This is a genomic window from Flavobacterium sp. SLB02 (assembly GCF_009664855.1).
GTDB lineage: Bacteria > Bacteroidota > Bacteroidia > Flavobacteriales > Flavobacteriaceae > Flavobacterium.
Genome location: NZ_CP045928.1, coordinates 946,107 through 1,003,777, shown reverse-complemented (window position 1 = coordinate 1,003,777; position 57,671 = coordinate 946,107). Strand labels below are relative to the sequence as shown.

Below are 57,671 nucleotides of genomic sequence, written 5' to 3'. Positions count from 1 at the left end.
TGTGAGTGTTGTTGCAAATGGACTATTAAAAGGAAAATCATTAACAGAGTTAATTGATCAATCACCAAACGAAATTTTAGGGACAGCAGTTTATGCAAGATTTGGAAATCAATTTCCTTTGCTTTTTAAATACCTAGATGCAAGAGAAGATTTATCGATACAAGTTCATCCAAATGATAAATTAGCAAAAGAACGTCATAATTCTTTTGGTAAAACCGAAATGTGGTATGTAATGCAGGCAGACACTGATGCACGCATTATTGTAGGTTTTAAAGAGAATTCAAGCAAAGATGAATATTTGGAAAATCTTCATAGTAAAACTTTGGTTTCTATTCTTGATGATGTAAAAGTTAAAGCTGGCGATGTGTTTTTTCTGGAAACAGGAACAGTTCATGCAATAGGTGCAGGATTGGTTGTGGCTGAGATTCAGCAGACATCAGACATTACATATCGATTGTATGATTTTGACCGAGTAGATGCTCAGGGAAATAAAAGAGAATTACATGTTGATCTGGCCCTTGATGCGATTAATTACAATAAAGTTGATACATACAAGAAATACCAAACGACTTCAAATCAATCAAATGTAGTGGTAGATTGTCCTTATTTTACAACGAACTTTCTTCCGCTTGACAGAAAAATTGAAGTGAGTAAAAACGGAGATAATTTTACAGTTTATATGTGTATTGAAGGTTCTTTTGAAATTAGATTTGAGAATGTAACATATAAATATAAGAAGGGCGATACAGTGTTAATTCCAGCAGACATGCATACTTATAGCTTAAATGGTTCAGCTTCAATTTTAGAAGTATTCATTTTGTAAAAATAGAATCGAAGGAAACTTTTGAGTTTGTTTGTTTTCATAAAAGAGAAGAGTCGCAAGGAAATATTAAAAAGGGAAACTTTGTGACTGTGCTAATTTTTTTATTGCAGATTATTCATACTAAAAGAATAACTTTTATTTTGGCGTAATTAAAAAAATACCTGTAAATACTAATGATTCTATGTTTAATTAACTCTAAAATAATGATTTGTTTAAAAAAAATAACTACAAAATCGTTTTAGTATTTATTTTTATATATATATTTGTGATACAATTAACAACAAGTTAATGAAAAATTAATTCGCTAAATGAAAAAGATTACTATTAAGGATATTGCCACAGAGGCGCAAGTGTCTATATCTACTGTATCTTTTGTCATTAATAATAAAGGCGAGAAAATGGGAATCAGTCCTGCGGTAATTAAAAAAGTGCAGGGAGTTGCTGAGAAGCTTAACTACAGACCCAGCATGATTGCAACCAGCCTTAGAACTGGAAAGACAAGATCTATCGGACTTATTGTTGAAGATATTTCGAATCAGTTTTTTGCAGATCTTGCCAGGGTTATAGAAGATGAAGCTAAAAGCATAGATTACAGAGTTTTTTATTGTAGTACTGGTGGAGATGATGAACGTTCTGAGGAGTTGATGCATAGTCTTTTGCAAGCAAATGTAGATGGTTTTATTATTACGCCAACGCAAAATCTTGAAGAGAAAATAGATCTTCTTTTAAAATTGAAAAAACCTGTTGTATTAATCGATAGGTATTTTCCGGGTCAAAGAGTAAGCCATGTTGTGATGGATAACTACGAAGCAGCTAATACAGCCACAAATTTTTTGATCAATAAAGGCTGTAAAAATATAGCTGTGGTAAATAGTAGCTCTGGAATGGTTCAGATGAAATTAAGAGAAGACGGTTATCGGGATGCCTTAAAAGAAAAAGGAATTTATGATGAGTCACTTGTACTTCATATGGAGTACCGTAGTAATGAAGAAACGAGAATCGCGGCAGTAGTAAGTTTTTTTGAAAAAAATACAAATATTGATGCTGTTTTGTTCTTAACAAATTATTTGGGATTGGCAGGACTTCTGGCTTTTAAAAAAATGGGAATCAAAATTCCGGAAGATATTTCGGTTATTAGTTTTGATGATCATGACAGTTTTAAGTTGCATACACCATCCATCACTGTTATTGCACAGCCTATTGAAGATATCGCTGTTAAATCCATACAGTTATTAATGAGTCAGATGGCAGATATGGAGAAATATGAAATTGAAAAAAGCCTTAAAAAAGGCAAATTAATAATCCGGGAATCTGTTTGATTCTAAGGATAATATCAAAACAAAATAAAAAAAAACGTTTCGTTTTTTTTTAATCATTTTACTAAATCGTTTTAGTGAATTTTAGAAGACTCAACTGATAACCAGTTATTTTTTTTAACGTGTTCACTATATCGATTTCTTAAAATTAGGAAAAATCTTTACGTTGCTGTTAAGTCATAGTATTTAGAGGTGCAGATCTTTAGATATCATATTAAACTGAGTTCAAATTTTATTACTAATTATTAAAAACAATCACGTTAAAACAAAAATCAAAACAAAAAACCAAAAAAAAATGCTTATGAAACGAATATTGGCAGTGTTAGGAATGGTATTGTTGAGTAGCTTAGGAGCTGTTGCACAAAACCGATTAATAACAGGCATAGTGGCTGATGCAGAGAACAAGGGAGTTGTTGCTGCATCCATTGAGGTTCAGGGAAAACCGTTTAGCGCAATTACTGACGCCGAAGGTCGATTTAAGATGAATGTTCCGGCAGGAAAGGTAATTTTAAACGTATCTTCTATAGGTTTTGCATCAAAACAAGTAGTGCTTCAAGAGAATGAAAACAGAGTTTCAGTTGTATTGATAGAAAATACACAGGAATTAAAGGACGTTGTAGTAACTTCATTTGGAGTTAAAAAACAAAAGAAAAGTTTAGGTTATGCAGTTGGAGAAATAAAAGGAGAAGACCTGACAAAAAATAAAGAAATTAACTTAGGAAATGCCCTTCAGGGAAAAATTGCCGGAGTTAACGTTTCTGCGCCGGTCACAGGACCTTCTGGTTCAAGCCGTGTAGTAATTCGTGGAGCAACTTCAGCTTCTGGACTTAACCAGCCTTTGTACGTGGTAGACGGAATTCCGATCGATAACAGTCAACAAGGAAATGCAAATATGTGGGGTGGAGCGGATAAAGGAGATGGTATGTCTTCTTTCAATCCGGACGATATTGCTTCTATGTCTGTATTAAAAGGTAGTGCTGCTTCTGCTCTTTACGGGTACAGAGGATCAAATGGTGTTATCTTAATTACAACTAAAAAAGGTAAAAACGGAACTGGAATTGGAGTAGATTTTAATACAAATTCTACTTTTAACACACCTGCAAGTCTTTTACACTGGCAAGATCAATACGGAGCCGGAGCGCCTGTAAATGGTGTTGCAACAAGATTTTCAAACTTACAGGAACTTAGAGATTCGTACTATTTTGCATGGGGAGATAAATACGACGGAACACCTTCTCTTTCGCTTGACGGAAAAACTAGACCATACCAAGCTTACGGAAAAGACAACGTTGAAAATTTCTACAGAACAGGATATTCTTTCAGTAATACTTTAGCTATTTCTGGTGGAAGTGAAACTACTAATTTCAGATTATCTTTTGGAAACACTAAAGATGAGTCTATTTTGCCAGGAACAAATTTCGCAAGAAATAACGTGTCTTTGAGTTTGAATTCGGCACCAAACAAAAAAATTAGTGTAGAAACTAACGCGCAATATATTACAGAGAAAAGTCATAACAGACCTTATTTGAATGATTCGCCTAGAAATCCTTCTTTCCCAACAACATTTTTGACTCCGGGAACAGACATTAGATGGATCAATAACGGATATGATGAAAACGGAGGTGAAGCAGATTATTTTGGAACAAATAACTACCATACCAATCCGTATTTTGCAACACAAGAAGATCTTAATGATGACCTTAGAAAACGTTTTATTGGTTCTGCTAAAGTAAATTATAACATTACAGATAAAATTTACGCAAAAGGTGTAATTGGTATTGATGATATCAATTATGAATATACTGAAATAGAACCTACAGGAATCAATTATAGTCCAGGTGGATCTTATGAAAACAGAGTTGAAGGCCGTTCAGAATATAACGCTTCTGCCTTTTTAGGATATAAAGGCGATATTGCAAAAAATCTTTCTTTGGATGCTTTCATTGGAGCTAACCGTCAACACAACAGATACAGCGGAATTAAAATGAAAGGAAACAATTTTATAGTTCCCTTCAAATATTTCTACGGAAATACACAACCTGTGCAAAGTGAAAAAATATTTTCAGAAAGTGAAGTAAACTCCCTTTTTTATTCAGCCGATTTAGGTTACAAAGATTTCTTATACCTTAGTTTAACAGGTCGTGAAGATTGGTTTTCGACTTTAGATCCATCAAATAACAGTACTTTTTACCCATCTGTAAGTTCAAGTTTCATTTATTCTCAAATTATCGATTTGCCAGAATGGATCTCTTACGGAAAATTAAGAGCAGGTTGGGGTAACGTAGGAGGAGCTTTGCCAGACGCTTACGCTTTGTCATTGACTTATACTTCGCCAGACGGACAAACAGATTCTCAAGGACAACCAATTTTGGGTGTTAATGGAGAAACAGTTCCAAACAAATTCTTAAAACCTTACAATGTAAGTACTATCGAATTTGGTTTCGAGAATACATTCTTCAATAACAGAGTAAGTACAGATTTGACTTTTTACCAAAAAAGGACAACAAACGATATAGCTGATGCTGATATTTCGCAAGCTTCTGGTTACAGAACTACAAAAATCAACGTGGGAGAAATCCTGAACCAAGGGGTTGAATTTGCAGTGAATGTAAAAGCGGTTAAAACACCAAGTTTCTCTTGGAGCGTTGGATATAATTTTGCTTACAATGATAGTGAAGTAGTTAGTCTTTCGGATAAGATTACAACCAAATCATTAGAAGGAAACAGAGATTCAAGAGCTTCTGTTGTTTTACAAAAAGGAGAACCTTTTGGAGTTATCAAGGCTTATGATTATTTAAGAGATAAACAAGGAAATATCGTAATTGATACAAACGGTAAATTCATGAGAGGAGATTTAATTATTGCAGGGCAAGGTGTAGCACCAACTTCAATGGGACTTTCAAATGACTTTCAATATAAAAATTTCACACTTTCAGTTTTCGTAGATGCTAAATTTGGAGGAGAAATCTATTCTGCTACCAACCAATTAGGAACTCGTTACGGATTGTCAGAACAAACACTTCCAGGTCGTGAAGGAGGAATTCAGGTATCTGGTAAAGATGTTAACGGAAATCCTGTAAACACAACTGTTTCTGCATACGATTACTGGAGAAGTTATAGTGATGTAACATCAAACTTTGTATACGATGCTGATTTTGTGAAGTTAAGAGCGATTTCTTTCAGCTATAATTTCCCAAAAGCACATCTGGCAAAAACACCATTTCAATCGGTAAGCTTAGCATTTTCTGCTCATAATTTATGGACAATTTATGATAAAGTTCCAAACATCGATCCAGAGTCAAACTATTCTAATAGTAATGCACAAGGACTTGAAAGAGCATCTATGCCTTTGACAAGAAACTATGGTGTAAGTCTTAATGTTAAATTTTAATAATAAAATTGAAAGATGAAAAATAAATATATCAAAATATTCTGTATCGCAATTGTTAGTGCTATGACATTCTCTTCATGCGATAAAGGATTCGAGGAAATGAATACGAATCCAAATGCATTGACAGATCCAGCTGTAAAATCAATGTTTACACTTGCTGAAATTTATGTAGACGGACAAGATTATTCTAATACAAGAGGAAACAACGCTTACGCAGCTCAAATCGTTCAACAATTTTCTTCATTAGGAGGACCAGGTTCAAAATACACCTATTCTTCTGAATATTCAGGATCACTTTTTGGAGAAACTTACGGTAAAGGATTGAATCAGGTTTTTCAGTTAATGTCTGTTGTAAAAGACTCACCTGAAAATAGCAATATGATTCAAGCTTGTAGAATCATGAAAGTTTTCATGTTTCAAAAGTTGACCGATACTTATGGTGAAATTCCTTATTTCGAAGCAGGAAAAGGATATAACGGAAATGTTTTTGCCCCAAAATATGACACACAAGAAGCTATCTATAATGACCTTTTAAAAGAATTAGACGAAGCTGGTGATGCATTAGATGCTAATAAATCATTTGTTGGTAACGCCGATTTATATTACCAGGGTAATGTTGCCAAATGGAAAAAATTGGCAAATTCATTAATGTTGAGAGTAGCAATGCGTTTGTCTAAAGTAAATCCTGCAAAAGCGCAACAATATGTTGAGAAAGCAGTAGCTAATGGTGTTTTTACTTCTAATGATGACAGCCTTGTTTTAAAACATGATGCAGGTCCGGCTGGAGTCAAAACAAATCCAATCACTTCATCTTGGGTTAGAAATGATCTGAACGGAGGAGATGCCAATATAAAATACAGTAAAACGTTTATCGATATGTTGAAAAACAATAACGATCCTCGTTTAAGAATTTATGCCAAATTGGAAGCTACAGGAGACAACAATCCTGCAAACCAACAAGGACTTGCAAATGATGCGAAAGAATTTCCGGGTGGAGACAAAAAATTATTCTCTGATCCTAACACTTCTACAGTATTGCGTCTAGATGCACCAACTTTGATTATGTCTTATGCTGAGGTACAATTTATATTGGCAGAAGCGGCAGTAAAAGGCTGGAATGTTGGCGGAACAGCACAAAAATACTACGAAGACGGAGTAAGAGCTGCAATGGAAGTTCTGGTTATTTTTGGTGACAAAGTACCGGCAGTTTCACTTGCTGAATACAATACTTACATTACAGCTCATCCTTTTAAAGCTGCTGGAACTGAGGCTGAAAAAATCGAACAAATTATAACCCAAAAATGGATTGTATTGTTGTTCAACGGTTTTGAAGCATTCTCAGAATACAGAAGAACAGGATATCCGGTTTTAGTTCCTGTTAATGATCCTACGGGAGAAACAAAAGGAACAGTACCAAGAAGATTAATTTATGATCAGTCAGAATTGATAACAAATGAGGCTAATTATAAAGCAGCGATAGCTCGCCAGGGGTTGGATTTAATGACAACCAGAATTTGGTGGGATAAATAGTTTTAAAATTTTGGTTAGTTAGTTGAATTAAGCCGGGCAAGAATACCTGTACCGCCCGGCTTATTTTTTAATTTCTATTTTGATTTTCATTAAATTAGAGGAGTTTATGAACAATTCGTTCAATAGTTTTAAAACCTTTTTTTTCGCAAAGACAGAGTCGCTTCTGCTGAAAAAGATGGGATTATCATCAAAAGAACATAAAATTAGTGATTAGCTTTTCGATTTTTTAAAACAATCTAAAATCAATCCCGAAGCTTCGGGACTAAAATAAGAATTAAAGCTTGGCAGCTGTAAAAAAGGAAATGATTTCTGGATATTTTGTTAGTTACCTTTTATTCTGATATAAAACCTACTGAGAAGGAATAATTGAAAAATCAATTATCCTTCTCAAACTGCCAACAATTGAATTGCAATGCATATATAATTTATTACTCATTAAGAATGGAATGTAAAAAAAGCTTTTACTGGTTTGTAGGAATTTGTCTCATCAATTTTTCATTGGCTGCAAATGCTCAAAACATTGATATAAAAACGGCCTGGCAATACCGGGAAGTAAAAACAGAAAAATGGAATCCTGCAACAGTTCCCGGAGAAATCCATACCGATTTACTCAATAATAAAGTAATTCCAGATCCATTTTACAGAGACAATGAGAAAAAAATAGAATGGATCGAAAAGAAAGATTGGGAATATAAAACTACTTTTAAAGTAAGTCCGGAAACTTTAAAAAAGAAAAACACAGAACTGGTTTTTGACGGATTAGACACTTATGCTACTGTTTACCTGAACAATGAATTGGTTTTAAAAGCCGATAATATGTTCCTTCAATGGCGTGTAAATGTAAAAAAGATATTGAAATCAGGAAATAATGATTTGGTAGTTGTGTTTAAATCGGCACAAAATGTAGTTGATTCACTTGCCAAAAAAGACTTGCCATTTGTAATTCCGGATAACCCACGTGCTTATGTGCGTAAAGCGCAATATCATTTTGGATGGGATTGGGGACCAAAATTCACTACTTGCGGAATTTGGAAAACACCACGATTAGAAGCTTACGATCAAAAAACTCAGGAGAAGCCTTATGTTTTAGATCGCAAAATCGAATTGGTACAAGAGCCGGATAATGTTGGTAAAACATTCTATTTTAAAATAGATGGAAAGCCGGTTTATATGAAAGGCGCCAATTATATTCCATCAGATGCATTTCTTTCGAGAGTAACCAAAAAAGAATACGAAAAAGTAATTGGTATGGCCAAAGATGCCAATATGAATATGCTTCGTGTTTGGGGGGGAGGAGTTTATGAAGATGATTACTTCTACGATTTATGCGATAAAAACGGAATCTATGTTTGGCAGGATTTCATGTTTGCCGGAACAATGGTACCGGGAGATGATGCTTTTTTTGCCAATGTAAAAAAAGAAGTTCAATATCAGGTAAAACGCTTACGCCATCATAAAAGCATTGTTTTATGGTGTGGAAACAATGAAATAGACGAAGCCTTTAAAGATTGGGGATGGCAAAAAAGTATGAAAATGCCAAAACAAGATTCTATTCGTTTATGGAAAGATTACGTTCGTTTGTTTCAGGACAGTATACCAAAATGGGTAAAAGAAGTCGATAACAAACGACCATATATTAGTTCATCACCGTCATTTCATTGGTCGAAAGAAAAAAGCCTTACCGAAGGAGATAGCCATTATTGGGGAACCTGGTGGGGATTAGAAGACGTGGAAGCCATACAAAATAAAACAGGACGTTTTGTGAGCGAATACGGAATGCAAGCGATGCCAAATTATTCGTCCGTTGAAAAATTCAGTTTGCCAGAAGACCGCTATTTATATTCCGATATTTTGCAGGCACATCAAAAAGCCGGAAAAGGGTTCCTGAAATTAGATTCTTATTTGAACAGATATTTCATTGATTCGACCAAAATAAAAAAAATGAATGTTGAGGACTACACCTACCTCACACAATGTTTACAATATTATTCCCTTAAAAATATTATCGGAATTCATCGTTCAAAAGCGCCTTATAATATGGGAACTTTAGTTTGGCAGCTTAACGATTGCTGGCCAGTTGCAAGTTGGAGCGTAACGGACTATTATGATCGGCAGCCAAAAGCCGCCTGGTATGCCATGAAAGAAGCGTATAGAGATGATAAAACACCAGAAATTGATTTAACACGTCCGATAAGTTTAAAACTCGAAGACCCAAAAATCACCTGGGTGTTAAAAGGAAATAAACTGACTCTGAAAGCCTTAAAAGAGGCTAAATATGTAAATGTTTCTATAAAAGGATATACCGGAAAATGGAGTGATAATTATTTCAGTTTAAAGACAGGCGAAGAAAAAACAATCTCTTTTGAATGTGAAATTGTAAAACCAGAGGTGAGAGTTTATTCTCTATATGACGTTCTTAGAAGGTACAATTAAAGGTTCAAAGTGACAAAGGAAGAGAGGTTTTCTGTAGAGGCGCACAGCAGTGCGTCTTTAGGTTCAAAGATTAAAAAAATCGGACTAAACCTCTTTAACCATTGTCATCGGTGGCCCATCATTCAAACAAGTAAAAATAAAAAACAATAATATGATTACAAAATACAAACACATTGTTTTCGCTATAATTATGCTAATTAATTTACCTGCAATTTCGCAGGAAAAGAAAGCAAAGCAAGCTAGTTTAGATTATACCCAATATGTAAATCCCTTTATAGGATCTGCAGGACATGGACATGTATTTGTGGGTGCGAATGTTCCTTTTGGAGCCGTACAATTAGGACCCGTAAATGTTTTTGAAGGTTGGGATTGGTGCAGCGGATACAACTACGCCAGTAATACCATTTTAGGATTTACACACACGCATTTAAGCGGAACCGGAATTGGCGATTTAAATGATATTCTGTTGCTTCCTGTTTCAGGAAAAGTGCCACTTACCAAAGGAACAAAAGAAGATATGGCAACTGGTTACGGTTCTTATTTCTCTCATAAAAATGAAGTAAGTAAAGCTGGATATTACAGTGTTTTATTAGATAAATATAAAATCAAAGCAGAGCTAACGGCTAGTGAAAGAGTAGGATTTCATAAATATACTTTTAATGCTACTACTGATAATCACGTTTTATTAGATTTAGCCGATGGTATCGGATGGGACAAACCGGTAAAAACATTCATTAAAAAAATAAACGAAACGACCCTTATAGGATATAGATATTCTGCGGGTTGGGCTGCCGATCAGCGTATTTTCTTTACAATGGAATTTTCTGAGCCAATTTCAAATATGGCTTTGTATGACAATACAACGGCTGTTTTAGGAAACGAAGGTGAAGGGTTAAAAATGAAAGCAGTTTTGGATTTCGCAACTTTAAAAAATAAACAAGTTTTAGTAAAAGTCGGAATTTCTCCGGTAAGTTCAGAGAACGCTTCTGCAAATATCAAAGCAGAGATTCCGGGTTGGGATTTTAATGCTGTAGCAAAAGCGGCGACTTCAAAATGGAACAAGGAACTAAATAAAATTCAGATCAAAGCAGACGATAAAATCATGAAAGTTTTTTACACTGCAATGTATCATACCATGTTCGCACCTTCAATTTTCAATGACGTAAAGGGAGATTACAGAGGAACAGATAAAAAAGTATACGAAAAAGCAAATTTCACAAACTACACCACTTTTTCACTTTGGGATACCTACAGAGCTTTACATCCTTTATATACGATTACACAACCGGATAAAATCAATGATATTGTAAAATCATTTTTAGCAATCTACGAGCAACAAGGCAGATTACCGGTTTGGCATTTAATGGGTAATGAAACTAATACCATGAATGGAAATCACTCGATTGCTGTTATTGTAGATGCTTATATGAAAGGGTACAGAGATTATGATACAGCATTGGCATACGAAGCGATCAAAAAAACGGCTATGCAAACCCGTGACGGAATGGATTACGTTCAAAAATTAGAATATATTCCTGCTGATAAAATATTAGAATCTGTCGGGAATGCTTTAGAATATGCGATCGACGATTATTGTGTGGCACAAATGGCAAAATCTTTAGGTAAAGCAGAGGATTATACTTATTTCACCAAAAGAGCCAATTTGTATAAGCTTTATTTCGATAAAGAAACTACTTTCATGAGAGGGAAATTGACGGATGGAAATTGGAGAACACCATTCAATCCGCTTTCATCAGCGCATCGTAAAGACGATTATGTAGAAGGAAATGCGTGGCAATACACTTGGTTAGTTCCTCAGGATCCTTATGGTTTAATTGAATTATTTGGAAGTGAAGATAAATTTTTAGCCAAATTAGATTCACTTTTCCTAATAACAGACAAAGTAGAAGGAGAAGAAATTTCACCCGATATTAGCGGATTAATTGGCCAATATGCACAAGGAAATGAGCCAAATCACCATATTCCGTATTTGTACGCTTACGCAGGACAACCTTGGAAAACCGCAAAACTAATCCGTGAAATTGACGATAAATTCTACTCAACAAAACCAGACGGATTATGCGGAAATGAAGATTTAGGACAAATGTCAGCTTGGTATGTTTTCTCTTCAATGGGATTCTATTCGGTTAATCCGGCAAACGGAATTTATGTTTTAGGAAGTCCATTAGTAAATACAGCGACAATTCATCATAAGGAAGGAATTTCATTTACATTGAATGCTGTAAATAATAGCAAAACAAACATCTATATTCAAAAAGCAGAGTACAACGGAAAACCCTATACAAAATCATACATCACACATGATATGATTGTAAAAGGAGGGGAGTTGAAATTGTTTATGGGAAGCAAGCCGTCGACAACTTTTGGAGTGAAAAAAGTAGATAGACCGCTTTAGGAGTTTTCAGTCACAGTTTACAATTTACAGATCACATTTCAAAAAAAAACAATTCACAGAACATGAAAATAAAAAGTTTAATTTTTTTAGGGGTATTACAATGTTGCGTTTTTGTAAATGCACAAGTTAAAGCTTTAGATCCTGTAGAATATGTAAATCCATTAATGGGAACACAATCTTTGCATAGTCTTTCTAACGGGAATACCTATCCTGCCATTTGCAGACCTTGGGGAATGAATTTCTGGACGCCACAAACCGGAAAAATGGGTGATGGATGGGCATATATTTATACCGCAGATAAAATTAGAGGGTTTAAACAAACGCATCAGCCTTCACCTTGGATGAACGACTACGGACAGTTTTCGATCATGCCGGTAACGGGAAAATTAGCTTTTGCAGAAGTCGAAAGAGGAAGCTGGTTCAGTCATAAAGCGGAGGTTTCAAAACCGTATTATTATAGCGTATATCTTGCTGATTATGATGTGACAACCGAAATTACAGCGACAGAAAGAGCAGCACATTTTCAGATTACATTTCCGGAAAACGAACAATCTTCAATTGTAATTGATGCATTTGACAAAGGATCTTATATCAAAATAATTCAGTCAGAAAATAAAATTATAGGTTATACAACTCGTAATAGCGGAGGAGTTCCGGAGAATTTCAAGAACTATTTTGTATTGCAATTCGATAAGCCATTTGCCACTAATTATACGTGGAATGATACGATTTTAGAAAAAGGCAAATTAGAATCTAATGCCAATCACGTAGGAGCAGTTGTTGGGTTTCAAACCAAAAAAGGAGAAATCGTAAATGTAAAAGTCGCTTCATCATTTATAAGTACGGAACAAGCCGAATTGAATTTGAAGAGCGAATTAGGAACAGCATCATTTAATGAAACTGTAGCGCAATCTAAACAAGAATGGAATAAAGTTCTGGGAAGATTAACTGCCGAAGGTGGAAGTGATGAACAATTAAAAACATTTTATTCTTGTTTGTACAGAACAGTTTGTTTTCCGCAGAAACAATATGAAATAAACGCAAAAGGCGAAACAGTGCATTATAGCCCTTATAATGGTCAAGTTTTACCAGGTTATATGTTTGCAGGAACAGGCTTTTGGGACACTTTTAGAGCTTTATATCCTTTGCTAAATTTAGTTTATCCTTCAATCAATAAAGAAATGCAGGAAGGACTAATCAATGATTACAAAGAGGGTGGTTTCTTGCCGGAATGGTCAAGTCCGGGTTTTAGAAATGTAATGGTTGGGAATAACTCAGCATCTGTGGTTTCTGATGCTTATATGAAGGGATTACGGGGTTACGACATTGATAAATTATACGAGGCTTTATTGCATGGAGCCAATAATGCAGGCCCACTAGAAGCAGTTGGAAGAAAAGGAGTAGAATATTACAATACTTTAGGTTATGTCCCGTATGATGTAAATATCAATGAAAATGCAGCCAGAACATTAGAATATGCTTATGATGATTTTGCAATTTGGAAATTAGCGAAAGCTTTAAACCGTCCGAAAAAAGAAATCAATTTATTGGAAAAACGAATGATGAATTATAAAAAGCTTTATAATCCTGAAATTGGTTTGATGAGCGGTAGAAATAAAGATGGAAGTTTTCCCAAGAATTTTAATCCGTTTAAATGGGGAGATGCTTTTACCGAAGGAAATGCATGGCATTACAGCTGGAGCGTTTTTCACGACATAAATGGTTTGATTGATCTAATGGGCGGAGAGAAAAATTTTACAGCCAAACTAGACGCTGTTTTTTCAACACCTCCGGTTTTTGACGATAGTTATTATGGAGCTGTTATTCATGAAATCCGTGAAATGCAAATCATGAATATGGGACAATATGCTCACGGAAACCAACCAATTCAGCACATGATTTATTTGTACAATTATGCAGGCGAACCCTGGAAAACACAATATTGGTCAAGAGAAGTAATGAACCGTTTGTACAAACCAATTCCTGATGGATATTGCGGAGACGAGGATAACGGACAAACTTCGGCCTGGTATATTTTCTCAGCAATGGGATTCTATCCAGTTTGCCCGGGAACAGAAGAATATGTTCTTGGAGCACCATTATTTAAGAAACTTACCTTACAGTTAGAAAACGGAAAAGAGCTTGTTATAAATGCACCAGAGAATTCTGAAATCAACAGATATGTTAAGGATTTAAAATGGAATAATGAAACTCACACTAAAAATTATATCAATCATTTTGATGTATTAAAAGGTGGCGAATTAAATTTTGACATGACAAGTTCGCCTAATTTACAAAGAGGAACTTCGCCAAGTGCCTATCCATATTCTTATTCAACTTCAAAATAATACTATGCAATCATCACGTAGAAAATTTATAAAAAATACAGGAATCTTTTCAGCAGGATTATTGGCACTTCAAACCGATGTTTTTGGAATGCAATCGGATGCTTTCAATTTTGCCTTAAAAGATTTTATTACCAAAAGACCGCCATTAGCCGAAAGAAAATTTACAAGTAAAGCTGTTGAAGCTGCAATTGTTAGAATCAAAAAACAAATCGCAAATCCGGAATTGGCATGGTTATTCGAAAACTGTTTTCCTAATACATTAGATACAACGGTAGATTTTGAAATCATCGACGGGAAACCGGACACTTATGTCATTACAGGAGATATCGATGCGATGTGGTTGCGTGATAGTACAGCACAAATTTGGCCTTATATTCCGTTTGTAAAAGAAGATAAAAAACTGGCCGAATTGGTAAAAGGAGTAATCAATCGTCAGACAAAATGTATTTTGCTTGACCCTTATGCGAATGCTTTTTATAAAGATTTCAATCAGGTAAGCGAATGGAAAAATGATATGACCAAAATGCAGCCTGGTATTCATGAGCGCAAATGGGAGATAGACAGTTTGTGTTATCCAATACGATTGGCGCACGGCTATTGGAAGGAAACAGGAGATATCAGTTTGTTCGACAGCAAATGGAAAGAAGCCATGCTTTTGGTTTTACAAACCTTCAAAGAACAACAGCGTTGGACCGATAAAGGACCGTATAATTTTCAGAGAGTAACAGCTTGGGCTACAGATGGCGTACCGCTAAGCGGTTACGGATATCCGGTAAAACCATGCGGACTAATTGTGTCGACTTTCAGACCAAGTGACGATAGTACTTTGTTTGGATACTTGATTCCTAGTAATATGTTTGCTATTGAGGTGTTAGGATATCTTCAGGAAATTTTCTCTTTATCAGCATTAAAAGACGATAATTTAGTTGCTAAAGCAAAAGAATTACAAGGTCAGGTTCAGAAAGGATTAGAAGAAAACGGAATCATTGATCATCCGAAATTTGGAAAAATAATTGCTTTTGAAGTAAACGGATACGGAAGTTTCCACATGATGGATGATGCCAATGTTCCTTCCTTATTATCATTACCATACTTAGGCGCGATTGAACCGGATAGTCCACTTTATCTGAATACAAGAAAAGTTGTGCTTTCAGAGAATAATCCGTTTTTCTATAAAGGAAAAGCAGGCGAAGGAGTTGGAGGCCCACATACAGGAGCAGATACAATCTGGCCAATGAGTATTGTATTGAGAGCTATTACCAGTGTTGATGAAAATGAAATAAAACATTGTATTGGTAATTTGATCAAAACAAATGCCGATACTGGATTTATGCACGAATCGTTTCATAAAGATGATGTGAATAAGTTCACCAGAAAATGGTTTGCATGGGCAAATACCTTATTTGGAGAAATGATTGTTCACACCAGCGTTCATTATCCTCAAATTTTAAAAGACAAAAACATTTAAACTAAAAAATATCAAATCATTAAGAGATTAATAAAAATTAAGTTTTTTTTAATGAAGAAAATATTAACCATTAAGAGATTAAGGTTATTAAGTATTGTGGCTTAATTTTTCTTAATTTCTTAATGGTGAAAAAAACTAAATTTTTCTTAGCTTTTATAATGGTTCAATTCCAAAAATAATAAGAATGAATAAAGAATATGCCGTTGGATTAGACATTGGAGGCACGCATATCACCGCAGCGATTATTGATATAACAGATATGAAAGTGATTGATTTCTCCTTGCATAAAGAGTCATTTGATTCTAATTTGCCGGTGGAAGAAGTGATGACTATTTGGGAAAAAGCAATCAGGATTTCTATCGAAAATTCTAAAGTAGTCAACACAACAGGACTGGCAGTTTGTATGCCGGGTCCGTTTGATTATACCAAGGGAGTTTGCTGGATAAAAGGACAATCAAAATACGAGCATTTTTACGGATTAAATGTTCGGGATTTGTTTCAGGACAAACTGAATCTGTCAAATGATTTTCCGATTCTTTTCGAAAATGATGCGGTTTGTTTTGGCAAAGGCGAAGTTTTTAAAGACGCTAAAAACCTTTCTAAAAAAGTAATGGCGATCACATTAGGTACAGGACTTGGCGCTTGTTTTATAGACAAAGGAGAATCAATTAGTACTGGAAATTTAGTGCCAAAAGATGGCGAAATATACAACCTTCCATACAAAGAAGGAATTGCTGAAGATTACGTTTCGGCACGCGGACTTATAGGTGGTTATTTTGCTTTAAGCGGAAAAAAACTCAACAATGGTTTAGAGCTTTTTAATCTGGCTAAGACAGGAGATGAAATGGCAATAAAAGTATTCGGAAAAATGGGAGAGGATTTAGCCGCAATTGTTATTCCGTGGTTAGAGAATTTCTCTGCCGATAGTTTTATTATTGGAGGAAAAATTGCAAATGCCAGTGAGTTTTTCTTACCGGTTTTCATCAAAAAAATAAAAGAAACAGGAAGCAATGTAACCGTTTCTGTTTCGACAGATAATGAAATCGCAGCTTTATTGGGCGCTACAAGTTTGCTTTATACAGCGTAGATTTTTTTTAACCATATAAGTAATATAAGTTCATGTAAAAAGGATTTTGACAGCTTGGCTTTAATGTTCTTATATTACTTATATGGTTTAATTTTTTTAGCTTTATATGGTTTCAAAATTTATTCAATATGACAAATTCAAATCGTAGAAATTTTATAAAAACGGCAGCAATTGCTTCAGTCGCTGTGGCATTGCAATCTTTTAATTCAGATTCGAAAGAAGAAGAAAAAGTCTTGGTATCTAAGAAAGGAAAAAAGCCAATCGTACTTTCGACATGGCGATTTGGGATTCCCGCAAATGAAGCTGCCTGGGAAGTTTTAAAAAAGAATGGAACTGCTTTAGATGCTGTCGAAGCAGGAGTTAAAATTCCCGAAGGCGATCCAAAAGAAAGAAGTGTAGGTTATGGCGGACGCCCTGATCGAGATGGTCGTGTAACGTTGGACGCTTGTATTATGGATGAAAATGCCAATATTGGTTCAGTAGCCTGTTTAGAATATATAAAACATCCCATATCAGTTGCAAGAGCAGTAATGGAAAAAACGTCTCACGTAATGTTGGTTGGCGATGGAGCATTACAATTTGCCTTAACACAAGGTTTTAAAAAGGAAAATCTGTTAACAGAAGAATCCGAAAAAGAATGGAAAGAATGGCTGAAAGACAATAAATACAAACCAATCGCCAATATCGAAAATCACGATACAATTGGAATGATTGCTCTGGACTTCAACGGAAATCTTTCAGGCGCATGTACCACAAGCGGAATGGCTTTTAAAATGCACGGTCGGGTAGGAGATTCTCCAATTATTGGAGCAGGTTTATATGTTGATAATGAAATTGGCGCGGCAACAGCAACAGGTCATGGTGAAGAAGTAATCAGAATTTCGGGTTGTCATTTGGTTGTCGAATTAATGCGACAAGGAAAATCACCTCAACAAGCCTGTGAAGAAGCTGTAGCAAGAATCGTAAAATTGTCGAAGAATAGAAACAAAGATTTAAAAGATATTCAGGTAGGTTTTATAGCCTTGAACAAATCAGGAGAATATGGTTCTTATTGCGTTCAGGGTGGTTTTAATTATGCGGTATATGATGATACAGGAAATAAATTAATCGATGCCAATTATTTCCTGAAATAAGATTTTTTTAGTTAACTCTATCGAGGGTTAATTGTTTTTTAATGCGTAATAGTCTTTAGGCTTTGCGCATTTTTTCGTTTAAAAGCTGACAGTATTTCGGTAATGTATCAGATGCGTTGGTGGTTAATTGTTCCCATCTAATATTTACAGATAATCAGAAATTTATAATGCCTTAAGTCAAAAAAATGGAGTCAAATCAAACTACATTAGTGCAATATAAGAAAAGCTCAAAACACCTCCTGATGAGAGAACAATAAGGGTGCTGCTTTGTGTATCAAAAAGAAATAGAAAAGTAGAATATGCGATGCGTGGACTAGATAAACCTTTGGGAGTTGCCACATATCAATTAGAGTAATTGGTGAAAGAAAATATCGATAAATTAAGCGTAAATGCTAACGAAGAACAGTAAGATTTTAAAAGTGCTAATACAAATAACATTAGTACAATAAAAAAAAACTTAAATTTTATGAATCTCCTAAGTCATTTGATTTTGGAGGTTTTGTTTAATGAGACTACATGGTCTTTCTAGATAGCTGCACATTCGAACCTAACCTTTTAGTATCTGATTTTCAATATATTTTTTCACAAACTTCCTGTGCCATGATTCTGCCAGAAAACTCACAGTGGTGAAATATCTTTTAAAAACTTCCTTACCTTTTATGGCAAAAAGGTATCCCCTACACTTTATCTTTATGTATTTTTTAAGAGACCAACACTCTTTTAAAATTGTTGTTGGTCGAAATTATATAAATTCAAATGATAAATTAGATTAATATTGTTGTGTTCCTATTTAATAATAAGTTATTAATCACAGCACGATGAAAAATGCTTTTCTATTATTATGTGTTTTTTGCATGATAGCAACTGTTAGCGGTCAGAAAAAAGTAAAACCTCCAGAACCATTTGGCCCTTTGCCAACCCAGAAACAAGTTGACTGGCAGGAGATGGAGTTTTATGCTTTTGTTCATTTTTCCTTAAATACATTCACTAATAAAGAATGGGGTTATGGTGATGAATCTCCGGAGCTCTTTAATCCTACCAATCTTGATGTTCGCCAATGGGCAAGAGTGGTTAAAGAAGCCGGTATGAAGGGAATCATTTTAGTGGCCAAACACCATGATGGATTTTGTTTGTGGCCCTCTGCTTATACGCAACGATCTGTAAAGAATTCTCCATGGAAAAATGGTAAAGGAGATCTTGTAAAAGAATTAGCGGCAGCATGTAAAGAATATGGTTTAAAACTAGGATTGTACCTTTCGCCCTGGGATAGAAATCGCGCAGATTATGGCAAACCTGAATATGTTACCTATTTTAGAAATCAGCTAAAAGAGTTACTGAGCAATTATGGAGATGTTTTTGAAATGTGGTTTGATGGTGCTAACGGAGGTGACGGATACTATGGAGGGGCAAACGAAACCCGGAAAATAAACACATTAGAATATTATAAATGGGATGAGACCTATAAATTAATATATAAAATAGCTCCTAATACACTGGTTTGGGGAGTAGGGACTTCAGAGGCAAGATGGATTGGAAATGAAGAAGGTCGCGCCGGAAAAACAAATTGGAGTCTTCTTCGCCAGAGAGATGAGCTGGCCGGAAAAGTACATTATTCAGAGTTTATGTCCGGTCATGAAGATGGTGAGAAATGGGTTCCCGGTGAAGCAGATGTTTCCATAAGACCGGGCTGGTTTTATCACGCCATCGAAGATGATAAAGTACGATCTCTAGATGAAATGGTCGATATTTATTATGAATCAATCGGGCGAAATGCTACTTTATTGCTGAATTTACCTGTAGATAAAAGAGGATTAGTACATGAAAATGATCAAGCCAGATTAAAAGAACTTGTATCAACAATCAAAGAAGATTTTAAAACCGATGTATTAACCGCAACAAAAATCTCCGCTGATAACGTTAGAGGTAACAACGCAGCATTTGCAGCAAAAAAAGTTTCTGACCGAAATAAAAACACGTATTGGGCAACAGATGATAATATAAAATCAGCTTCTATAGTTTTTGAATTTAATAAACCAACTCCCATTAATCGCATTTTGCTTCAGGAATATATAAAGTTAGGACAACGCGTTAAAGCATTTAATATAGAGGCTAAAGTTGATGAAAAGTGGATTTCCCTTGCCCACGAAACCACTATTGGTTACAAAAGAATTTTAAGAATTGACAGAGTTACAGCATCTGCATTAAAAATAAATATTGCCGATTCGAAAGCGAGCATTCTTATTTCAAATATTGAGGCCTATAATGCTCCAACTTTTGTGCGTATGCCAAAAATTCTAAGAGATAAAAACGGAAATGTTACAATAAAATCTCAAGGAGAAAATGCTATTTATTATACCATTGACGGAAGCAATCCAACCCAAAAAAGTATCTTATATAAAGGAGTGTTTCAATACAAGAAAGCGTTTGAGATTAAAGCGTTTGCTATTGATGCAGTCGAAAATATTAGCAGTGCTGTGACAACTGCAAAATACGGAGCGTCTAAAGAAAACTGGAAAATACTTACTGCTTCCAGCGGCGATTTGAACTCAGTAAACCGAATTATCGATGGAAATCCAAATACAGACTGGAGTTTTGGTGATAATTTGAATAAACTTCCGCAGGAAATAACAATCGACATGGGAAGTATTTTGGATATAAATGGATTTACTTATATACCACAGCAAGTGGGAAATAATCTCAATTTAATATCCAATTATGAGTTCTACAGCAGTCTGGATAATGTAGAATGGATACTGCAATCGCAAGGTGAATTTTCGAATATAAAAAGCAATCCAATCGAGCAGGTGAAGACCTTCAAAAAAGATAAAGCAAGGTATATTCGTTTTGTTGCTAGGTCGGCCGTTGGAAAAGGAGCTACAGTTTCGATTGCAGAAATAAATATTATTGAAACACTATAAACAGTTTTTAATTTGTGATCTTTTTTCTTGAAGTTTATAATTATGTTTTCTAGCGAAGCTTACAGGTTATTAGTCGAATTTTTGATTATTTACATTGTCTAATATTTAATTTTATATCAAATAATCACAACAATAGACAAATGATTAAAGAAAGTATAAATTTTAAGGAAGCTGGAAAGTTCGAAGAAACCCGTTTTGAGAAGATTCATAATGTAATTTTCGATTCGTCTAAGGAAGCTTCGATATTAGTAGCTCAGGAAATAGCCAATATAATTCAGAGAAAAGAAGAGTTAAACGAACCTTGTGTTTTAGGTTTGGCAACAGGATCTTCACCTGTAAAAGTTTATGAAGAACTGGTTCGATTGCATAAAGAAGAAGGTTTAAGTTTTGCCAATGTGGTAACCTTCAATCTAGATGAATATTATCCAATGGATAAGAACAATATTCAGAGTTACTATCATTTTATGCATGAACATCTTTTTAATCATGTCAATATTCATCCACAAAATATAAATATTCCTGACGGAAGAATAAGCATAGAAGATTTACAGCAATATTGTATCGATTACGAAATGAAGATTAAGGCCTATGGCGGACTGGATTTTCAACTTTTAGGAATTGGGAGAACTGGACATATCGGTTTTAATGAACCGGGATCTCATGTAAATTCAGCAACAAGAAGCATTACGCTGGATCATTTAACCCGTATCGATGCAGCATCTTCTTTTCTGGGAATTGATAATGTGCCTAGAAAAGCAATTACAATGGGAATCGGTACAGTAAGAAATGCCAGGAGGATTGTACTTCTGGGATGGGGAATCAGCAAAGCTGAAATTATCAAGAGCACAATTGAAGGCGAAATTTCCTCACAAGTTCCGGCAACATATCTACAACAGCATAACAACACGACATTTGTCTTAGATACAGAAGCATCATCAGAATTAACAAGAGTGAAAACTCCCTGGCTGGTTAAGTCTGTAATCTGGACAGAAGAATTAAAACTCAAAGCAATTGCAGGATTAAGTGAATTGACCAAAAAGCCTTTCCTTAAACTTACAGATAAAGACTATAACGATAACGGGATGTCTAGTCTCTTGACAGAGGAAGGAACTGCTTATGATTTAAACATAAAAATGTTTAATAAAATGCAGCAAACAATAACAGGCTGGCCGGGGGGAAAACCAAATGCAGATGATACCTACAGACCCGAACGCGCTACTCCGGAGAGAAAGAGAATTATCATTTTTAGTCCACATCCTGATGATGATGTGATCTCAATGGGAGGAACTTTTGACCGATTGGTAGAGCAGGGACATGATGTGCATATTGCGTATCAAACCTCAGGAAATATTGCAGTTTCAAACGAAGAAGCTTTAAAATTTGCTGAAATTTCAATGGCATTGAATAAAGATTCTGATGCAGCGGAAAATATCATTAAATTTTTAAAAAATAAAAAAACAAATGATATTGATTCATTAGAGGTTAGAAAATTAAAAGGATTCATTAGAAGAAGTGAATCTCTTGCTGCAACCCGATATTTGGGACTGCCGGACTCGAATGTTAACTTTTTAGATTTACCATTTTATGAAACCGGAACAGTTAAGAAAAATAACCTTGGAGAGGCTGATATAGAAATTATGTGTGATATTATCGAAAGGATAAAACCACATCAAATATACGCCGCAGGAGATTTAGCAGATCCGCACGGAACACATAAAGTTTGTCTGGATAGCTTGTTTGAGGCCTTAAAAAGAGTAAAACACCATAGTTATATGAAAAACTGTTGGGTTTGGTTGTATAGAGGAGCCTGGCATGAGTGGGAATCGTACCAAATCGAAATGGCAGTTCCAATGAGCCCTGATCAGGTTCTTAAAAAACGTCATGCCATCTTCTATCACCAGTCTCAAAAAGATGGAGTAATGTTTCAGGGAGATGACAGTCGTGAGTTTTGGGTAAGAGTAGAAGACAGAAACAGATTAACAGCAGAAAAATATCACGCTTTAGGTTTAGCAGACTATTCGGCTATTGAAGCTTTTAGGCGATATTATTTTTAGATGATTAGTCTCTAAAATGTATAATAAACTATTTCATGTGGTTTATTTGGTTAGTTGCCAATTTGAAAATGCAGCCCTGGTAAGGCTGCATTTTTTTTTGTGATATTTTCGTTTAACTGCAAAGATTTTTAACTGCAAGGAGCGCTAAGATTTCGCAAAGAGTGCAAAGTTTTCTCATTTTTTGTCACCCCGACAAAGTCCAAGGGCGCAAAGTAGCTCCACAAATAAATCAAAAAAACCTTTATAAAAGTTTTAAAACTTTTATAAAGGTTTTGTAATAATAAAGTCCTCGACTTTGCTCAGAGTGACAACTAAATAGAAGAATTTAGAATCCTTTGTTTTACATGGTCAATATAAGATCTTCCAATAACATATCTTAAACCTTCAATTTCGATACTATTTCCTTCAACAGCATCAATTTTATCAATAGCTATAGTGTAAGAGCGGTGTATTCTTAAAAAATTTCTTTCGGGCAGTAAATCTGTAAAGTCAGATAGCGTGCTGTGTATGATGTATTTACCTGTTAGGGTGTTTATTTTTAAATAATCTTTAAGACTTTCGATAACCAAAATTTCATTAAATAAAATCTTCTTCATTCTTTTTTTATCAATTTTGACAAAAATAAAAGGACTCTCAGCACTGTTCTCCTGAGGAGCACTGTTTTTAGTTTCAAGTCTTTTGCTAATCTTATTGAGCGTTTTCATAAGCCTTGGGAATTCGATAGGCTTTACCAGATAGTCTAATACATCTAACTCATAAGTCTCAATGGCAAATTGGCTGTAGGCACTTGTAATAATAAGGATTGGTGGATTTTCAAGACTTTTTATAAAATTTATGCCATCAAGAACTGGCATATTGATGTCAAGAAAAATCACATCAACTTTATTATTCTTCAAAAAGTTTAAACCTTCTATTGGATTACTAAAAGTATCTATTACCTCAAAGTTTTCAACTGGCTCCAAATAATTTTTAATAACATTAATCGCCAATGGCTCATCATCTATAATCAAACATTGTATCTTCATTTCTATAATCTTAGTTATTTGAGCGAAATAATTTAGCAGGTAAATGTATATACGAAGAAAAGAGGTGTTCAGGTAACTTTAATGACCAACTTTACAACAAAAATATTCTTTTTATTCTTAAATGAAAGCTTATAGTCACTTTTATTATAACCTAACTCTAACCTTTTCTTAACGTTTTCGATCCCTATACCACTCGACTTGTTAAAATTGTCCTTGTGGTGCGTAATTTCTGCCATAGGGTTTGAAATGGTGAAATGAAGATAGTCACCTTTGATCTTAAAGTTGATATCTATTGTAACAGGTCCTGTATTTTTGTTTACGCCATGTTTAAAGGCATTCTCAATAAAGGTCAATAATATTATAGGAGAAATTTCCTTCTCGTGAATGTCGCCGGAGATAGACATATTTACAACCAATCTGTCATCGTTTCTAATGCGCTCCAGATCCAGATAGTTTTGAATACAAAGAATCTCATTCTCTAAAGTCTGCCTTTTGCTTTTTGTGTCGTACAACATATAGCGCATTAGTTCAGATAATTTAAGAACAATTTTCGGGGTTTTATTTGATTTTTCGACTGATAATGAATAAATGTTGTTAAGGGTATTAAAGAAAAAATGAGGAGAAATTTGTGATTTGAGAAAAAGCAATTCTGTTTCTAATTGCGATTTTTCAAGATCAGTTACCCTTTTTTGTTCTTTCAAAAAGTCTAAAGTAATCTTGATTGCCGTTACAAAAGTGATTACATAGAGTTCCCCCATCATCATATCAATAGTATAATTGAGCGTTAATTTATCTATAGTTTCAGGGCCTTCCGGCCAAACATTATGCGTGATTAATAAATAAGTAAGGTTAAATTTTAAAATCACCATCAAAAATAAAGATGATAACACGGCAAGTACATATAAAAGATATTTTTTTCGATACACCAGAAAAGGCATAAAAATTAAAATATTGAGATAACATAAGGTCATGTGAATGGGAAACCCCAATAAGTTTGTTTTAAGGGAATAGAGGTAATCATTAAAATAGCTACCCCAACGAAATGTATTAAATAAAAAGTAAGTAAGCCAAAAAATGACGTGATAATGCAACGGTATTCGATATAGTTTGCTGGAATTGAAATTCATGATAATGGCGCGTTTTGTGACTTTTTTTGATGTTTATCTTAGTTTATACGTCGTCCGTCTAAATTAGTTTTAATAAAAGTCTGATTTGTTTAAATTTAAAGTTAAATTAAGGTTGTTTTATATGAAGAATTTTATCCTGCTGGTTTTATTTGCAATTCTAATTGCAAGTTGTAAAATAAAGACATACAAAAATAATAGTAAGGCAAATATTTTTGTTAAATATGTAGATCCTTTTATCGGCACCGGAGGGCACGGACATACTTATCCCGGAGCAACCGTTCCTTTCGGGATGTTGCAGGTAAGTCCTGATAATGGTATTTCGAACTGGGATTGGTGTTCAGGATATCATTATTCAGATTCTATTGTATCTGGATTCAGTCATTTGCATTTAAGCGGAACCGGAATTGGTGATTTGGCCGACATCTTATTTATGCCCACCAATAAAAAACTCGATTTAACGGCCCAAACTACCTCACAAGATCAATTACCTTATAAATCAAAATACAGTCATGTTAACGAAAAAGCAGCACCGGGCTCTTACCAGGTTTTTCTTGAGGATCCTAAAATCAATGTAGAATTAACTTCTTCACTACGTACAGCATTCCATAGGTATACTTTTGCCAAAAACGATAAACAATCTGTTATAATCGATCTTGGTTTTGCTATTAATTGGGACAAAGCGCTGAGAACCGGACTTACAATCGAAGATCAGTATACGATAAGCGGTTATCGTTTTAGTACCGGATGGGCAAAAAATCAGAAAGTGTTTTTTGTTGCTAAATTTTCAAAACCTATTTCAGAATCGGTATTATTGGCTAATAAGCAAGTGATTACAGCAAATAGCGCAGAAGGAGAAAACACCGCAGCACAATTATTTTTTGATACTAATAATAGTGAAGAACTAGATGTAAAAGTCGCTTTGTCATCTGTAAGTGTGGCTAATGCCAAAGACAATCTGGACGAAAAAGACGATTTCAATAAAACAAAATCAGAAGCAGCAAAAATCTGGAATTCGGCTTTAAGCAAAATCGAGGTTCAGACACCAACCGATTCATTAAAAACAATTTTCTATACCGCATTGTTCCACGCTCAAGTTGCCCCTGTAACCTATAGTGATAAAAATGGTCAGTTTAGAAAAGAGGATGATCAAATTGCTACAGCAAAAGATTATACCGCTTACTCGACCTTATCACTATGGGATACTTTTAGAGCAGAAAATCCTTTATTGACTTTACTAGCGCCAGAGAAAGTTTCAGACATTGTAAACTCAATGCTGCAATATTACGATACTAAAAAAATATTACCGGTCTGGACGCTTTATGCCAACGAAACCAACACCATGACAGGATATCATTCCATTCCTGTAATTGTAGATGCCTACCAAAAAGGCATAAAAGGTTTTGATGCCGAAAAAGCATATCAAGCGATGAAAGTTACAATGATGCAGGACCAACGTGGCTTGAATTACTACAAAACATACGGTTACATTCCTTATAATTTATTAGACGAATCGGTGACTATAACTTTAGAATATGCTTATGATGATTGGTGCGTGGCGCAAATGGCAAAAGCCTTGGGGAAAAATGAAGATTATGAATTTTTTCTAAACCGTTCAAAAGCGTATCGTTACTTATTTGATCCAAAGACAGGCTTTATGAGAGGAAAATCTCAAGATGGAAAATCCTGGAATGAACCCTTCGATCCAAAACATTCCAACCACAGAGAACATACCGATTATACCGAAGGAAATGCCTGGCAGCACAGCTGGTTTGTACCACAAAACGTTGATGATTTTATTTCGTTGCACAAAAGCAATGAAGTTTTTACAAAACGTTTAGAGCAGTTATTTACCGAAAGTTCAGAGATTACCGGAAGTAATATCTCGGCAGATATTTCCGGATTAATAGGTCAGTATGCACATGGCAATGAGCCAAGTCATCATATCGCTTATATGTTCAATTATGCCGGACAGCCCTGGAGAACACAATATTGGGTACGTCATATTCTGGATACGCAATACAATACAACACCCAATGGATTAAGCGGAAACGAAGATTGCGGGCAAATGTCGGCTTGGTATGTTTTCAGTTCAATGGGATTATATCCTATGAATCCTGCTTCAGGAGAATACGAAATTGGAAGTCCGATTTTCGAAAAAGTAACCATCCATCTCCAAGACGCAAAAACCTTTGTGATCGAAGCCGAAAAGGTTTCGGATAAAAACTTTTATATCCAGTCAGCCACTTTAAACGGAGTTGAATTTAACCAAACAGCTATCTCACATAAAGAAATAGTAAAAGGAGGAATTTTACATTTTGTAATGGGAGCTGAACCAAATAAAAATTGGGGAATAAAAAAATAGGCAAAAAAATAATGAGCCAAAGCAACTAACTAATAAATAAAAAGTAAATTAATGGATATCATTGACGTATCGATCATCGTAGCTTATATTCTGCTCTCAGTAGGAATAGGAATTTGGATTTCAAGAAAAGCATCAAAAGGATTAGATGATTATTTCCTTGGCGGAAAAACAATCAAATGGTATTTTTTAGGTCTAAGCAACGGATCAGGAATGTTTGATGTTTCAGGAACTTCCTGGATGATTGGAGTATTGTTTTTATATGGCGTAAAAAGTTTTATGTTTATGTGGCTCTGGCCCATATGGAATCAGATTTTTGTAATGATGTTCCTGGCTGTCTGGATCAGAAGATCAAAAGTAATGACAGGTTCTGAATGGATTTTAACCCGTTTTGGCAGTGACAGAGCTGGAAAAGCATCGCATATTATTGTGGCTGTTTTTGCCATTATTTCGACAATTGGTTTCATCGCTTATTTTTTTGAAGGAATCGGAAAATTTGTGACCATTATTCTTCCTTGGGATTTAACGCTTCATTACGGCGATTTAATCCTATTAACATCAGAGCGATCTTATGCTTTAATTATCATTTTATTAACGACAATTTATACCGTTAAGGGAGGGATGTTTTCTGTAGTGGCCACAGAAGTCGTGCAATATTTAATCATGATTATTGCCGGAGTTCTAATTGCAGGTTATGCTTTTATCAATTATACAGACCTACAGATAAATTCGGTTATTACCGATGAATGGAAAAATGTTTTCTTTGGCTGGCAGTTTGAAACCCAGTGGAGCGATAAATTTCAAACCTTCAATAATTTGATCGATTCAGAAGGATACAAAATGTTTGGTGCTTTTATAGGCATGACATTATTCAAAGGTTTTTTCGCCAGTATTGCCGGTCCTACACCAAGTTACGATTTGCAAAGAATTCTTTCTACAAAATCTGTAAAAGAAGCGGCCTATATGAGTGGTTTTACCAACCTGATTTTATTTATACCTAGATATTTATTGATTACAGGAATTGTGGTAATTGCTTTGGTCAATCTGGCACCCGAGCTTAATGCCAATACAGGTTTGACCGGAGCCGATTTAGAATTATTAATGCCAAAAGTGGTTAATTTATATATTCCCGTTGGGATAAAAGGAATTCTTCTTGCAGGTTTACTAGCCGCTTTTATGTCTGGATTCTCTGCCTTTGTTAATGCAGGACCGGCTTATATTGTAAATGATATTTATAAAAAATACTTCAAACCGGTTGCAACAAATCAACATTATATAAAAGTGAGTCAGATTTCTTCTTTTCTTGTGGTTGGTTTAGGGGTTTTTATGGGATTCTTTGCCGATTCTATTAACTCTCTAACTCTATGGATCACAAGTGCATTATACGGAGGTTATGTGGCAGCGAATTTCCTAAAATGGATTTGGTGGCGTTTTAACGGCTGGGGTTATTTCTGGGGAATGTTCGCCGGATTAATTGTAGCTTCTTTACAATTTGCTTTAGGTCAGGCCAAAGGAAGTTTATCCCAAGGATCATTTTTATACGATTTAGCGCAAGTACAGGCCATTTACCTGTTTCCAATAATATTTGGTTTCTCCATCTTTGGATGTCTTATAGGAACTTTCTTAAGTAAACCAACAGATATCGAAGTTTTAAGATCTTTCTATACCAATGTAAGACCCTGGGGATGGTGGAATCCTGTTTATAAAACATTAAAAATAGAAGACCAGACTTTCGAAAAAAATAATGATTTCTGGAAAGATATGCTCAATTGCCTTATCGGAATTGTATGGCAGTCAAGTATGATTTTGCTTCCAATTTTCTTTATCATCAGAGATTATCCAAAAGCAATTACGGCTTTAATTGTCTTTTTGGCAACAACAACAATTTTGAAGTTTACATGGTTAGATAAAGTTAGAAAAATAGAAGATTAATTCATTAACAAGAGTTTTGTCAAAGTTTAAACTTTAAGAAAGCTCTCAGGACAAAAAAAATCAACACAGAGAACATAGATTTCTAATGTGTTTAAAATATTCTCAAAGAAAAAACAAAAAACAATCTATAATAATAAAGAAAGAGAGCATGAGTACAATTCCTTGGCAAGACAGACCCGAAAACAGCACTGAAGTAATGTGGAGATATTCTGAAAATCCCATTATCGACAGATACGCAATACCATCATCAAACAGTATATTTAATAGCGCCGTTGTTGCTTTTAAGGACGGATACGCAGGTGTCTTTAGATGTGATAATAAAGCCGTGCAGATGAATATTTTTGCAGGTTTCAGTAAAAACGGAATCGACTGGGATATTAATCATGAACCAATTGTGATGCAATCCGGTAATACTGAAATGATAGAATCTGCTTATAAATATGATCCTCGTGTTGTTTTTATTGAAGATCGTTATTGGATTACCTGGTGTAATGGATATAACGGACCAACCATCGGAATTGGTTATACATTTGATTTTAAAGAATTTTTTCAATGCGAAAATGCCTTTTTGCCTTTCAACAGAAATGGGGTTTTGTTTCCGCAAAAAATAAACGGAAAATACGCGATGTTAAGTCGTCCTAGTGATAACGGACATACACCTTTTGGAGATATCTGGATCAGTTACAGCCCGGATATGAAATATTGGGGAGAACATAGATTGGTCATGAAACCATCTCCGTTTGAGCAAAGTGCCTGGCAATGTACAAAAGTAGGAGCAGGACCCATCCCGATTCTTACAAAGGAAGGCTGGTTGATGTTATACCATGGAGTTATTAATACCTGCAACGGTTTCCGTTATGCTATGGGAGCAGCAATATTAGACACAGCTTCGCCAGATCAGGTAAAATACAGAACACAGCCTTATTTGTTAGGACCTGCAGAAATTTACGAGCAAGTAGGAGATGTAGGAAACGTGGTTTTCCCGTGCGCTGCCTTGCACAACATTGAACAAGATAAATTAGCCGTATATTATGGTGCAGCAGATACTGTTGTGGCTATGGCATTTGGTAAATTAAGCGAGGTATTACAATTTACAAAAGATAACAGTTTATAATAAAAAGCATGCGTTTAAAAATTCAATGGTTGACAGTCGCTTTAGGGTTTCTTTCGATAGTGAGTAATTCACAATCGAAAAAAACAATTCTACCTAAAACCTATGTAGCATCAAAAACAACTACTCCAATTGTAATAGATGGAGATGATTCTGATACTTCATGGAGTAAAGCAGATTGGACTGATCTTTTTGAAGATATAGAAAATAATGTAAAACCAAAATACGAAACAAAAGTAAAAATGCTCTGGGATGAAACCAATTTTTACATATTGGCAAAAATTGATGAACCACATGTTTGGGCAAATTTGAAACAACGTGATACCATTATCTTTTACAACAACGATTTTGAAGTTTTTATTGATCCCGATAGCGATACTTTTAACTATTATGAATTAGAAATTAATGCCTTAAATACAGCCTGGGATCTGTTTTTGTCAAAACCTTACAGAGAAAATGATAACGTAGTTTTGAATGACTGGAATATTCCGGGGCTGAAATCGGCGGTAAAAATCAAAGGAACGCTTAACAATCCAAATGATACTGATCAAGGTTGGGTATTAGAAATGGCAATTCCCTGGGCATCTTATAGAAAATCATACAATGAAAAAAATGTTCCGGCGGATCAGTTTTGGAGAGTCAATTTCTCTCGGGTAAACTGGCAGCATACGGTAAGAAATGGCAGTTACCAACGCAAAAAAGATCCAGATGGAAAGTTCTTGCCGGAGTACAACTGGGTTTGGTCGCCAATGGGGGTGATCAACATGCATGAACCGGAGAAGTGGGGCTATGTTTATTTTTCTTCGAAAGAAGGAAAAGACAGTTTTACAATTCCGCAGGATGAAAAAGTAAGATGGGAGCTTTACAATTTATACAGAGCTCAAAAACAATATTACAATCAGCACAAAACATGGGCGAAATCTTTGGTAAATCTTACCAAAGAAACGATCACCGTTGAGGGTAAAATTTTAAAACCGGTATTAGAAAATCACACAACAGGTTACAATATTTCAGTAAAAAGCCCTTTTTCAAATCAGACCTTAGTTGTAAGGCAAGACGGCAAAATAATCCAAAAATAAACCACTATGAAACTACCAAAACTATTATTTCTTTTATTGGCATTAAGCATTTTTTCATGTGCGAAAAAACAAGAACAAACCACTTTTAAATTTGGAGTCTGGACAACGGCAGATCCTAAAAAATCAGATGCAGATTATTCAAAAGAATTTAAAAAATATAAAGATGGCGGAATCGATGAAGTATTAATCAATACCAAAACAGATCCAAAACTTCTTAAAAGATTAGTGCCTTTAGCTACCAAAGAAGGTCTAAAAGTTCATGCTTGGATTATGGCAATGAACAGACCTGATGACTCGATTGCCTTGCAGCATCCGGACTGGTATCAGGTAAGTAAAGAAGGAAAATCCTGTTTTGACAATCGCCCGTATGTGGATTATTACCAATGGTTGTGTCCAACTAGAAAAGCATCCAGACAACATGTTTTAAACTTGGTCGAAGAACTGGCAAAAGTAGAAGGAATAGAAAGTGTTCACTTGGATTACATTCGTTTTCCGGATATCTTCTTACCAATTAGTTTATTGCCAAAATACAATTTAGTTCAGGATACAGAATTGCCTCAATTTGATTTTTGTTATTGTGAGGAATGCATAAAAGCATTCGAAAAAATACATCATAAAAATCCAAAAACAAGTCACAACACTTCTATCGATATGGAGTGGAAAAACTTTAGGTTAAATGCCATAAAAGCAGTTGTTGATGATGCGTATAAAATTGCGCACAAACACAATAAGAATTTAACTGCAGCGGTATTTCCTTATCCTGAAATGGCAGATCATATGGTACGTCAGCGTTGGGATAAATGGAATATTGATGAAGTATATCCTATGATTTATCACAGTTTTTATGATGAAGAACTGGATTGGGTGGGTTTTGCAACCAAACAAGGGGTTACTGATTTAGAGGGAAAACAAACCAAAATAAACACCGGAATTTATATTCCCGGATTGAAATCGGATAAGGAATTGAAAGAAGCGATTTTACTGGCCAAAGAAAACGGAGCAACAGGAGTTTCTTTTTTTGACGGAAATGCTTTGTCTGAGAGTAATTTAAAAACTATTGCAGCAACTAAGGCTGGTTTAAAATAATAAACTAAAATTAGTTATGAATATTTTTTAAGGAATTCTCAGTAAATGCATAACTTATGGCCCGAAATACTTAACTAAAATATTAAAATCATGTCAAATAGAAGGGATTTTATAAAAAAATCAGCTTTAGGTACAATTGCAATTACGACTGCTTTAGGGTATAGCGGATTTGCGGCCAATAAAGAAGATGAAAAAGAGAATAAAACAAAGGGTGATAAGAAACAAAAAAAGCCCATTATCATCTCGACCTGGAATCATGGTTTACCTGCAAACCAGGAAAGTTGGAAACAATTAAAAGCAGGAAAACCGGCTCTTGATGCAATCGAGGCTGGTATGAAAATTCCCGAAGCAGATCCGAATGTTCGCAGTGTTGGTTATGGCGGGTATCCGGATCGCGAGGGAAAAGTAACCTTAGACGCTTGCATTATGGATCATAATAGCAATTGTGGTTCAGTTTGTTTTCTGCAAAATATTATGCATCCTATTTCGGTTGCGAAATTAGTACTTCAAAAAACACCTCATGTTATGCTGGCAGGACAAGGCGCTTTGCAATTTGCTTTATCAGAAGGTTTTAAAGAAGAAAATCTATTGACTTCGGAATCTGAAAAAGACTGGAAAAAATGGCTGGAAGATTCAAAATACAAACCCGTAATAAATATAGAAAATCACGATACCATAAGCATGCTAATGTTAGATCAAGACGGCAATCTTGCAGGAGGCTGTACCACAAGTGGAGCCGCCTGGAAAATGCACGGTCGCGTCGGTGACTCCCCAATTATCGGCGCGGGTCTTTTTCTGGATAATGAGGTGGGTGCTGCAGCTGCAACAGGATTAGGAGAAGCCGTTATTAGAACCGCAGGAAGTGCGATGGTGGTCGAGTTAATGCGCCAGGGAAAATCGCCTTTTGATGCGTGCAAAGAAATCACAGAACGTATTTACAACAAGCATAAAAACCATAAAGACATGGAATATCTGCAGGTAGGTTTTATTGCTTTGAATAAAAACGGACAATATGCGGGTTACAGTTTAAGATCAGGATTTAATTATGCTGTTTCGGATGATCAAAAAGGACACAGAATGGAAGATGCGAAATTTAAAATGTCCTGGGATAAATAACCCAATTATTGTCATCCCGAGGTATAATTTTTATTCTAAAAAAAGTAATATAAAATGAGATTTACCACAAAGCGCAAAGGTTACCCAAAGTTCACTAAGCTTTGCTGTGAGATCGCTAAGGGATTGTTAAAAATTAAAAATGTTAATGGAAGCAACGAGGGATCTCCACGAGAAACTCACACAAGGGTACGCAGCTTGTTGAGCCACTAAAGAAGATTGCTTGACAAGTTTGCTATGGCTTGTGTGCTTGTTGCTTGACAAACTCGGAGAGATTTGGATCACGCAAAATTTTTAACACATAGCTATGTGAATTTAAACAAGTCAAAGGCCTTTTTTTAAAATTTACAAAGTCGATGTTTCTATGTGTTAAAACAAAAACAGCGCACAGAGAATAAAAAAACAAAGAATGAAAAAAACAATATCCATAGTATCATTACTTATCACTTCAATATTTTCCGGCCAGGCGCAGGAAAAAGTTGAGTATTGGCAAAACGAAAAAATCAATGAAGAGAATAGAGAACCCATGCACGCTTCGTATTATGTTTTTGAGACTGAAGCATTGGCCAATAAAAATCAATGGAGAGAATCTAAAAACTATCTGGACATTAATGGAGCCTGGAAATTTAAATATGTAGAGAGTCCAAGTGCACTTCCTAAAGATTTTGAAAAAAGCAATTTTAATGACACCTCCTGGGATACTTTTAGAATCCCGGCAAGCTGGGATGTAAACGGTTACGGATATCCTGTTTATGTTAATACGACTTATGATTTTGATTACTTAATGGCGCCGAATCCTCCGTTTGTTCCCACAAAGTACAACCCCACAGGAGTTTACAGAAGGGACATTACCATTGACAAATCATGGGAAGGAAAAGATATTTTTCTCCATATTGGTACTGCAAAGTCAAATCTTACAGTTTGGGTAAACGGTGTTTATGTGGGGTATGGTGAGGATGGAAAACTGCCATCTGAATTCAACTTAAATAAATATGTAAAAACAGGTAAAAACAGCATCGTTTTAAAAGTAATGAAATGGAGCGACGGTTCGTATTTAGAATGTCAGGACATGTGGAGAATGAGCGGAATTACCAGAGATTCTTATCTAGTGGCCAGGAACAAAACGCATCTTAAAGATTATGAAATTATTCCGGATCTGGATCCTTCTTATCTAAACGGAACTTTGAAAATCTCAACGGAGTTTTCAGGTTTAAATAAAAAAGACAATTATACTTTAGAGCTTCAGTTAAAAGATGCAGATAAAATTATTACTTCAAAAATTATTTCGGCTTTAAGGGAAAAGCAAACTTTTGATTTCACTGTAAAGAATCCCAAGAAATGGAGCGCAGAAATTCCGAATCTCTATCAAATCGATTTTATTTTAAAGGATAAAAAAGGAACAATTCTAGAGGTTATTCGTCAAAATGTTGGTTTTAGAAAAGTAGAAATCAAAGGTGGACAACTTTTAGTAAACGGAAAAGCAATTTACATAAAAGGAGTAAACCGTCATGAAGTTGATCCGGTTGCCGGACAAACCATTTCTAAAGAACGCATGGAACAGGATATTAAAGTCATGAAAGAATTTAATATCAATGCGGTAAGAATGTCACATTATCCTAATGATGAATATTTCTACGAATTATGTGATAAATATGGAATTTATGTGGTCGATGAAGCCAATATAGAATCACACGGTATGGGATATGACATAACCAAAACACTCGGAAATAAGCCCGATTGGGAATTATCTCACATTGAGCGTATGCAGCGTATGATCGAGAGAGATAAAAATCATACTTCGGTAATTATCTGGAGCATGGGTAACGAAGCAGGAAATGGTTACAACTTTTACAGAGGATATTTATGGATTAAAAATCGCGATAAATCAAGACCCATTCAGTATGAAAGAGCGACAGCTGGCGCTTGGGATGGAAAAGATCTGAAGTTTGAATGGGATTCTGATATTATCGACCCAATGTACAGTTCTCCAAACAAAATGGAAGAATACATTCTGGCAAATCCAAATCCGTCTAGGCCTTATATTCAGTGCGAATATGCGCATGCTATGGGCAATTCGATGGGGAACTTTAAAGATTATTGGGATGTAATTCGTAAATATCCAAATTTTCAAGGGGGATTTATTTGGGACATGATCGATCAATCGGTTTATAAAACACAACCTGATGGAACAAAAATTCTGGCGTACGGCGGAGATTTTGGACCAAAAGATGTAAAGAGTGATAATAATTTCGTTAACAATGGTGTTTTTACAGTAGAAAGAAAACCAAATCCACATGCTCTTGAAATGCGAAATGTAATGCAGAATATCCTGACCTCATGGGATAATCAGGCCACTGGAACAATTAAAGTCTATAACGAATTCTCATTTAAAAATTTAAGCAATGTGACTTTACACTGGACATTAGTTTTAGACGGAATTAAACAAGATACAGGGGTTATCGATTATTTGGCAATAGATCCAAATGAGTCAAAAACCTATATGCTACCCATTAAGTTAGCAGAGAAAAAATACCAGGAAGCTTTTATAAATGTAAGTTATCAGTTAAAACAAGATGAACCGCTTTTACCAAAAGGTTTTGAGATTGCAACAGAGCAATTGGCCTTTAAAGGAATTTGGAAAAATGACATTGAAATTCAAGGAGCTTCAAAAATTGCGGTAGAGAAAAGGGAAAATGCGACTGTTTTTAAAGGTGATAAAGCGGAGATCGCTTTCGATAAAAAAACAGGATTCATCAATGGGTATTCCTTCAGTAATCAACCCATTTTAAAACAAGGATATCAATTGCGTCCTAACTTTTGGAGAGCACCAAACGATAACGATTTTGGAGCAAATCTTCAGGTAACCTTAAAAGCATGGAAAGAAGCTACGGAAAATCCAACGCTTGTAAGCTGGAGATATTCTGCCACAAAAGACAATAAGATTCTGGTAAAAGCAACATACAATTTAGCTTCGGTTTCCTCGACTTTAGAACTCAATTATGAGATAAACAGTAAGGGTGAATTGAGTGTAGAAGAGCAATTGCATATGGATAAAACCAAAGAAACTCCGGTCTTGCCAAGATTTGGTATGGAAATAATTCTGCCTAAAGATTTCAGTACCCTGAGTTATTACGGAAGAGGACCTCACGAGAACTATATCGACAGAAATTATAGCGCTCAGGTTGGGCTTTACAATCAAAGGGTTTCAGAGCAATATTATCCATACATCCGCCCTCAGGAAACCGGAAATAAAACCGATGTACGCTGGTTAGAGCTATCCAATGATAAATTGAAAATAACAGTAAGATCAAATGAGTTATTGGCCATGACTGCTTTACATTATTTAACTGAAGATTTAGACGATGGTTTGCAAAAAGACCAAAGACATGCCGCCGAACTAAAAGAAAGAGATTTAACAAGCCTGAAAATTGATTACAAACAAATGGGAGTAGGTGGGATTGACAGCTGGCAAGCCTGGCCAATGGAAAAATACCTGTTGAGAGATAAAACCTATCGGTATCAATTTAAAATAACACCATCAATAAAATAATTCATTATGAGGATTTTAAAACCATTCCTTATCGTATTTTCTCTAACTGTTTTAAGTCCTGGATATAGTCAAAAAATATATACAGAGAAGGACATTGAGATTATTCCCCAACCATCACAATTGTTGATTCAGCCGGGAATATTTGAGTTTTCTAAAAATACGAAATTTTTTGCTGTTACTGATTTTCAAAAAGAACTCTCTAAAACTTTAGCAGATAAATTTGAAAAGTCGGCAGGATGGCGTCCTGAAGTTTCAGCCACATTGCCACAAAGTAATTTTATTCAGTTCAAGGTAGATCAAAGTCTTGCTAAAGAAGCTTATAAATTAGAAGTACAGCCTACAAGTATTACAATTACTGCAAAAGGTAATGCGGGATTTATTTACGGATTAGAAAGCCTCAGACAATTATTACCGAGCGCTATCGAAAGTAATTTTGTGATTACAACTGTAAACTGGCGGATTCCCAATTTGGTAATTACAGACCAGCCCCGTTTTCAATGGAGAGGTTTAATGCTGGATTTATCGCGTCACTTTTTTGACAAGAATTATGTGTTGGCAACTATAGATCGCTTGGCAATGCTTAAAATGAATGTCCTGCATTTGCATTTGGTAGATGATCAGGGCTGGAGAATGGAGATTAAAAAATACCCAAAACTAACCCAGGTGGGCGCCTGGAGAGTCGATCAGGAAAATGTAGCCTGGAATGCCAGACTAACCACAAATCCGGATCAAAAAGGCACTTACGGCGGATTTTTGACACAGGAAGAATTAAAAGAAATAGTAAAATACGCCGCAAGCAAAAACATCGAAATTATTCCCGAAATCGAAATGCCTGCCCATGTGAGTTCTGCCATTGCCTCTTATCCTGAACTGGCTTGTTTTGATCAGCAAATAGGAGTTCCCTCAGGCGGATTATGGCCCATTACCGATATTTATTGTGCCGGAAAAGAAACTACCTTTGAGTTTTTGAAAAATGTAATCGATGAGGTGATTGCTGTTTTTCCTTCAAAATACATTCATATTGGTGGTGATGAGGCAACCAAAACCAATTGGGAAAAATGTCCGCACTGTCAAAAAAGGATGAAAGATAATGGTTTGAAAAATACCCACGAATTACAAAGTTACTTTGTAAAGAGAATAGAGAAATACATTAATTCTAAAGGAAAAAAAATAATAGGCTGGGATGAAATTCTCGAAGGCGGTCTGGCTCCTGAGGCTACAGTTATGAGCTGGAGAGGAACAAAAGGAGGAACGGATGCTGCTGCCCAGGGACATGATGTGATTATGACACCGGAATCTCCTTGTTATTTTAATTTTTATCAAGGTCCGCAAAACGAAGAGCCTCTGGCTTTTGATGCTTATAATCCACTAAGTGAAGTGTACAAATTTGATCCTGTTGTACCTACAATGACACCCGAACAGGCCAAACATGTTTTAGGGGGACAGGCGAATTTATGGGCCGAACATTTAGCCAGCCCAAAAGCATCGGAATATATGATTTTTCCAAGACTTGCTGCTTTGGCTGAGGTATTATGGAGTCCGAAAGAAAAATGCAATTGGAATGATTTTACCACAAGATTGCCCTATTTATTAGAACGTTATGATTATTTGGGCATCAACTATGCGAAAAGCGCTTATTTGGTAACGGCTTCTTCAAGGGCTAATATGGCCCAAAAACAAATTAATGTAACCTTGAAAAACGAATTCCCAAATCCTGATATCCGTTACGTTTTGGGTGATAAAAATATAGATCACAATGCTATAAAATATACAACGCCAATTGAGTTTTCCTCGACAACTATCTTAAAAGCTTCCTTATTTCAAAATGATAAACCGATAGGAAAAACATTCACAGATACCATCTTGTTTCATAAAGCAGTAGGAAGTAAAGTGGTGTATTTAACCCCTTTTAACGAAAATTATAAAGGTGATGGTCCTTTTGGAATGGTAAATACCATTAGGGGAAGTAAAAATTTTCACGACGGACAATGGCAGGCCTGGTTAGTCAATGATATGGAAATTGTGCTTGATTTTCAAAAACAGCAAAGTATTCATGAAGTCATTATTGGCACTTTGGAGAGTCAGGGTGCGGGAATTAATTTTCCAACACAAGTAAAAGTTTTGGTATCAAAGGACGGTATACAATATAATGAGGTTGGCAAAGTATTACGTGCGTATGCTCCCAATGTAAATTCAGAGCTAAAAGATTTTAAAATCAATTTTGAAAAACGCGATGCCAGATTTGTAAAAGTAATTGCATCTAATTTGAAGAAAAGTCCTAAGGGAGAGTCTTCGTGGTTATTTGTAGATGAGATTTTAGTGAATTAAAAATCAATGGGGCACAATTAAGTAAATACATAAAGGCATAGATTTATATTTTGACCTCAATAAAAAGAGTACAAAAAAGAAACTAGTTTCTAATACATAGTTTGTACATTAATGCAAATGAAACGCTTTTTAAAAGCTATGAAAAGGATGCTTGTGTGTGCTAAAAAAAAATATAATCAAAAACAAAAAACAAAACCATAAAAACAGATTAAAGATGAAAAGAGGAATATTGATAATCGCAATTTTATTTTCGGTTCAAATGTTTTCGCAGGCCATTTATGAGGATGAGCGTTATGTACCGGAAACAGATCCATTGGTATTAAAAAACCTGGATGAATGGCAAGGAAAAAAGTTTGGACTGCTCATGCACTGGGGAACGTACAGCCAGTGGGGAATTGTAGAATCCTGGTCGATATGTCCGGAAGATTATGGATGGTGCGAACGTAAAAAAGGAAGTAATCCTGGTAATTATAACCAATATGTAAAAGAATACGAAGGATTGAAAAAGAAGTTCAATCCTGTAAAGTTTGATCCTGCAAAATGGGCAAAAGCGGCTAAATATGCCGGAATGAAATACATGGTTTTTACCACAAAACACCATGACGGATTTAATATGTACGATACCAAATATTCAGATTATAAGGTTACAGACAAAGAATGTGCTTTTAGTACGAATCCAAAAGCGAATATTGCCAAAGAAGTTTTTAATGCTTTTAGAGCAGAAAACATTTCAACCGGAGCCTATTTCTCTAAACCCGACTGGCATAACGAGAATTACTGGGATCCATATTTTCCTCCTTTCGACAGAAACGTAAATTATGATCCGGCTCTTTATCCGGAGAAATGGCAGAAGTACGTTGACTTCACCCACAATCAAATTTTAGAATTATTAACAGATTATGGAAAAATAGATATTCTCTGGCTTGATGGGGGATGGGTTAGAAAAAGAGACCAACAAAACTTAAAAGAAAACTATGAAGAGAAGTTTGCTGAAAACGAATCAAAAAATGGTTTTATCAAACACAGAGTAGTTGATCAGGATCCTAAAATGGACGAATTGGTTGTAAAAGCGCGCCAAAAACAACCCGGATTAATCGTAGTGGACAGAGCTGTTCACGGAAAAAATCAGAATTATCTAACTCCTGAAGGGCGCGTTCCTTCAAAAACATTGCCTTACCCTTGGGAATCTTGCATTACTTCGGGCGGTGGATGGTCGTATACTCCTGATGCTAAATACATGACAGGCAGAGAAGGAATCCATATGCTTATTGATATTGTGGCTAAGGGTGGAAATTTATTATTGAATGTAGCGCCAAGTCCTGAAGGCGATTGGCAACAAGGTGCTTATGATTTATTGAGAGCCTACGGAGACTGGATGAAAGTAAACAGTACAGCTATTTACAATACAAAACCAATTGAACCTTTTAAGGAGGATAATATTTGTATGACCCAAAATAAAGCCGGAAATGTATTTCTGTTTTACTTGGCTAAAGAAGGAGAAACTAAAATTCCTGCTGAAGTGCTCGTGAAATCTATCAATCCTAAAAAAGGAACAAAAATTACCATGTTAGGTTCTAAAACTTCATTGAAATGGACCAAAGAAGCAGAAGGATTTAAAGTTGTAATTCCAGAAAGTTTACAAAACAATTTACCGGCCAAAGAAGCGTGGACTTTAAAAATTGAAGCTATTAACCGATAGAAATTATTATGTTTTTAAATAAAAGGATAACCATACAAACAGCATGTTTTTTTTACATGCTGTTTTTTAGCATAACTAGTTTTGCGCAAGAACCCGTAGATTTTGTGAATCCCTTTATTGGCACTTCAAATTACGGGGCGACTTTTCCCGGACCGATTGCACCAAGAGGTATGGCTAGTATTAGTCCGTTTAATGTAGCGGGATCTCAGAATAAATTAGAAAAAGACAGTCAGTGGTTGTCGAATCCTTATGTAAAGGAGAATACTTTTCTAAGCGGATTCAGTCAGGTCAACATTAGTGGGGTGGGTTGTCCGGATTTGGGCGTTTTATTATTAATGCCAACAACAGGAAAGGTAGAAACCAATCATCTAAAATACGGTTCGACTTATTGCGATGAAGTTGCAAAAGCGGCTTATTACAGCGTAAAACTCGATAAGTATAATATCAAAGCGGAATTTACAGCTTCCACAAGAGTGGGCGTCAGCAAATTTACTTTCCCTAAAGGGCCATCTAATATTTTACTGAATCTTGGCTTAGGCTTAACCAATGAAGAAGGCGCAATGGTAAGAGTAGTTTCTTCATCTGAAATTGAAGGAATGCGTTCGGTAGGCTCTTTTTGTTATAATAGTCCCGAAGATGCTTATCCGGTTTATTTTGTAGCCAAGTTTTCGAAACCTGCCAATAAATTTGGAGTTTGGAAAAAGCCCACAAAATATGAAGGTGTCGAAGCGCAATGGATGACTTATAACGGCAAAACCAGAATGATGGACAATACCATTAAAACTGTTGTGGGGGATAGTATAGGAACTTATCTTTCGTATCAGTTTGACAAAGAACAAACCGTTGAGGTCAAAATTGGAATTTCGTACGTAAGTATTGCAAATGCCCGAGAGAATTTAGAAAAAGAAACCGGAAATAAATCTTTTGAGACCGTCTATAAAGAAACGTATAACCAATGGAACGAAGAGCTTTCTAAAGTTTTGGTCGAAGGTGGTTCAAAGGATGATAAAACGATATTTTACACCGCTTTGTATCACACTTTAATTCACCCAAATACTTTAAATGATCTCAACGGAGAATACCCTGTAATAAAAAGAACCAGGATTGCTAAAACTGAAGGTACCCGTTATACGGTGTTTTCTTTATGGGATACATATCGCAATATGCATCCCTTAACCTCTTTGTTATATCCTAAGCAACAATCTGATATGATAAAAAGTATGTTGGAGATGTATGATGAAAATGGCTGGCTGCCCAAATGGGAGTTGAATTCAACAGAGACTTTTACCATGGTGGGAGATCCGGCAAGTATTGTAATAGTGGACGCCTGCTTAAAGGGAATTCAGGATTTTGATATTTACAAAGCATACTATGCGATGCTAAAAGGTGCAGATCAAATTGAGAATAATCCGTTGCGTCCCGGTCTTAAAGAATATATCGAAAAAGGATATGTATCAACTAATTATCGTGGTCCTGTCTCTACAACGCAGGAATACAACTCTTCAGATTATGCAATTTCACTCTTAGCAAAAGCTTTAGGTGAAAAAGATGATTATAAACGTTTTACGAAACGTTCATTATCCTACCGAAAATTATATGACAAAGATTTAAAATTACTTCGTCCAAGACTGGCTAACGGAAAATGGTATGAACCTTTTGATCCCGAAGCAGGCGCTAATTTTCAGGAAAATGTTGGTTTTATCGAGGGAAATGCGTGGCAATATGCTTTTATGATGGCACATGATATTGTGGGACTTAAAAAATTAATGGGTGGTGATAAAGCGTTCTCGGATCAATTGCAAAAAGTCTTTGATCTCAAACAATTTGATATGGCAAACGAACCAGATATTGCTTATCCCTATTTATTCAATTATGTAAAAGGCGAAGAATGGAAGAGTCAGCAAATGGTTAAAAAACTCGTTGGAGAATATTTCCAGAACAAACCAAATGGTTTACCGGGAAACGACGATACCGGAACCATGTCAGCCTGGCTGGTTTATTCAATGATGGGAATTTATCCAATATCGCCCGGAGATCCAATTTATACCATTACCGCTCCAATGTTTCATAGAATAACGATCAAATTGGATCCGGCATATTATAAAAAAGAAAGCATTGTAATTGAAAGACAAATCAATAATGATGGAAAAATCAATTCCATTGAGTTAAACGGAAAACCAATTAATAGCTTTTTTATCTCACACGATGATTTTGTGAATGGAACAATGATCAAAGTGATTCAAAACTAAAAAAACAACACTACTATGTTAGAATTAAGAATGAAAAAAACAGCCATTATTTTCCTAATGGCTGTTGGTTTTTATAACCAGGGTTACGCGCAAAAAAAATATCCGTATCAGGATCCTAAATTACCAGTGGAAGAAAGGCTTACAGATTTGTTAAGCCGAATGAGCCTGGAGGAAAAAGTACGCCAGATGGACATGTACAAGGGAGAATTTTTCAAAGAGAAAGAAGATTTTTCCAAGTCAAAATCAGATTTGAAAATTGGAAATCTGGGTATTGGGGCCATTCACGATATTTATCCACGTTCGGCTAAAATGATCAATGATTTACAGAGAGAGGTCATTAAAAAGAACAAATGGGGAATTCCTGCCCTTATTATGTGCGAGATGCTTCATGGTTATCTCGATGAGGGAAGTACGGCTTTGCCAATGAATATTGGTTTAGGGGCAACATGGGATACCAATTTGATGGGAAGAGTTGGGGGCGTAATTGGTAGCGAAGCACGTGCCCATGGAGTGCATTTTGGTTTGGGTCCAAATCTTGACATTGGTCGTGAACCACGTTGGGGACGAATTGCCGAGACTTTTGGTGAAGATGTGTACTTAGTTGGCGAGATGGGAACGGCAATGATTAAAGGAATGCAGGGTGATGATTTAAAATCAGATCGTTCTATTATCGCAGAGCCAAAGCACTTTGCAGTTCACGGAATTCCCGAAGGCGGAGCAAATTCTTCACCGGTATTAATTGGAGAACGTGCAGCACGCCAGGATTTTTTGCCATCATTCGAAAAAGCATTCAGAAAAGCAGGAGCATTAGGCACCATGTGTGCATATTCTGAATTAGATGGCATTCCTTGTGCGGCCAATCATTGGTTATTGACCGATGTTTTGAGAAAAGAATGGGGTTTTAAAGGAATTGTAGTGTCTGATTTAGGTGCTATTAAGTATTTGCAAGTAACTCATTATGTAGCAAGTTCTCCAAAAGAATGCATCAGAGAAGCAGTTTCGGCTGGTGTTGACATGCAATTTTATGATTTTACAAATGAATTTTGGCAAACCAGCATCATTGAACTGGTAAACGAAAAGAAACTAACAATGGAGCAAATTGATCGTGCTGCCGGAGGAGTTTTAAGGCTGAAATTTTTATTGGGATTATTCGAAAATCCATACACGGATAAAAATCTCATTAAAGAACGTTTCCATTCAAAGCAAAATCAGGCCGTTGCTTTAGAAGCAGGACACAAATCGATCGTTTTATTAAAAAATGAAAACAATATTTTGCCTTTAAATAAGGATATAAAAACGCTTGCTGTTATTGGTCCAAATGCTGATGCTTCGAGACTTGGAGGATATGCGGTAAAAAATAAAGTAGGAACTACTGTTCTTGAAGGTATTAAACAAGTAGTGGGGGCCAAGACCAATATACTTTATGAAGAAGGTGTTCCGCTAATTGTAAAGGGACAAATTATTCCCTCGAAATTTTTATTTACCCCTGATGGATCTCAAAACGGATTAAAAGGAGAATATTTCAATAACAGAAGTGTAGAGGGAACTCCAGCATTGACACGTATTGACAGTCAGTTAGAATTCGATTGGCCCTGGTCTCCCGGTGATGGAGTTACAGATGATGATTTCTCCATTCGCTGGACGGGGTATATTGAGTCAGAAAAATCATTTGATGGCTGGTTGGGCTTAAGTTCTGATGACGGAATCAGAATGTGGATTGACGATCAGCTAGTTATTGACAACTGGACAAAAGGAGCTACAAGTATGGTTACGACTCCAAAAAAAATCGAAGCCGGAAAAAAATACAAAGTCCGCATTGAAATGTGGGAAGGGGGTTGGGGGGCCAGAGCCCACTTGCGTTGGAATCTGGAAAAAGTAAACTTTCAACCTGCTGTGGATATTGCTAAAAAAGCAGATGTTGCGATCGTGGTTTTGGGAGAATCAAACGAATTGGTAGAAGAAAACAGAGATGTAGCTTCTTTAGACTTACACGGAATGCAGCAGGAATTGATCGAAGCCATCCAGAAAACAGGAACTCCGGTAGTTTGTGTATTGCTAAACGGTCGTCCGCTGTCGACAAACTGGATCAGCGAGAATATTCCTGCACTTTTAGAGGCATGGTTTCCCGGTGAAGCGGGAGGAAAGGCGGTAGCCGATGTTTTATTTGGAAATTATAATCCTGGTGGAAGATTGCCAGTTACGGTTGCTAAATCTGTTGGACAGTTACCTATATATTACAACCAAAAGCCATCTGCGATTCACAGATACGTTGCAGAGAGCGAACATCCTTTATACAGATTTGGTTACGGATTAAGTTATACGAATTTTGAATATTCAAATCTTAAAATCAGCGCGGCCTCAATTAAAACAGACGGTGAATTGAAAGTGACAGTTGATGTTAAAAATACAGGAAATTTTGACGGAGATGAGGTCGTACAATTATACATACGTGATATGTACAGCAGTGTCACAACTCCGGAAAAAACATTAAAAGGTTTTAAGAGATTAAATATCAAAAAAGGGGAAACAAAAAATGTTGAATTTACACTTACAGGGGGTGATTTATCGCTCTGGAATCGAGAAATGAGAAGGGTTGTAGAGCCTGGAGATTTTCAGGTTATGGTAGGAGGAAATTCAGTTGATGTACTAAAGTTAGATTTTAAAGTTTCTAATTAATTTATGTAAAATGATCAATATGTTTAAGGTTTAAGATAATAAGGAAAGAATAGTTTTGATAAAAGGATAAAACGCTTAGATTAATTCGAAATTGACTTTTGTGAATAAAGAAGATTAAGATTACAATTACAGGCGTTTTTTTCTTTTAAAACAGCAAAGTCTCCCCAACACCTTTTCAAAATTGTCATTTGTCGAAATTATATTTTGTTAACAAAATCTATTCATAAGTTTAACATGTTATTAACTCAAAAACAACTAAACATGATTAAGAACGTACTAAAATTACTGTTTGTAATATGCTTATTCGGATTTCAGGATCTGCAGGCACAAACAACAGTAAAAGGAACAATAACCGATGCGTCAAGCGGAATTCCAATCCCGGGGGCAAATGTTGTTGTTAAAGGAACAAAAACAAGTGCATCATCAGATTTTGATGGAAAGTACAGTATTTCAGTTCCCAACCAATCTGCAGTTTTGGTTTTCACTTACGTTGGCAATGCTCCTAAAGAAGTTGTCGTAGGAACGCAAACCACTCTGAATGTTGCATTAGGTGCAGCAACACAACAATTAGGAGAGGTAGTAGTTACTGCTCTTGGTATTAAAAGAGAAAAGAAAGCTATTACGTATTCTGCTCAGAATATTTCAGTAGATGAGCTTTCAGAAGCAAGATCGCTAAACGTTGCCAACTCACTTTCAGGTAAAGTTGCCGGTCTTAACTACTCTACAACATCAAATGGTGTGGGAAGTTCATCGAGAATTACTTTAAGGGGTAACAGATCTCTTAACGGAAACAATCAGCCTCTTTATGTGGTAGATGGTGTACCAATTAGTAATGGTACAACAACTACAAATCCTGATATTGATACAGGAGGAACAACACAGCCAGATGGTATCTCGAACATCAACCCGGAAGATATTGCCTCGATGACGGTGCTTAAAGGACCTTCTGCTGCGGCGCTTTACGGATCAAGAGCCAGTAATGGTGTTATCGTAATTACGACAAAATCAGGTAAGGCAGGTAAAACATCTGTTTCATTATCATCTAATTTTATGGCTTCATCTGCTTATAACCTGATGAATTTACAAAATGAGTACGGTCAGGGAACAAATGGTGTATACAATCCTACTTCAAGCGCAAGCTGGGGAGGTAAATTAGACGGAAGTCAGGTTTCAAACTGGCAGTTAGTTCGTAACCCGAACTATGCAGGACCAGCTACACAAAGTTATTCTGCGCAGCCCAATAACGTTATTGATTTTTATAAAACAGGTTACAACTTAGCAAACACAATGACTGTAACTGCAGGAAATGAAAAAGCACAAGGTTATTTCTCTTATACAAATACAAAAGCTGAAGGTATTGTTGGGGGAAACAAATTAGACAGACACAATCTAAATTTAAGGTTGACCAGTAAAATCTCAGATAAATTATCCTTGGATGTAAAAACAAATTACATTATTCAGGATATTGATAACTTATTGAGAACAGGAGAAGAATCTATTGGTACGTCAGCTTATTTATTGCCTCGTAGTATCGCTTATAACGATTACAAAAACTTTGAATATTTTGATGCTGCCGGACAAAGACAATTGAATTATTTTATTGACGAAACCGGATCTCCTGGAGGAAACCCATTTTGGTCTGCTTTAAGAGATGACGCACGTAAGGATAAGAGAAACAGATTTATTGGTTTAGCGTCTCTTAAATATGAATTTACAAAAACCTTAAGTTTACAAGTTAGAGCTGGTTTGGATCAAATGACAAACAAGAATGTTAGAAACAGATATGCAACTGTAGCATTTAATAACAACTTGGGGTCCTATAGTGAATCTTATGAAACAGTAAGTGAGCTTAATACAGACGCCTTGCTTTCTTACAATGAGAAGTTTGGAGATTTTTCTCTGAGCCTTAATGGTGGAGCCAGTGGATTGCAACAAAGCAGTTCTGCATTGAATTCAGGAGGGGTTTTAAGCAAAAGAAACTTTTTTGCATTAGCCAACGTACAGACTGTTCAATCTACGTCTACTGCTTCAGAGAAAAGAATCAATTCACTTTACGGATTTGGTCAACTTGGTTTTAGAAACTATTTGTTTTTAGACTTAACGGCAAGAAATGACTGGTCTTCTACATTACCTGAAGATTATTTTTATCCATCTGTAGGTTTGTCTGCTGTAATTTCCGATATGGTGACTTTACCGGAGACTATTAGTTTTGCAAAAGTAAGAGCTTCTTATGCGCAGGTTGGAAATGATACAGATCCTTATCAAACACAGCAAAGATTCTCCTATATTGGTGGAAATGGCGGTATGTTATACGGACAAAGTACTAAATCTAATCCAAACTTAAAACCGGAAATCTCTTCTTCTACAGAATTAGGTTTAGACCTTAGATTCTTTAATAATCGTTTAGGGTTAGATTTCACATACTTTAATACCTTAACAGATAACCAAATTTTCTATATCAATACTCCAGAGTCTTCTTCATATTCAAGAGCAATTGTAAATGGTGGTGATATCCAAAATAAAGGTATTGAGCTTACCCTTACAGCAACTCCTATTCAAACAGAAAACTTCTCTTGGGATATTACAGCTAATTATGCTGAATATAAATCAAAAGTAAAATCAATCATGGAGGGCAGAGACGAACTAGTGCTTGGAGAAGGACGTTTGGTTAGAAGTAAAGTTGTGGTAGGAGGAGAATACGGTGATTTATACATTAAAGGTTTTCAAAGGGGGCTTGATTTGAATACAGGAGAAATGAAAATCCTTGTTAATTCTGCGGGTTTGCCTTTAGCAACAAATGGATTTGATGTTCGTGCAGGTAACTTTAACCCAGACTGGACAGCAGGTTTAAAAAACAACTTTAAATACAAAGATTTCTCTTTAAGTTTCTTGGTTGATTTTAGAATTGGAGGAGAAGTTATTTCATACACTCAGGCAAGACAAGCTGGTTTAGGAGTAAGCGATATTACTCTTGCAGGCAGAAACGGAGGAATTGTGCTTGATGCTTTTGTTGATACTCCAGCTGGTTTTGAGCAAAATACAAAAAGTATTACTGCAGAACAATATTGGACAGCGATCGGACAAAGAACACCTATCGCCGAGCCTTTTGTTTATGATGCAACAAACATCAGATTAAGAGAACTTGTTTTTGGTTATTCTTTACCAAAACGCGTACTTAATAACTCAGGTTTTACAAGTATTGATTTCTCTTTGGTAGGAAGAAATTTATTTTTCTTTGTCAATAAAGCGAAATATTTTGATCCCGAGGCAGGTGCCGGTACAGGAAACCTGCAAGGTATAGAATCTTTCAACATTCCTTCAACGAGAGATTATGGAGTTAATGTTAAATTCGGATTTTAATTAAAAAAAGAAACATCATGAAATATAGTTTTAAAATAAAAACATTAGGAGTTGCATTAATGGCAGTTTCTATTTTGTCAAGCTGTACAAGCGATTTTGATGAAATAAACAAAGATCCTAATTCGCTTACTGAAGATCAGTTAGATGCGACACTGGCCGGACCATCATTTGCATCAGCACTTTACGCAGGTATCCATAACGGATCTTACTCATCACCAGGAGTTGACGACCAGGGAACCTGGGGTATTGCAACAGGTATTTTGTCATCAACTTTTATCCAATATTTGAATTGTGGATACGGTACTGAGAGAAATGCGTTTGTAAATGGATACGAAGGACGTGGATGGACAAGATTTTACACCGTTGCTGTTCCGGCTTTAAACAATGCTATTAAGGCATCTCAAGGAAATGCTGAGGCTTTGGCAATTCTTAAAATATGGAAAGTTTTCATGTACAATCAAATGGTAGATGCTTACGGACCAATTCCGTATAGTGAAGCAGGTAATGGTAAAGAAAAAGTACCTTACGACAGTGTAGAATTTATCTACACAGACTTTTTTAAATTATTGGACGAAGCAAGTGCTACTTTAGGAAGTTCTGCGGTAACAACAGTGGCTGCGTTTCAGCCAAATGATCGTTTATACGCAGGTAATGTTGCCAATTGGAGGGTATTTGGAAACAGTTTGAGATTGCGTTTAGCATTAAGAATTTCTGATATCGAACCTGCTAAAGCAAAAACACAAGCAGAGGCTGCCGTTGCTGCGGGTGTTATGCAGACTAATGAGCAAGGAGCTTTCTTTAAAGCAAGTAACATATCTCCAAATAACTTAAATATGATTGTAAACAGCTGGGGTTATACTATGACTGCTTCAATGGAAAGTATTTTAGTAGGATATAACGATCCAAGGTTAGCCAAATGGTTTGCCAAAATTGATACAGGAGTGTACCGTGGTCAGCCTGTTGGAGGGTTAGAAGATCAGTTTGGAACTACTAAATTCTCTGCTTTTAACAATGATGTTATGGGCAATGGTGCTGCAGGAAACCTTAGTGAATCTAAAAATATCGAAGTATTTATGGCTTCTGAAAACTATTTCAGCAGAGCAGAAGGTGCTTTAAACGGATGGAACATGGGCGGAACTGCGAAAGATTTATATGAGGCAGGTATTAGGGCTTCGTTACTGCAATGGGGAATTACAGATGCTAATGCAATAAATGCTTACATTGCTGGAAATACTTTACCAACTTTACCCAACATCTTAACTGTATATCCAACTTTAGATTTACAAGATATTCCTGTAAAATTACCTGTTGCGTGGTCAGCGGCAGCGGCTAGTCAGCGTACGCAAATTGCAGTTCAAAAATACTTAGCTATCTTTCCTGAATCCTGGGAATCTTGGGCAGATTTACGTCGTAGTGATGCAAAGGTGATCTATCCAGTTCTTAATACAGATAATAATGATGCCGGAGTAGGTAAAAGTTTAATGAAAAGAATTATTTATGTAACAAACGAATATTCTTCTAATAAAGATGCCGTTACAGATGGAATCGTAAAACTAAAAGGACCTGATAGTGGAGGAACCAAACTTTGGTGGGATACAAAATAAATAAGTAAAGATAAAGAGTTTCCTTACTTAGAAATTGACAAAAGGAGAGGTAGCTCTCCTTTTGTTTTATACAATAATTACCTTATTAAAATAGCAATAATGAAACAAAAAACAACATTTTAATTAGAGAGGGCAAGAGAGGTTTTTGTGTAAAGAATTTTAAAAAAACTTCGTGATAATTGCCCGATCATCAAATATAAACAGCATGGTTAGCAGTACAATTTCCTCTTCTTCTGAAAAGAAAATTTTAATCATAGCGAGTCTATTTTTTGTCTTTGGATTTGTAACCTGGATCAACGGAGCTTTGATTCCCTTTATGAAAACCATAAATGAGCTAACATCTGCCCAGTCGCTTTTGGTAGCCTCGGCCTCCCATTATTGGACATAAGGCAGGTTTAAGGAAAGAATAACATCTTGAGATTCTGTTATTGGTTTTTAATGTTCAATGTGGTGTATTAAAGTTTTTTTTAACACATACAGGTAAAATTATAGATAAAAAAGAAGCCAAAAAACACATTTCTGTCGTATGGTTTTCTATGCGTATTTTAAATAAGGGAAATGCCTATTTTTTAGTTAAAAAAGATCTATGTTTTGATGTGTTTAAAATCGTTAGAACCAGCAAATTAATTTTTATAATTTACAATGAATTCAAAATTTAATTATTCATTACTTTTATTAGTGCTTGCCTGTTTTTCCTGCGCTTCCCTAAAGCAGAATTCCAAAGCAATTCACATTACTCAAAATTTTATTACAGATCAGCCTCTTACTGCCAATAGTCATGCTGCAACACTGGTTGAACTTGAACCGGGGAAACTTATGGCAGCTTGGTTTGGAGGAAGACATGAAGGAGCTAGAGATGTAGGGATTTATTTTTCGGTCTATAAGCAAAAAAAATGGTCAGTTCCTGAGAATCTTGTGCTGCCTTTAATAAGGGAAAAAGATACATTGCCATGTTGGAATCCGGTCTTGTTTAAAAGCAAAAGCCAGAATTTGTATTTATTTTATAAAGTAGGTAAAAATCCAAGAGAATGGTTTGGTGCTATGATAGTCTCAAAAGATAACGGCAATACGTGGAGTACTCCAAAATATCTTCCCGATGGAATCTTGGGACCAATTAGAAACAAACCAATCGAAACCAGTCCGGGAATTATTTTATGTGGAAGCAGTACCGAGAGTATTGATGATAATAAATGGAGAGTGCATATAGAAAAATATACCGAAGGGACAAATACCTGGGAGAAGATAGCAATTGATAATAAAAAAGAATTTGATATTATTCAGCCCACTTTTTTGATCCATTCTACTAATGAGATTCAGATATTGTCCAGAAGCAAACACAATAAGTTAATTTCGACCTGGTCAGAAGATAACGGCAAAACCTGGCAGAGAACCGATAGCATCAATGTTATTAATTCTAATTCAGGAATTGATGGGGTAAGATTATCAAATAAATTATTTTTATTGGTTAATAATCCTTTAAAGATGGGAAAAGACTGGTTCAACGGTAGAAATGTTTTAGACGTAGAATATTCAAGAGATGGTCTAAACTGGAAAAAGTTATTTGATTTGGAAAATCAAAAAGAGGGCGAATTCAGTTATCCTGCGATTATTCAAACCTCAGATCAGAAAATTCATTTGGTGTATACTTATAACAGAAAATTCATTAAGCATGTCGCATTTGAACTGAGAAACTAAGTTTGAGATGATTTACAATATATAAGAAAATTCAATGACACAAAAGAAAATTATGCAAAGACACTGCCTTACTTTAGATCTGAAAAATGATCCTGATTTAATCAATGAATATATAAAACTTCACCAGAATATTTGGCCTGAAATCAAAGAAAGCATTAAAGATTCAGGAATTATAACTTTGGAAATCTACAATATCGCAGATCGCCTCTTTATGATCATAGAGGCAAATTCTGATTTTTCTTTTGAACAAAAGTCAAAATCAGACGCTTTAAATGCAAAAGTTCAGCAATGGGAAACACTAATGTGGAAATTTCAAAAAGCCTTGCCCGGAGCACAACCAGGAGAAAAATGGATGCTGATGCATAAAGTTTTTGAGCTTACATAATAAAAAAATAATCATAGTTTAATTAAAATGAAACTTTTTCAAAATTCAAAATTTGTCATATTCTTTATTATTTCACTAATTTTTACCGCTACAATTAAAGCTCAAGTAGGTATTAATACCAAAACATTTTACAAGCACGACAAATATCTTTCATCTGATAAAATGCAAGGACGTTTTCCCGGTACAAAAGGAAATAATGCAGCAGCAGCTTACATTAGAAAGTATTTTAAAAAATACGCTCTGAAAGCATTCAATAAAAAGTACTATCAGCCTTTTAGACTCTTTGTAAAGCAAGGGATCAATAAAGTAGCATCAGATAGTGTTACGACCCAAAATGTAGTAGGATATATCGAGGGGTCAGACCCCAATTTAAAAAACGAATTTATAGTCATTGGGGCTCATTACGACCATTGGGGTTGGGGAGGAAAAGGATCGGGAAGTAAAAAAAAGGAGGTCCTTGCCATTCATAACGGAGCAGATGATAATGCCTCGGGAGTTTCGGCCTTGCTTTGTATCGCAGAAGAAATATCCAAATTGTCTGTAAAACCCAAAAGAAGTATCCTTTTTATTTCCTTTAGTGGTGAAGAACAAGGATTGTTAGGTTCTAAATATTTTGTCGATCATTTACCGGTTAATAAAGAAGCTGTAAAAGTCATGCTGAATATGGATATGGTGGGAAGATTAAATTCTGAAAAGCAAATCTATATGGGAGGTGCGGGTACTTTTCCAGATGGAGTGGAACTGATGAGAAAACTGGGAGAAAACAGCGGACTGAATCCGGTAATTCATAGTGGAGATGTTGGAGGGTCAGATCATGTGTCATTTTATAAAGCTTCAATCTCTGCTGTAGGATTTCATACTGGCGGGCATCCGCAATATCATACGCCAGAAGATGATATTGATTTAATTAATAGTGAGGGAGGAGCTTTGGTTGCCAGGTATATTTGTAATGCTTTGATGGCAATTGCCAATGATTTGCAAACCTTGTCTTTTATTGAGCAGTAATAGTGAATTCTCGAAAAGGCATGATTGTCGGGAGCAATCAGATGCTATTCTTTCCAATACAAATGCCATAAAATATTCAAACAAATTCTTAGACTTTCGCTATAAAAAAAATAATTTTAATATGAAAAAGAAACCTATTTCTATCCGGAATATTGCAGATCAACTCAAGATTTCTGTGACAACAGTTTCTTTTGTTTTAAACGGAAAAGCAAAAGAAAAACACATCTCGGAAGCCTTAACACAAAAGGTATTAGATTATGCAAAATGGATTAATTATAAACCTAATCAAATTGCACAAAGTCTTAGAACTGGAAAATCAAAAATTTTGGTTTTTATGGTTGAGGATATCTCAAATAGTTTTTTTTCTAAAGTAGCAAGAATTTTTGAGGATCTGGCTTATGAAAAAGGATACAAAGTTATTTTTTGCAGCAATGAAAATGACGATAAAAAATCAAAAGAATTGATCGAATTGTTTAATTTTCGCCAGGTTGATGGTTTTATTATTGTTCCATCACCTGGAATAAGAGATACTATTGATTCTTTAGTAAAAGATAATATTCCTGTTGTTTTATTAGATCGGTTTTTTGAAGATCTGGATTGTAATAGTGTTGTTGTGGACAATGCAAGAGCTTCTTATGATGCGACATTACACTTAATAAATAATAAATTTAAGAATATTGGATTTGTTACTACAGCTTCTAGCCAAACACAAATGAACGATCGTTTGTCTGGTTATGAGAAAGCAATTTCAGAACATGGTCTGAAATCAAATATTTTGCAAATTCCCTACAATCAAATTTTCAAAGTAAATGATTACATCAAAGAGTTTGTGAATAATCATGTTGATTTAGATGCTCTTTTTTTTGCTACAAATTATCTCACTAAAAGCGGATTACAGTTCTTTAAAGAACAAAATTCTACTTTGCTCAATGATCTGGGAATTGTGGCCTTCGATGACAATGATATGTTTAAAATTTACCCCATATCAATTAGTTGTGTTGCCCAACCCACAATGGAGATGGGAACTAAAATAATGGAATTACTCTTGCCGCTTTTACAGAAGAAAGATGTGAAAGATGTAAAAGAGAGAACGCAAAAAATTATTCTAAAAACGAAGCTTATTATTCGTGAATCATCTTTGATGAAATAGAGTATAGTGTTTTTTGAATCTGAAATTTCAAGTTTGAAATTTGAGCATAAAAAAAGCCCTAATTTTCATTAGGACTTTTTTAGTGGGGAGAGCAGGATTCGAACTTTACCGCTCAAACCCGCATCTATGCTACGTTTTTATGATGCCTTAAACCTAAATGCACCGATTCTGCACCCGAACTTTAATTGTTGCTTTTTTTTGATACTTAACTAATTGATATTCAGTGATGTTATTCTGGATAATTTGATTGTAAAGATATCAATATTTTTTATTATTGATAAATTTAAATTTAGATGCTTCTCAGATGGAAAGTATTTTGAAAATTCCTTAGCTTTTTGTTGTAAAAAGGTAACAACACCAGATCTAAAAGTCTTGCCTCCCAATAATGATAATAATCTCTATTCGCTCATCTCCATTTATTCGGTAGTAAATAGTATCGACACCGCAAACACAATAACGATATCCTTTTTTGATGTGGTCGGCAGATGGAAATAAAAATGGATTTTGCTCTATTTTGTCAAAACAATCGTAAAACATATTGAAATAGTGATCGGCCTGATCCATTCCGAACTTACCGACACCGTAATAATAAATTCTTTTTAAATCTTCTTTGGCTTCGCTACTTAAATAATAGCTATACATCTCCCAAATCCTTTTTAAACTCCGCTAACATTTCTTCTTTAGTTTGTTTTTTTACAAAGCCGCTTTTTTCTCCCTTATCTAATTTAGCTCTTACAAAGTCATAAAACTCTTCTTGCGAACGTGCTTTTTTTATTAAAAAGTTAATGGCTTCGCTTTTACTGCTAAACTCTTCTGTATTAACCTGATTTTTTAACCATTCTTCATTAGGAGCAGTTAATGATATACTTTGTCGTGTCATAATAATAAAAATTATTTTTGGTGTAAATTTACACCAAAATTTTGAAAATAGGAAAAGATTCGGTTAAAAAAACTTGAATACAAAAACCGCCTTAGCTTTTACGTGCAAAAAAGGTATTAACTCCAGTCCCATTTCATGTCAAAATTTATAATGATTTATTTCTATAGGCAATCTTAACGGTTCTGTCGCATCTATGACTAAGTTTTATCTTTGGTTTTTCAAAACTCATAAAAAATGAATGCTAAAGGTCATTGTTATCCAAAATATGTAATCCTGCAGGCAGTGTATTTTAAATTAAGATTTACCCTTAGCTATCGTGACGTTGAGGAAATAATGAAAATTAGAGGAGTGCTTGTGGATCATGCCACGATCCAACGTTGGGTTTATAAATTTACGCCTTTCATTGAATCAGAGATGAAGAAGAGAAAGGTCAAAGTGGGGGCAAGCTGGAGATTGGATGAAACTTATATAAAAGTAAAAGGTATTTGGTGTTATTTATACAGGGCAGTGGATAAATTAGGTAATACGGGACTTTCTTTTGACTAGAAAAAGACAGAGAATTCGTGTTGATCCTTTTAAATCACCTAAATTCTTATATTTGATTTTGATAGATGCGACAGAACCAAATTCAGAGGTGTTAGAAATATAGAATACTTCCTTTTTAGGCTAACTAATATTTATGCGTAATTTTTACTGCTCCTCAGGTTTTCGTGTTGATCCCTCAAGAGCTCCGTAGCATCTTTGAGAATACAAAAGACAAAATCATAGGTTTTGCAAAATTAGCCAAATGGCATGAAAAAGTAAATCAATCTGGGTTTAAGTCTTTCGGTACAATCTCTCGTACCATTATGAATCATTATCAAACCATATTAAATTATTTTGACAACAGAAGCACTAATGTCTCTGCAGAATCATTCAATGCTAAAATAAAAGCATTCAGATCAAAATTCAGAGGTGTTAGAAATATAGAATACTTCCTTTTTAGGCTAACTAATATTTATGCTTAATTTTTAATGCTCCTCAGGTTTTCGTGTTGATCCTCTTTTTGCCTAATCCCCAAACTTTGCGTTTGATCCCTTTGATCCATTTCAAGCTTGAAATTTGAGCATAAAAAAAGTCCTAATTTTCATTAGGACTTTTAGTGGGGAGAGCAGGATTCGAACCTGCGAAGTTTTCACAGCAGATTTACAGTCTGCCCTCGTTGGCCGCTTGAGTATCTCCCCGATCTCAGCGTTAGTGCGCTTTGTTGTTCTAAGCGGTTGCAAATATAGGAACGTTTTTCATGTTTACAAACAAAAAATGAACTTAATTTTAAGTTATTTTAAAGTTATTTTTTAATTC

At 35.4% G+C, this 57,671-nt stretch carries 35 protein-coding genes, 1 tRNA gene and 2 pseudogenes (1 of these 38 only partly in view); 33 read left to right on the top strand and 5 right to left on the bottom strand.

Annotated features, from left to right (window positions below):
• From GIY83_RS04080 to nagB, 13 genes are all read left to right on the top strand, one after another.
• Positions 1-823 carry the 3' portion of a type I phosphomannose isomerase catalytic subunit gene (locus GIY83_RS04080; RefSeq protein WP_208684943.1) on the top strand. It extends 146 nt beyond the left edge of the window, so 823 of the gene's 969 nt are visible here — the last part of the coding sequence; the start codon falls outside the window, past its left edge; its stop codon occupies positions 821-823.
• 308 nt (positions 824-1,131) lie between these two features.
• Entirely contained in the window at positions 1,132-2,142 is a 1,011-nt protein-coding gene (locus GIY83_RS04075) for a LacI family DNA-binding transcriptional regulator (protein WP_208684941.1), read from the top strand.
• A gap of 298 nt (positions 2,143-2,440) precedes the next feature.
• Complete coding sequence (locus tag GIY83_RS04070) at positions 2,441-5,530, top strand: SusC/RagA family TonB-linked outer membrane protein (RefSeq protein ID WP_229029207.1); 3,090 nt, start codon at positions 2,441-2,443, stop codon at positions 5,528-5,530.
• A 15-nt stretch (positions 5,531-5,545) separates the two neighbouring features.
• The gene (locus tag GIY83_RS04065; RefSeq protein ID WP_208684937.1) at positions 5,546-7,060 is read left to right on the top strand and encodes a SusD/RagB family nutrient-binding outer membrane lipoprotein; all 1,515 of its coding nucleotides are present in this window, start codon (positions 5,546-5,548) and stop codon (positions 7,058-7,060) included.
• Between the two features lie 441 nt (positions 7,061-7,501).
• Positions 7,502-9,493 carry a glycoside hydrolase family 2 protein gene (locus GIY83_RS04060; protein WP_208684935.1) on the top strand — a complete coding sequence of 664 codons (1,992 nt, stop codon included), beginning with the start codon at positions 7,502-7,504 and terminating at the stop codon, positions 9,491-9,493.
• Between the two features lie 151 nt (positions 9,494-9,644).
• The gene (locus tag GIY83_RS04055) at positions 9,645-11,909 is read left to right on the top strand and encodes a GH92 family glycosyl hydrolase (protein ID WP_208684933.1); all 2,265 of its coding nucleotides are present in this window, start codon (positions 9,645-9,647) and stop codon (positions 11,907-11,909) included.
• A gap of 62 nt (positions 11,910-11,971) precedes the next feature.
• Positions 11,972-14,257 carry a GH92 family glycosyl hydrolase gene (locus tag GIY83_RS04050; RefSeq protein ID WP_208684931.1) on the top strand — a complete coding sequence of 762 codons (2,286 nt, stop codon included), beginning with the start codon at positions 11,972-11,974 and terminating at the stop codon, positions 14,255-14,257.
• Between the two features lie 4 nt (positions 14,258-14,261).
• Positions 14,262-15,725: a glycoside hydrolase family 125 protein gene (locus tag GIY83_RS04045; RefSeq protein WP_208684929.1), complete on the top strand. Its 1,464-nt coding sequence runs from the start codon at positions 14,262-14,264 to the stop codon at positions 15,723-15,725.
• A 184-nt stretch (positions 15,726-15,909) separates the two neighbouring features.
• Positions 15,910-16,812, top strand: coding sequence for an ROK family protein (locus GIY83_RS04040; RefSeq protein ID WP_208684927.1), 903 nt, complete (start codon positions 15,910-15,912; stop codon positions 16,810-16,812).
• Between the two features lie 128 nt (positions 16,813-16,940).
• Positions 16,941-17,945 (top strand): isoaspartyl peptidase/L-asparaginase family protein, encoded by a 1,005-nt coding sequence (locus GIY83_RS04035; RefSeq protein ID WP_208684925.1) that lies wholly within the window; start codon positions 16,941-16,943, stop codon positions 17,943-17,945.
• 259 nt (positions 17,946-18,204) lie between these two features.
• The gene (locus tag GIY83_RS25145) at positions 18,205-18,300 is read left to right on the top strand and encodes a PDDEXK nuclease domain-containing protein (RefSeq protein ID WP_208684923.1); all 96 of its coding nucleotides are present in this window, start codon (positions 18,205-18,207) and stop codon (positions 18,298-18,300) included.
• A gap of 463 nt (positions 18,301-18,763) precedes the next feature.
• Positions 18,764-20,863, top strand: coding sequence for an alpha-L-fucosidase (locus GIY83_RS04025; protein WP_208684914.1), 2,100 nt, complete (start codon positions 18,764-18,766; stop codon positions 20,861-20,863).
• Positions 20,864-21,003: 140 nt separating this feature from the next.
• Positions 21,004-22,917, top strand: coding sequence for a glucosamine-6-phosphate deaminase (gene nagB, locus GIY83_RS04020; RefSeq protein ID WP_208684912.1), 1,914 nt, complete (start codon positions 21,004-21,006; stop codon positions 22,915-22,917).
• A 311-nt stretch (positions 22,918-23,228) separates the two neighbouring features.
• On the opposite strand, the gene GIY83_RS04015 is transcribed toward nagB, so the two are convergent.
• On the bottom strand, positions 23,229-23,942 hold the full coding sequence (locus GIY83_RS04015; protein ID WP_194618256.1) for a LytTR family DNA-binding domain-containing protein: 714 nt from the start codon (positions 23,940-23,942) through the stop codon (positions 23,229-23,231).
• Positions 23,943-24,010: 68 nt separating this feature from the next.
• Complete coding sequence (locus GIY83_RS04010) at positions 24,011-25,069, bottom strand: sensor histidine kinase (RefSeq protein ID WP_194618257.1); 1,059 nt, start codon at positions 25,067-25,069, stop codon at positions 24,011-24,013.
• A 121-nt stretch (positions 25,070-25,190) separates the two neighbouring features.
• On the opposite strand from GIY83_RS04010, the gene GIY83_RS04005 reads away from it, so the two are divergent.
• The 18 genes and pseudogenes from GIY83_RS04005 (at position 25,191) to GIY83_RS03920 (ending at position 55,450) form a co-directional block, all read left to right on the top strand.
• Positions 25,191-27,431 carry a GH92 family glycosyl hydrolase gene (locus tag GIY83_RS04005; RefSeq protein ID WP_208684910.1) on the top strand — a complete coding sequence of 747 codons (2,241 nt, stop codon included), beginning with the start codon at positions 25,191-25,193 and terminating at the stop codon, positions 27,429-27,431.
• Positions 27,432-27,482: 51 nt separating this feature from the next.
• On the top strand, positions 27,483-29,360 hold the full coding sequence (locus tag GIY83_RS04000) for a sodium:solute symporter family protein (RefSeq protein WP_208684908.1): 1,878 nt from the start codon (positions 27,483-27,485) through the stop codon (positions 29,358-29,360).
• A 148-nt stretch (positions 29,361-29,508) separates the two neighbouring features.
• On the top strand, positions 29,509-30,474 hold the full coding sequence (locus GIY83_RS03995) for a glycoside hydrolase family 130 protein (RefSeq protein ID WP_208684906.1): 966 nt from the start codon (positions 29,509-29,511) through the stop codon (positions 30,472-30,474).
• 8 nt (positions 30,475-30,482) lie between these two features.
• Complete coding sequence (locus GIY83_RS03990; protein ID WP_208684904.1) at positions 30,483-31,550, top strand: carbohydrate-binding family 9-like protein; 1,068 nt, start codon at positions 30,483-30,485, stop codon at positions 31,548-31,550.
• A gap of 6 nt (positions 31,551-31,556) precedes the next feature.
• On the top strand, positions 31,557-32,636 hold the full coding sequence (locus GIY83_RS03985) for a putative glycoside hydrolase (RefSeq protein ID WP_208684902.1): 1,080 nt from the start codon (positions 31,557-31,559) through the stop codon (positions 32,634-32,636).
• Between the two features lie 90 nt (positions 32,637-32,726).
• Entirely contained in the window at positions 32,727-33,752 is a 1,026-nt protein-coding gene (locus GIY83_RS03980; protein ID WP_208684895.1) for an isoaspartyl peptidase/L-asparaginase family protein, read from the top strand.
• Between the two features lie 406 nt (positions 33,753-34,158).
• On the top strand, positions 34,159-37,299 hold the full coding sequence (locus GIY83_RS03975) for a glycoside hydrolase family 2 TIM barrel-domain containing protein (protein ID WP_208684893.1): 3,141 nt from the start codon (positions 34,159-34,161) through the stop codon (positions 37,297-37,299).
• A gap of 6 nt (positions 37,300-37,305) precedes the next feature.
• Positions 37,306-39,627 (top strand): glycoside hydrolase family 20 protein, encoded by a 2,322-nt coding sequence (locus GIY83_RS03970; RefSeq protein WP_208684891.1) that lies wholly within the window; start codon positions 37,306-37,308, stop codon positions 39,625-39,627.
• A gap of 214 nt (positions 39,628-39,841) precedes the next feature.
• The gene (locus tag GIY83_RS03965) at positions 39,842-41,326 is read left to right on the top strand and encodes an alpha-L-fucosidase (RefSeq protein ID WP_194618266.1); all 1,485 of its coding nucleotides are present in this window, start codon (positions 39,842-39,844) and stop codon (positions 41,324-41,326) included.
• 8 nt (positions 41,327-41,334) lie between these two features.
• Complete coding sequence (locus tag GIY83_RS03960; RefSeq protein ID WP_208684890.1) at positions 41,335-43,575, top strand: GH92 family glycosyl hydrolase; 2,241 nt, start codon at positions 41,335-41,337, stop codon at positions 43,573-43,575.
• 15 nt (positions 43,576-43,590) lie between these two features.
• On the top strand, positions 43,591-46,251 hold the full coding sequence (locus GIY83_RS03955; RefSeq protein ID WP_208684888.1) for a glycoside hydrolase family 3 protein: 2,661 nt from the start codon (positions 43,591-43,593) through the stop codon (positions 46,249-46,251).
• Positions 46,252-46,512: 261 nt separating this feature from the next.
• Positions 46,513-49,611: a SusC/RagA family TonB-linked outer membrane protein gene (locus GIY83_RS03950; RefSeq protein ID WP_194618269.1), complete on the top strand. Its 3,099-nt coding sequence runs from the start codon at positions 46,513-46,515 to the stop codon at positions 49,609-49,611.
• 17 nt (positions 49,612-49,628) lie between these two features.
• Positions 49,629-51,215 carry a SusD/RagB family nutrient-binding outer membrane lipoprotein gene (locus tag GIY83_RS03945; protein WP_208684886.1) on the top strand — a complete coding sequence of 529 codons (1,587 nt, stop codon included), beginning with the start codon at positions 49,629-49,631 and terminating at the stop codon, positions 51,213-51,215.
• A gap of 205 nt (positions 51,216-51,420) precedes the next feature.
• Positions 51,421-51,591 (top strand): annotated as a pseudogene (locus GIY83_RS03940) (glucose/galactose MFS transporter); the annotation flags it as partial.
• Positions 51,592-51,857: 266 nt separating this feature from the next.
• Positions 51,858-52,910 carry an exo-alpha-sialidase gene (locus tag GIY83_RS03935; protein ID WP_208684884.1) on the top strand — a complete coding sequence of 351 codons (1,053 nt, stop codon included), beginning with the start codon at positions 51,858-51,860 and terminating at the stop codon, positions 52,908-52,910.
• Positions 52,911-52,944: 34 nt separating this feature from the next.
• Complete coding sequence (locus GIY83_RS03930; protein WP_370514236.1) at positions 52,945-53,295, top strand: L-rhamnose mutarotase; 351 nt, start codon at positions 52,945-52,947, stop codon at positions 53,293-53,295.
• Positions 53,296-53,322: 27 nt separating this feature from the next.
• Complete coding sequence (locus tag GIY83_RS03925; protein WP_208684882.1) at positions 53,323-54,300, top strand: M20/M25/M40 family metallo-hydrolase; 978 nt, start codon at positions 53,323-53,325, stop codon at positions 54,298-54,300.
• 121 nt (positions 54,301-54,421) lie between these two features.
• Complete coding sequence (locus GIY83_RS03920; protein ID WP_208684879.1) at positions 54,422-55,450, top strand: substrate-binding domain-containing protein; 1,029 nt, start codon at positions 54,422-54,424, stop codon at positions 55,448-55,450.
• Between the two features lie 363 nt (positions 55,451-55,813).
• Here the strand turns inward: GIY83_RS03920 and GIY83_RS03915 are convergent, their stop codons facing one another.
• Positions 55,814-56,092 (bottom strand): type II toxin-antitoxin system RelE/ParE family toxin, encoded by a 279-nt coding sequence (locus tag GIY83_RS03915; RefSeq protein ID WP_208684877.1) that lies wholly within the window; start codon positions 56,090-56,092, stop codon positions 55,814-55,816.
• Positions 56,085-56,330, bottom strand: coding sequence for a CopG family transcriptional regulator (locus tag GIY83_RS03910; RefSeq protein ID WP_194618276.1), 246 nt, complete (start codon positions 56,328-56,330; stop codon positions 56,085-56,087). Before GIY83_RS03910 ends, GIY83_RS03915 begins: the two co-directional genes overlap by 8 nt.
• A gap of 234 nt (positions 56,331-56,564) precedes the next feature.
• Between GIY83_RS03910 and GIY83_RS03905 the strand changes: the two are divergent.
• Together GIY83_RS03905 and GIY83_RS03900 are read left to right on the top strand one after the other, a co-directional pair.
• A pseudogene (locus tag GIY83_RS03905) lies at positions 56,565-56,883 on the top strand (IS6 family transposase); the annotation flags it as partial.
• A gap of 157 nt (positions 56,884-57,040) precedes the next feature.
• Positions 57,041-57,337, top strand: a complete 297-nt coding sequence (locus tag GIY83_RS03900; protein ID WP_229029203.1) for a transposase — start codon at positions 57,041-57,043, stop codon at positions 57,335-57,337.
• 135 nt (positions 57,338-57,472) lie between these two features.
• On the opposite strand, the gene GIY83_RS03895 is transcribed toward GIY83_RS03900, so the two are convergent.
• Positions 57,473-57,553: transfer RNA gene (locus tag GIY83_RS03895), tRNA-Tyr, on the bottom strand.
• Positions 57,554-57,671 lie beyond the last annotated feature (118 nt).

What these genes read in the sequence shown, in the direction of transcription:
- GIY83_RS04055 (WP_208684933.1), top strand. Translation starts at nt 9,645, where the DNA reads ATGATTACAAAATACAAACACATTGTTTTCGCTATAATTATGCTAATT.
- GIY83_RS03975 (WP_208684893.1), top strand. Translation starts at nt 34,159, where the DNA reads ATGAAAAAAACAATATCCATAGTATCATTACTTATCACTTCAATATTT.
- GIY83_RS04060 (WP_208684935.1), top strand. Translation starts at nt 7,502, where the DNA reads ATGGAATGTAAAAAAAGCTTTTACTGGTTTGTAGGAATTTGTCTCATC.
- GIY83_RS04070 (WP_229029207.1), top strand. Translation starts at nt 2,441, where the DNA reads ATGAAACGAATATTGGCAGTGTTAGGAATGGTATTGTTGAGTAGCTTA.
- GIY83_RS04065 (WP_208684937.1), top strand. Translation starts at nt 5,546, where the DNA reads ATGAAAAATAAATATATCAAAATATTCTGTATCGCAATTGTTAGTGCT.
- GIY83_RS03945 (WP_208684886.1), top strand. Translation starts at nt 49,629, where the DNA reads ATGAAATATAGTTTTAAAATAAAAACATTAGGAGTTGCATTAATGGCA.
- GIY83_RS03920 (WP_208684879.1), top strand. Translation starts at nt 54,422, where the DNA reads ATGAAAAAGAAACCTATTTCTATCCGGAATATTGCAGATCAACTCAAG.
- GIY83_RS03985 (WP_208684902.1), top strand. Translation starts at nt 31,557, where the DNA reads ATGAAACTACCAAAACTATTATTTCTTTTATTGGCATTAAGCATTTTT.
- GIY83_RS03955 (WP_208684888.1), top strand. Translation starts at nt 43,591, where the DNA reads ATGTTAGAATTAAGAATGAAAAAAACAGCCATTATTTTCCTAATGGCT.
- GIY83_RS04045 (WP_208684929.1), top strand. Translation starts at nt 14,262, where the DNA reads ATGCAATCATCACGTAGAAAATTTATAAAAAATACAGGAATCTTTTCA.
- GIY83_RS04000 (WP_208684908.1), top strand. Translation starts at nt 27,483, where the DNA reads ATGGATATCATTGACGTATCGATCATCGTAGCTTATATTCTGCTCTCA.
- GIY83_RS04025 (WP_208684914.1), top strand. Translation starts at nt 18,764, where the DNA reads ATGAAAAATGCTTTTCTATTATTATGTGTTTTTTGCATGATAGCAACT.
- GIY83_RS03930 (WP_370514236.1), top strand. Translation starts at nt 52,945, where the DNA reads ATGACACAAAAGAAAATTATGCAAAGACACTGCCTTACTTTAGATCTG.
- nagB (WP_208684912.1), top strand. Translation starts at nt 21,004, where the DNA reads ATGATTAAAGAAAGTATAAATTTTAAGGAAGCTGGAAAGTTCGAAGAA.
- GIY83_RS03995 (WP_208684906.1), top strand. Translation starts at nt 29,509, where the DNA reads ATGAGTACAATTCCTTGGCAAGACAGACCCGAAAACAGCACTGAAGTA.
- GIY83_RS03960 (WP_208684890.1), top strand. Translation starts at nt 41,335, where the DNA reads ATGTTTTTAAATAAAAGGATAACCATACAAACAGCATGTTTTTTTTAC.
- GIY83_RS03915 (WP_208684877.1), bottom strand. Translation starts at nt 56,092, where the DNA reads ATGTATAGCTATTATTTAAGTAGCGAAGCCAAAGAAGATTTAAAAAGA.
- GIY83_RS03935 (WP_208684884.1), top strand. Translation starts at nt 51,858, where the DNA reads ATGAATTCAAAATTTAATTATTCATTACTTTTATTAGTGCTTGCCTGT.
- GIY83_RS04075 (WP_208684941.1), top strand. Translation starts at nt 1,132, where the DNA reads ATGAAAAAGATTACTATTAAGGATATTGCCACAGAGGCGCAAGTGTCT.
- GIY83_RS03990 (WP_208684904.1), top strand. Translation starts at nt 30,483, where the DNA reads ATGCGTTTAAAAATTCAATGGTTGACAGTCGCTTTAGGGTTTCTTTCG.
- GIY83_RS03910 (WP_194618276.1), bottom strand. Translation starts at nt 56,330, where the DNA reads ATGACACGACAAAGTATATCATTAACTGCTCCTAATGAAGAATGGTTA.
- GIY83_RS03980 (WP_208684895.1), top strand. Translation starts at nt 32,727, where the DNA reads ATGTCAAATAGAAGGGATTTTATAAAAAAATCAGCTTTAGGTACAATT.
- GIY83_RS04010 (WP_194618257.1), bottom strand. Translation starts at nt 25,069, where the DNA reads ATGAATTTCAATTCCAGCAAACTATATCGAATACCGTTGCATTATCAC.
- GIY83_RS04005 (WP_208684910.1), top strand. Translation starts at nt 25,191, where the DNA reads ATGAAGAATTTTATCCTGCTGGTTTTATTTGCAATTCTAATTGCAAGT.
- GIY83_RS04035 (WP_208684925.1), top strand. Translation starts at nt 16,941, where the DNA reads ATGACAAATTCAAATCGTAGAAATTTTATAAAAACGGCAGCAATTGCT.
- GIY83_RS04050 (WP_208684931.1), top strand. Translation starts at nt 11,972, where the DNA reads ATGAAAATAAAAAGTTTAATTTTTTTAGGGGTATTACAATGTTGCGTT.
- GIY83_RS04040 (WP_208684927.1), top strand. Translation starts at nt 15,910, where the DNA reads ATGAATAAAGAATATGCCGTTGGATTAGACATTGGAGGCACGCATATC.
- GIY83_RS03970 (WP_208684891.1), top strand. Translation starts at nt 37,306, where the DNA reads ATGAGGATTTTAAAACCATTCCTTATCGTATTTTCTCTAACTGTTTTA.
- GIY83_RS03965 (WP_194618266.1), top strand. Translation starts at nt 39,842, where the DNA reads ATGAAAAGAGGAATATTGATAATCGCAATTTTATTTTCGGTTCAAATG.
- GIY83_RS03925 (WP_208684882.1), top strand. Translation starts at nt 53,323, where the DNA reads ATGAAACTTTTTCAAAATTCAAAATTTGTCATATTCTTTATTATTTCA.
- GIY83_RS04015 (WP_194618256.1), bottom strand. Translation starts at nt 23,942, where the DNA reads ATGAAGATACAATGTTTGATTATAGATGATGAGCCATTGGCGATTAAT.
- GIY83_RS03950 (WP_194618269.1), top strand. Translation starts at nt 46,513, where the DNA reads ATGATTAAGAACGTACTAAAATTACTGTTTGTAATATGCTTATTCGGA.